Genomic DNA, 55,686 nt, shown 5'->3' on the forward strand with positions numbered 1-55,686 from the left:
GAACCTGCTGCCGGCGCCGATCTTCGCCAACGACCAGGTGGTGATCGGGGCCGCGCTCGAACCGGCGTACGAGCTCGGCGGTGACGCCTTCGACTACGCGCTGGCCGGTGAGACCGTGCACCTGGCGGTCTTCGACGCGATGGGCCACGACGCCTCCGCCGGGCTGACCGCCAACCTCGCGGTCGCGGCCTGCCGCAACCACCGCCGCCAGGGGGCCGACCTGGTCGAGGTCAGCAAGGGCATCGAGAAGGTCCTGGTGGACGAGTTCGGGGCAGCCAACCGGTTCGCCACGGCCATCCTGGCCAGCCTGAACGTGCGGACCGGCGTGTTCACCTGGGTCAACCGCGGGCACCACCCGCCGGTGGTGATCAGGAACGGGCGCTGGGTCACCACCCTGCACTGCCCGCCCGCCCACCCGGTGGGCCTGGACCTCGACCTGCCCGTGACCCAGTGCAAGGAGCAGCTGGAGCCCGGCGACCGCGTACTCATCTACACCGACGGCATGACCGAGGCCCGCAACCGGGACGGCGAGGAGTTCGGCCTGGAGCGTTTCATCGACTTCATCATCCGCTACAACGCCGACGGCTTGCCCGTGCCCGAGACCCTGCGCCGCCTGGTGCGCAACATCCTGAAATATCATGACGGGATGCTCCAGGACGACGCCACCGTGCTGCTGGTGGAGTGGCGCGGAGGGTCCCAGGACAGGCTGCACCTCTAGCGGGGGACGCGGGCCCGGCCGGGGGGGCGGGCCGGTCAGGGGGTGGCGGGCGCCGTGTAGGGGCTCTCGCCGTTCCTGATGGCCGCGAGCATCCGGTCCGTGTGCCCGCTCACGGACCGGTGCAGGCCGTGACCGAAACTCACCCGCGCCACCCCGAGATCCGCCAGCCCGGCCAGGGACGGCGTGCCGGGACGGAACAGGACGTTGACCGGCCCGTCGATCCGGCGGACCAGCTCGCGGATGATCCCCGCGTCGGCCGCGAAGATCGGGTAGACGCAGTCGGCGCCGGCCTCCAGGTAGAGGTTGCCCCGCCGCACCGCCTCCTCCAGCCGCTCCTCGTCGCCGCCGGTGCCGTTCAGGAAGACGTCGACCCGCGCGTTGATCACCAGGTCCGTCCCGGCGTCCACGGCCGCGGCCCGGACGGCCCGCAGGAGACCGGCCTGCTCGTCCGCGCCGACCGGGGCTCCGGTACGGGGGTCGGAGTCCTCCAGGTTGCAGCCGCAGGCCCCGGCGGCGGCGAGCCGCCCGGCCAGCTCGGCGGGCTCCAGCCGGTAGCCGCGTTCCATGTCGGCGGTGACGGGCAGGCTCACCGACCGGCTGATCCTGGCCACCGCGGCCAGCATCTCCCCGGCCGGCGTCTCCTCCCCGTCCTCGTACCCGAGCACCGAGGCGACCGCGGCGCTGCCGGTGGCGATCACCGGGAAGCCCGCGGCCTCGACGGCGCGGGCCGAGGCCGCGTCCCAGACGTTGGGCACCACCAGCGGGCGGCCCGGCACGTGCAGCGCGCGCAGCCGCGCGGCCTTTTCTCCGGCCGCCGGGGCGCCGCCGGTCTCGTCGTCGATCGAAACGGTCATGGAGAAGACCCTAGGCCAGGGGGACGGGCTGTTCTGAGAGCCAATTCCGCCCAAGTCGACCGGACCACTTCGCCCCGAGGCCCCGAGGCCCCGAGGCCCCGAGGACGCTGAGGACGCTGAGGACGCTGAGGGCCCAGACGGCGGGCGGTCCGGTCCGCGGGGCCGGTCACCCTTCGGGCGCCCTTACGGCGGACCGGTCAGCCTCGCGGGCGCCCGTACGGCGGACACGAAGAACCCCTCGCCCCGGGCAGGGGCGAGGGGTTCTTCGAGGCTCTCCGGGGCTCTCCGGGCGCGGTCAGGCGCTCTTGCGGCGCTGGGCGCGCAGGATCGCCAGGCGCTCGTTGAGCACCTCCTCCAGGTCCTCTATCGAGCGGCGCTCCAGCAACATGTCCCAGTGCGTCCGCGGGGGCTTGGCCTTCTTGGCCTCCGGCAGCTCGCCGTCCACCCGCAGGGCGGTCGCACCGCACATGCGGCACTCCCAGGTCGCCGGAATCTCGGCCTCGGCGGCGAGCGGAACGTCGAATCGATGGCCCTTCGGGCAGGTGTAGGACACCTCCTGGCGCGGGGCCAGATCGGTGTTGCGGTCGTTCTCGTAGCTGGTCGCCCCGAGCCGGGTACCGCGTAGCGCACGCTCGCCCATGTCTGAATGCCTCCTGAGGGCCCCGTCGTAGGGGTTCGTCTCCCACGGCGTACAACGCTTGATACCGTGTGTGGATTCCCACAGACGGGGTGATCCAATCGCACGTTCTTGACCCGGTCTGCGGAGAGCCCCCTCGGGGAGGCGTTCTCAGATGCGTTCCGGCACCTGGTTCCCGGCCGCCCTGATGGCCTTGGGCAGGTCGATCAGGGCGAGCAGCACCAGGCCGAGCACGAAGAAGATCACCAAAGAGATGATTCCCAGGCGATAGCTGTCGGTCAGCTGGAGCGCCAGGCCGAGGGTGAACGAGCCGAGGAACGTCGCCCCCTTGTCGCTGATCTCGTACAGGCTGTAGTACTCCGCCTCCTTGCCCCGCGGGATCACGTGGGAGAACAGCGACCGCGACAGGGCCTGCGTGCCGCCCATCACGATCGCGATGGCGAAGCCCAGCCCGAAGAACGCCGCCGCCGACCCGCGGGGCAGGAAGTAGGCCACGGCCACCACGACGATCCAGGCCACCAGCGCCACCATCACGACCCGCTTGGCCCCGTAGGAGGCGGCGAGGCGGCCCAGCAGCAGCGCCCCGAAGAAGGCCACGAACTGCACCATCAGGATCGCCGCGATCCGCACCGTCTGGTCCAGCCCGAGCTCCTTGTCGGCGTAGGTGGCCGAGAAGGAGATGACGGTCTGCACGCCGTCGTTGTAGATCAGGTAGGCGACCAGGAAGCCCAGCGTCAGCGGGTAGCGCCGCAGCTCCCTGATCGTGCGGCCGAGCTGGCGGAGGCTGCCGGTCACGGCCCGGCCGGCCGTCTCGGTGCCGGGAGAGGCCACGTGCCGGTTGCGCAGCCGCAGCAGCGGGATGATCGTGAACCCGCCCCACCACAGGCCCGCGGACGCCAGGGCGATGCGCACGGCGTCGCCCTCGGTGACGCCGAAGGACTCGTGGTAGAGGAAGAGCCCCAGGTGGACGGCGAGCAGCAGGCCGCCGCCGAGGTAGCCGAACCCCCACCCCCGGGCGGAGACCCTGTCGCGCTCGTTCGCCGTGGCGATCTCCGGCAGGAACGAGTTGTAGATCACGAACGCGGCCGCGAAGGCGACGCTGGAGATCAGGAACAGCGCCCCGCCCAGCAGGTAGCGGTCGCCGGAGAGGAACCAGAAGCACAGGGTGGCGCCGGCGCCGAGGTAGGCGAACAGGCCCAGCAGTTCCTTCTTGCGGCCGGTGTGGTCGGCCAGCGCGCCCACGACGGGCATCAGGAGGATCTGCAGGATCGCCGCGACCCCCACCACGAAGGAGTAGTAGGCGCTGGGCCGCACGTCGAACCCGAGCACGTCCACGTACGGGCGTCCCTGGGCGGCGGTCTCGGCGATCGTCGTCAGGTACGGGCCCAGGAAGACCGTCAGGACGGTGGTCGGGAAGGCGGAGTTCGCCCAGTCGTAGAAGTACCAGCCGCGCTGCTCCCGGAGGCGGGAGGCCGGGGTCTCCTCGACGGCCTGTGCTGAGGTCATGGGGGGTCCTCGGTTCGCTGGGGGAGGGGGATCACGGAAGGAGCGGGGACGGGCCGGTCACGCGGCCATGCGGCCGGGATGCCACTGGCCCCGGGAGCTCAGCACGTCGCGCAGCCCGGAGATGTTGTCGGTCATCAGGCCGTCCACGCCCAGGTCGAGCAGGCGCCGCATCACCGCGGTGTCGTTGACGGTCCACACGTGGACCTGCATGCCGAGCGCGTGCGCCGTGCGGATCAGGGCGGGCGTGGTGATCCGCAGGCCGCGGAACCCCACCGGGACCTGCGCGCACGGCATCCCGGCGCGGGCCAGGCGGGCGAGCAGGCGGCCGTACCCCGAGGTGGTGGCGGCGGCGCGCAGGGTCGCCACGCCGCGCGGTCCCAGTGAGGAGCACACGTCGCGGCCGACCGCGGCGCGGGCCCGCTGGAGCCGCTCCTCGGAGAAGGAGGTCAGGCAGATCCGGTCGTGGGAGGACGTCCTGCGGATCGCCTCGGCGAGCGGGGCGATGGCCGCCGCCTCCTTGACGTCGATGTTGAAGCGCGCCTCGGGCCACGAGCCCAGCAGGTCCTCCATCAGGGGGATCTCGTCCACGCCGCCGATCCGCGCCTGGCGCACCAGCCGGTACGGCAGCTCCGCGATCCGGCCCCTGCGGTCGGTCACCCGGTCCAGGGTGTGGTCGTGGAAGGCCAGGAGGACCCCGTCGGCGGTGGCGTGCGCGTCGGTCTCCAGGTACGTGTAACCGAGCCTGACGGCACGCTCGAAGGCGGCGAGGGTGTTCTCCCTGCCCTCGGCGGCCCCGCCCCGGTGGGCGAAGGCCAGCGGGCCGGGGTGTTCGAGGAAGGCGTAACGGCGTTGCACGTGCAGGAGTATGCCCCCTGCGGGCCGGGCGCGTCATCGCGCGAGGGTGAACGTTTGGGTCACGGGCTCCGGAACCGGACCCTGAAACCCCCTTTGCCCGGTCCTGACCGGAGCCGGGAATGAAGAGAGGATCTGGGCGTCCACGGCGGGCTCCGCCGTGGGCCCGTTGCGGTTTTCCGGGGGCGCGGCGACGCCGGAGCCGGGATCCGTGGGAACGGAGACCACGCATGAGCAGAGCACACGACCGGACGAGGATGGCGGGCACGGCGGGCTACTTCGACGACCGCCTCGGGGCGGGCAACTTTGTCAAGCGGAACATCCGGAAGGTCTTCCCCGACCACTGGTCGTTCCTGCTGGGCGAGATCCCGCTCTACTCGTTCATCATCCTGCTGCTGACCGGCACGTTCCTGACGTTCTTCTTCAAGGCCAGCATGCTCGAGATCCCCTACGACGGGGCCTACGCCCCGCTGCGGGGCGTCATGATGTCCGAGGCGTACGCCTCGTCGCTGGAGATCAGCTTCAACGTGCGCGGCGGCCTGCTGATGCGCCAGATGCACCACTGGGCGGCCCTGCTGTTCATCGGCGGCATGATGATCCACATGCTCCGGGTCTACTTCACCGGGGCCTACCGCAAGCCGCGCGAGATCAACTGGCTGATCGGGGTGGCGCTGCTGGCGCTGTCGCTGTTCGAGGGCCTGACCGGCTACTCCCTGCTGGACGACCTGCTGTCGGGGGCGGGCCTGCGGATCACCACGGGCGTGGCGCAGTCGCTGCCGATCGTCGGCACCTGGCTCACGTTCCTCCTCACCGGCGGCGAGTTTCCCGGGGACGACATCATCGGCAGGTTCTACACGATCCACATCCTGCTGCTGCCCGGCGTCCTGCTGGCGCTGATCACCGCGCACCTGATCCTGACGTGGGTGCTCAAGCACACCCAGATGCACGGCAAGGGCCGGACCAACGACAACGTGGTGGGCGGGCCGTTCCACCCGTCCTTCCTCGCCAAGTCGGGCGCGTACTTCATGTTCACCTTCGGGATCATCGCGCTGCTGGGGGCCTTCGCCCAGATCAACCCGGTCTGGCTGTTCGGGCCCTACCGCCCGTCCGACATCGGCGCCGGGTCCCAGCCCGACTTCTACCTGGCGTTCCTCGACGGGTCGCTCCGCCTGACACCCGGCTGGGAGATCAACTTCCTGGGCTACACGCTGCCGATGAGCGTGATCCTGCCGGCGCTCGCCCCGATAGGCCTCATCCTGGCGGGCCTGGCCCTCTACCCCTTCGCCGAACGCTGGATCACCGGTGACGACCGCGAGCACCACATCGCCGAGCGTCCCCGCGACAACCCGCACCGCACCGCGATCGGCATGGCCGCGATCACCTTCTACGGCGTCCTGTGGCTGATGGCCTCCAACGACGTGATCTCCGCCTACTTCCGCCTCTCGCTGAACGTGATGATCGTCATCGGCCGGGGCCTGGTCTTCGTCGGCCCCGCCCTGGCGTACTACATCACCTACCGGATCTGCCTGGGCCTGCAGCGCAGGGACGCGGCGAGCCTGGGGCACGGCGTGGAGACGGGCGTGATCCAGCGCCTGCCCACGGGCGAGTACGTCGAGGTGCACGTCCCGCCCAACGAGGCCATCGAGGCCCGCATCCGGGGCAAGGAACCGATCCCGGTGATCAGCCCGGCCTCCGGGGTCACCGGGGAACGTCACGACGGCGCCTTGGGCGACGACGGCCAGGGGGTGCCGTCCGGTGAGGGACACGGCCGCATCGCCCGGCTCCGCGCCCTGATGAGCAGGACCTACGGCGGTGAGAAGGTCCCGCTGGACGGCGAGCGGGACGGCCACGACGGGAACGGCCACGGCACGCGGAAGGCCGGTACGCGGGAGATCGGCATGGGGGAGGACGGGGGCGGCGGGAACGCGGCCGTCGGCTCGGGCTCCGGGGAGGACCGGCCCCCGCCCGGCTGACCCTTCACGGCCGGGGGCGGGGACCTCGGACCGGGAACCGGGTCCCCGCAGAGGGGGGCGCGGCGGGGGCCGTTCGTGGCCGCGATCTCCCGCCGGGAGCGGGTCTCACTCCTGCGGCGCCGCCCTGCCCGCCCACTCCTGGCGCCGGACCTCCGCCACCGCGATCGCCGCCGCGACCGCGACGTTGAACGAGCCGACCCGGCCGACCTGCGGGATGTAGCAGACGCCGTCGGCGGCCTCCAGCAGCGCGGGGGAGCAGCCGTGGTCCTCGCTGCCGACCACCAGGCAGACGTCGCCGCCGAGCTTCGCCTCGGACAGCGGGACCGCGTCACCGGTCAGCTCCACCGCGACCACGGTGAACCCGTCCTCCTTCGCGGCCCGTACGGCCTCCAGCACCGGGACCGGCTCCTCCCAGGCCACCAGGCGGTCGGTGCCCAGCGCGGTCTTCTGCGCCTTGGGGTTGGTCGGCGGGGTGGCGTTGCCCGCCAGCCAGATCCGCTCCACCCCGAAGGCCGCCGACGTGCGGAAGATGGAGCCGATGTTGAACGGGCCGGTCACCGACTCCACGATCAGCGCCAGCCGCCCCTCGGTGTTCCTCCGCCAGCCCCGGTTGAGGCGCTTGACATCGGTCGGGCGCAGCTGCCTGCGCGGGTTCGCCGTCATCGGTCGTCCACCGTTCCTCGTCGTTCCTCGTCGTCGCGCGGACGCCCCGCGCCCCGCCCATGATCGTCCCGCTCGCCGCCACCGGGCCCCGTCACGGCCGCGCTCCGGCCTCCACCCGGGCGTGCACCCGCAGGATCCGGTACGACGACCGGGAGGCCGCCCGCTCGGTGGGCCAGCCCCGCTCGTTCAGCCAGCGCTGCAGCGAGTCCGAGCCCAGGTGCTTCTGGACCACCAGGTGGGCGACGCCGTCCGGGGTGAGGCGCGACAGCCAGCGGGTCAGCATCTCGTGCATGGCGGCCTTGCCGATCCGGATCGCCGGATTCGACCAGATGGCGGAGAACCGGACCTCGGGCGGGACCTCGTCGGCGTGCATGGACCTTACTTTGTCAAGGCCCGCGGCCCGCGCGTTGCGCGCGCACAGGTCCACCGACCTGCGGTTGACGTCCACCGCCCAGACGGTCGCGCCGGGGGCACGCGAGGCCATGGTCAGCGCGATCGGCCCGTACCCGCAGCCCAGGTCGAGCAGGTCGCCCTCGGCGGGCGGCGCCGGGACGCTCTCCAGCAGGATCCGGGTGCCCTGGTCGACGCGCTCGGCCGAGAACACCCCGCTGTCGGTCTCCAGCCTCAGGTGAAGGTCGGGGAGCACGAGCGTGACCGAGCCGGGACGGCCTGCGGTCTCGGGACGCTCCTCGAAGTAATGTGCCACGGCGTAGAACGTTACCAACGGCCGGGAGCGGCTCAGGGCAGCCGCGACCCCAGCAGCAGGGCCGCCGCCGCGGTCACCAGCCCGGCCAGGATCGCCGCCACCACGAACCACTGGGTGATCTCCTGGCTGACCGTCCGGTACCCCAGCGAGGAGCCGATCTGCTCGTAGACCTCCTGCAGCTGGCTGCCCGACTCCGCCTCGTAGGCCCGGCCGCCCGTCCCGTCCGACAGGGTCTGCAGCGTGACCTTGTTCACCGGCACCTGCACGTCGCGGCCGTCGATCGAGACGGTCCCCTCCTGGGTGCCGTACGCGATCGTGGAGACCGGGACCCGCACGTTCTTCGCCGACTCGATGGCCTCGGCCACCGAGCGGCCCGAGGTGTTGTCCCCGTCGGAGAGCAGCACGATCGCGGCGGGCGGCGGGTCGGTCACCGCCTGCTGGTCGAAGGAGCGCAGCGACTCCAGGGAGCTGAACACCGCCTCGCCGATCGCGGTGCCCGCCCGGGTGCCCAGGTTGCCGATGGAGGTCACCACCGCCTGGTGGTCGGTGGTGGGGGAGACCACGACCGAGGAGGAACGGGCGAAGGCGACCAGCCCGACGTTGAAGCGCTCCGGCAGGTCGGAGACGAACTTCTGCGCCGCCTCCTTGGCGGCGGTGATCCGGTTCGGCCGGACGTCGTCGGCCTCCATGGACAGCGAGACGTCCAGCGCGATGATGATCGTCGCGCGGTCGCGGGGGACCCGCACCGAGTCGGCGGGACGGGCCGCGCCCACGATCAGCAGGGTCATCATGACCAGGAACAGCGCGGGCGCCACGTGCCGCCGCCGGCCCGGCCCCGACGGGGCCACCAGGTCCAGCAGCGGCAGGTTGGTGAAGCGCAGCGCGTAGCGGCGCCGGGCGAACTGGGCCGCCACGTACCCGGCCACGAGCAGGGCCAGCGCGGCGAACAGCCAGAGCCATACCGGAGAGAGAAAGGTCACCGTGTCGCTCCCGACCTCGGAGGCCGATGGGTCACGTGCGCCATGCGCCGCTGCCGCAGGACGAACTGGGCGATGTCGAAGACCCAGTCGCGGTCGGTGCGCAGCACCAGGTGGGCCACCCCGCAGCGGCGCAGCGCCACCTGGTTGGCCATGCGCTGCGTGGCGGCGGCCTCCGCGTACGCCCTGCGGATCCTGGGGGTGAGCCGCACCTGGCGGCTCCGCCCGGACTCCGGGTCGGTCAGGGCCACGAGGCCCACCGCGGGCAGTTCCAGCTCGCGCGGGTCGATCACCTCGACGGCCAGCACCTGGTGGTGGGCGGCCAGCCGGCGGATCGGCCGTTCCCAGGGCATCTCCAGGGTCGGATCCAGGGTGGGCTCGGCGTCGAGGAAGTCGGAGACGATCACCCGCAGGCCGCGCCGGCGCCGCGCCGAGGCCAGCACCTCGATCCCCTCGGCCAGGTCGGGGGCACCCGCCACGGCCCGGCCCCTGGGAGCCTCCATCAGCGAGTGCAGCAGGCCGTACAGGGCCGGGCGCCCGCCCCTGGCGGGCATGCGGTGGATGTACTCGTCGTGCAGGACGTAGGCGCCGAAGCGGTTGCCGATCCGGCCCGCCAGGAAGCCGATCGCCCCGACCGCGGCCACCGCCAGGTCGCGCTTCTCCATGCCCGAGGTGCCGAAGTCCATGCTGGGCGACAGGTCGGCCAGCGCCCAGGTCTCCAGCTCCCGGTCGGCGATCAGGTCCCGCACGTGCGGGACGGTCGTCCGGGCGGTCACCGCCCAGTCCATCCGCCGGATGTCGTCCTCCCCGGGCACGTACCCTCGGCTGTCGCCGAACTCGCTCCCCGGGCCCGGCAGGAGCCCCTGGTGGGAGCCCTGCAGCAGGCCGTCCAGACGGCGGACGATGGTGAGTTCCAGGCGCCTCAGGGCGTGTTCTGTGCCTATTGCGCCGCTTCGCGGCGCGGTGAGGCCGCTTGGATCCGGCTCCTTCCCTCGTCGGGAGGGATCGCTCGTTCCTCGCGACCCCTCCCTCCGCGGTCCAGTCGCCGGCGCGGCCTCACGGGAGTTCCCGGGCAGGGAAGTGTGGGGCGCGTCCATGTTTGTGGCGGCGCTTTGCGGCGCGGCCTCACGGGGGGGCTCGTTCTCCTGGGGGGAGGGCTCGGGGGCGGAGAAGTGCGGGGTGCCCTGGGGGTGATGCTCGGGGCGGGTCACCGGGGGCCCTGGTTCCAGACGACCAGGGGCGGGGGCACGGCGGTCAGGATCTGGCGGACCACGTCCTCGGGGTCGATCCCGTCGGCCAGGGCGTCGAAGGTGAGCATCAGCCGGTGGGACATCACGTCCACCGCCACGTCCCGGATGTCGTCGGGCAGGAGGTAGTCACGGCCGCGCAGCAGGGCCAGGCCGCGTCCCGCGGCGACCAGGCCGAGGGTGGCGCGGGGGCTGACGCCGATCTCGATGTTCTCCTCCAGCTCGGCCAGGCCGTACTCGGCGGGGGAGCGGGTCGCCATCACGAGCCGTACCACGTAGTCCGCGACGAGCTGGTGGACCGAGACCTGGTCGGCCATCGTCTGCAGCGCGGACAGCCGTTCGGGGTCGAGCACGGCCCTGGGGGTGGGCGGGGTCACGCTCATCCGGTGCAGGATCTCCAGCTCCTCGTGGGCGCTGGGGTGGGTGACGCTCACCTTGAACAGGAACCGGTCGCGCTGCACCTCCGGCAGGGGGTAGACGCCCTCGGACTCGATCGGGTTCTGGGTGGCCAGCACGATGAACGGCCTGGGCAGCGGATGGGTCCGACCGGCCAGGGTCACCTGGCGCTCCGCCATGACCTCCAGCAGTGCCGACTGCACCTTGGCCGGGGCCCGGTTGATCTCGTCGGCGAGCAGGAAGTTCACGAACACCGGGCCGAGCTCGACGTCGAAGGCCTCGCGGGAGGGGTGGTACACCCGGGTCCCCACGATGTCGCTGGGGACCAGGTCGGGGGTGAACTGGATACGGGCGAACTCCCCGCCGACCACGGTGGCCAGCGTCGAGGCGGCCAGGGTCTTGGCGACCCCGGGCACGCCCTCCAGCAGGCAGTGCCCCCGGGCCAGGAGTGCGACGAGCAATCGCTCCACCATGTGGTCCTGCCCCACGATGACCCGCCGGACCTCGGTCAGGGCGTCGCGCAGCAGTCCGGTGTCGGTCTCGCTCGGCAGTTCTTCGGCGACGGTCATGCCGGTATTCCATCAAATGAAATGACCGTTCGCACGGCGGGCCTGCCGGGTGTCCGGCGCGGCGTGCCCGGCGGGCCCCCGGCGGGCGCGCCGGGACGGGCTCCGCGCCGGTCCGGGACCGTCGCGCCGGTGTGCTTTCATGTCAGACGTGGCCACTCCGCTGCAGTACGGCGACCCGCCCCGGCTGGGGCCCTTTGTCCTGCAGGCCCGCCTGCGCGTGGGACCCGCCGGGCTGGTCTACCTGGGGCTGGCGCCCGACGGCCGGGCGGTCTCGGTCGCGGTGCTGACCAAGGGGGCCGCGCTCGACCCGGCGGCCAGGGACCGCTTCGTCACCGGGGTCCGCGACGCGATGGCCAGCCGTTCCGGCGTACGCGGGTGGATGTCCCGGGCCTCGCGCGGGCGCACCGCGGTGGCCGACACGCTCCCGCAGGTGCTGGCCATGGACGGCGGGAACGCCCCCTGGGTGGTCACCCCCTACGAGCCGGAGCGGGCGGGGGCGGAGAGGTTCCTGGAGCCGGTGCTGGTCAGCGGCACGCTGATCGGTGAGCGGCACGGCCCGGACTTCGCCCCGCACTGGGTGGGCGACCGCTCGCCCGCGCTGCCCCCGCCGCCCGAGGCCGCGCCGCCCCTGACCGAGACGCGCCGGTCGGTGGTCCTGGCCGGGGTGGTGCTGACCGTGCTGCTGGCGCTGCTGGCCGTGATGGTCTGGCTCCTGCTGCGCGGGGACGAGGAGGTCGACGAGCCGCGCAGGCCGCTGCCGTCCACCGTGTTCGTGCCGACCCCGCCGCCGGTCCCGACGACCACCGCGCCCGGCCGGCCCACCCCGTCGCCGTCCCCCAGCCAGAGCGGGACCGGCACCCCGGGGCCGCAGGAGGGGGAGGGCGGCGACGACGAGCCCATCTGAGTCGCCGCCGGGGGGTACGGGACGGGGGATGAAGGCCGTCCCGTCCGGGGCGGGGATCAGGGGACGAGGACGACCTTGCCCGTGGTGCGGCGCCCCTCCAGGTCGGCGTGCGCGTCGCGGGCGAGGGCCAGGGGGTAGCGGGTGACCGCCGGCCGGAGCACGCCCTCGGCGGCGGCCCGGAGCGCGCGGGCCTGCAGTTCGCGGGCGGTACCGGCGCGTCGCAGCATCCGCGGGCCGATCGCCCACGTGACGGTGACGGCGCGCTCGATCACGTCGTCGGTGGTGACGCGGGTGGCGGTCCCCGACGACCAGCCGTGCAGCAGGAGCGTCCCTGCGGGGCCGAGCAGGTCGAAGGCCCGGCGGCCTTCGGGGCCTCCGACGCCGTCGAAGACGAGGCCGGGCCGCCTGTCGCCGAGGGCGTCGCGCACCGTGTCCGGCCAGGCCGGGTCGCGGTAGTCGACGGCGAGGTCGGCGCCCAGCGACGAGACCAGCCGGACCTTCTCCGGCCCGCCGGCCAGGCCGACGACGGTGACGCCCCGGTGGCGCAGGGCCTGCAGGAGCAGGGCCCCGACGCCACCGGCCGCGGAGGTGACCAGCGCGACGTCCCCGGGTTCGGTGTCGGCGGCGTCGAGGATGCCGAGCGCGGTCGCGCCCGTGGTGACCATCGCCACCGCGACGTCGTCGGCGACGTGCCCGGGGACGTGGTGCAGGGCGTCGGCCGCGACCACCGCCTGCTCGGCGTAGCCGCCGTACGTGTCGAGCCCCGCGACGACCCGGCGGCCGAGCAGGTCCTCCTCGACGCCCGGGCCCAGCGCGCTCACCACGCCGGCGACCTCGCCTCCCAGGACGACGGGCAGTGCGGGGGCGGGGTGGGGGCCCACGCCGTGGCCGGAGCGCAGCGTCGTCTCGATGAGGTGGACGCCGCTCGCCCGCACGTCGACGCGGACCTGTCCCGCCGCGGGGACCGGGGCGTCGACCCGTTCGTACCGGAGGTTCCCGGCGGGGCCGTACTCGTGGAGTCTGACCGCGTACATGACGGTGTCCTTTCCGCGGGGGGACCGGTTCACGGGGCGACCGGGGTGGCCGGGGTGGGCGGGGGCGGGGGCGGGGTGGGGAGGTGGCCGGGGCGCCGGGAGGGCAGGAGCAGCGCGGGCAGCGCCGCGAGGGCCAGCAGCGCCACCGCCCACCAGTAGGTGTGCTGGAACGCGCCGGTCCGTCCGGCGGCGTCCACCATGCCCGCCATGCCCGTCGTGCCCGCGGTGCCGGTCGTGCTCGCCGCGTTCTTGACGGCCGACGCCAGCACCACCGGCAGCAGCGCCGTGCCGAGCGAGGTCCCGACCTGGGAGACGATGTTCAGCAGGGTGCTGCCGGAGGGCACGTCGTCGGCGGGCAGGTTCCGGGTCGCGGCCGTGCTGACCGGCATCATCACCATGCCGACGCCGGTCCCCATGAGCATCATCGCCGCGCACAGCCACCAGTAGGACGTGTCCGGCCCGAGCAGGGCGGTGAAGGACGACAGGCCGAGGACGGCCAGCGCGATGCCGGAGACGACCACCAGCCGGGGGGAGACCCGGTCGATGCGCCTGGTGGCGACCTGCATCGAGACGCCGACGGCGACGGCCAGCGGGGCGCCCAGCAGGCCGGCCTGGGCGGCCCCGAGGTCGCGGACCGTCTGGTAGTACATCGGCGTCAGCAGCATCGAGCCGAAGTAGCCGCAGGGGAACAGGGTCATCGTGGCCAGGCCCGCGGCGAAGGTGCGTTCGCGGAACAGGCGCAGCCGCAGCAGCGGGTCACGGGCGGTCAGGCCGCGGGCGACGAACGCCGCGCAGAGCAGCAGCCCCGCGACGGCGGGCAGCAGTACCCCGGGCGCGGCCAGGTCGCCGCGCTCACCACCGGTGGACAGGCCGTAGATGAGCAGGGCCAGACCGGGTGAGAGCATCAGCAGCCCCGGCACGTCCAGCCGCCGGGCCGGCCGCGGCTCGCCGGGCGGCAGCAGGCGCGCGGCCAGCAGCAGCGCCACCGCGCCGACGGGCAGGTTGACCAGGAAGATCCAGTGCCAGGAGGCGGCGTCGATGAGCCAGCCGCCCAGCACCGGCCCGCTCACCGGCCCGACCAGGACCGGGATGCCGAGCATGGCCATCGCCCTGCCCATCCGTTCCCGTTCCGCGGCGCGGATGACCATCGCCATGCCGACCGGCATCAGCAGGCCGCCGCCGAGTCCCTGCAGCACCCGGAACAGCACCAGCGTCTCGATGCTCCACGCGAGCGAGGCCAGGACGGAGCCGAGGGTGAACAGGACCAGCGCGGTGAGGTAGGCGCGCCTTGCGCCGAAGCGGTCCATGACCCAGGCCGCGGCCGGGACGACGGCGACGAGGGCGAGGGTGTAGCCGGTGGCCACCCACTGGACGGTGGCGAGCGGCGCGCCGAACGCCACCGCCAGCGGGTGCACGGCGACGTTGACGATGGTGATGTCCAGCACGGACATGATCGAGCCGATGACGACGACCAGCAGGGTCCCGGCCAGACCGGGGGCGGCGGCGCCCCGGGCCCGGCCGGTGGAGGTGCTCATCCCGCCGTCACTCGCCGTACGGGTGCTGGGCGCGGGCGGCGCGCAGGGCGCGGCCCCACCACAGCAGCTGGTCGATCATGTTCTTGGCGGCGCTCTCGCACACGGCCGCGTCCAGCGGTCTGCCGTCCTCGTCCAGCCCGGACCAGGGCCCGTGCATGCTGACCGTCTCCCGTACGGTCATGGCGTGCAGTTCGGCGAAGACCTGCCGGAGCTGCTCGACGGCGCGCAGCCCGCCGCCCACCCCGCCGTAGGAGACGAAGCCGATCGGCTTGGCCTGCCACTGGGTGAAGTGCCAGTCGACGAGGTTCTTCAGCGAGGCGGGGAAGCTGTGGTTGTACTCCGGGGTGACGATCACGAAGGCCTCGGCGTCGGCGAGCCGGGGGGTGACCTCGGCGAGGGCGGCCTGGGTCGAGGGGGCGGGGACGGGCAGGCCGTCCCAGTCGGGCATGGACACCGGAAGGTCCAGGTCGGCGACGTCGATGACGTCGAGTTCGAGATCGGTGCGTTGCCCGGCCTGGCGGACGAACCACTCGGCGACCGACGGGCCGACGCGGCCCCCGCGGGCGCTTCCGACGATGACGGCGACCCGCAGGGGGGCCTGGTGGCCGGTCGCGGGCCCGGTGACGTGGACGGTTGCGGACATGGATGTCTCCTGGATCGTTCTCGTGGTGACGCGGCCGATCGCGGCTCGCTCCGCTAAGATACAACGGTGGTTGCACTAATAACAACGAGCGTTGTAAAAAGCTGTGCCGTACGGGAGGGGGAGCGATGACCGACACGGAGCCCGCGGGCCGGGAGACGGCCCGGCCCCGGCGTGGCCGGGCGGACAAGGCGGCGGCGATCGTACGGGCGGGATGCGAGGTCTTCGGGCGGGACGGGTACTCCCGGGCCACCGTCGACCTCATCGCCGCCCAGGCCGGCGCCTCGACCCGGACTCTCTACAACCACTTCCCCGGGGGGAAGGAGGAGCTGTTCCGCTCCGTCATGCAGTGGAGCGCGGGCCGGGTCAGGGACGAGCAGCTGGCCCGGCTGCGCAGGTACCTGGACCTGGAGCGACCGCCCCGCCCCGAGGACCTGGAGCGCGACCTGCTCGCCCTGGCCCGCTCCTGGGTCAGCCTGATGGCGGACTTCCGCGACCACTTCTCGCTGGTGCGGCACATCTACGCCGAGGCCGGGCACGTCCCGGCCGAGGCGCTGGAGGCCTGGCAGGAGGCCGGGCCGCGCGCGGTCATGCGCGGGATGACCGAGGCCATGACCGTGCTGGCCGGGCACGGCCTGATCGACGCGCACGGCGACCCGGCCCAGGCCGGGGAGCACTTCATGGCGCTGGTCACGACCGACGTCGCGCCCCGGTCCTACTGGGGTCTCAGTCCGCTCCCGCGCGAGGAGACCGACCGGCTGACCGCCTCGGGGGTGCGGGCCTTCCTGCGGGCGTACGGCGCGGCCCGCTGAGGTGCCGCCCCCGGGCCGAGCCGGGGTAAACCGGGCTGTCTAGGGCCGACTCGGATCGAACCAGCCAACTCAGATCGAACCGGGCCGAACCGGGCCGGGGCGGGTGAACGGTGCCGAGGCCGGCCGGGACGGGCCGGATCGTGGTGCGCGGCCCGCTCCCGCGAGGGCGGAGGTGAGGACTGTACCTACTGGTATGTACACTCACCGTATGAGCGCGTCGGAAGATCTCATCGCCAGCACCCGCGAACTGCTGTGGGAGCGCGGCTACGTGGGCACCAGCCCTCGGGCCATCCAGCAGCGGGCCGGGGTCGGCCAGGGCAGTATGTACCACCACTTCTCCGGCAAGCCGGACCTGGCGCTGGCCGCGATCGGCCGTACCGCCGAGGAGATGCGGGCCGCGGCCGAGGCCCGGCTCTCCGGTCCCGGTACGGCGGTCGAGCGGATCACCGCCTACCTGCGGCGCGAGCGCGACGTCCTGAAGGGCTGCCCGATCGGCCGCCTCACCCAGGACCCGGACGTGATCGCCGATGCGGCGCTGCGCCGTCCCGTCGAGGAGACCTTCGCCTGGCTGCGCGACCGGCTCGCCGGGGTGCTGGCCGAGGGCCGCGACCGCGGCGAGCTGGCGGCCGGGCTCGATCCGGTCGCCACGGCCTGCGCCGTCGTGGCGGTGCTCCAGGGCGGCTACGTGCTGGCCCGTGCCGCGGGCTCCGCCGAACCGTTCGGCCAGGCCGTCGACGGCGTGCTGGGGCTGCTCGCCGCCCACGCCCGTCCCGGCGCCTGACCCGCGCGTCCCCTCCACCCCCTGCACCCCGCCACCCCGGCGACGAGACGAAGGCAGGCACACCCCGTGTACGCCGAGCAGTACGAGATCACCCTGCCCGCCGACTACGACATGCGGATCATCCGCGAGCGGGTCGCCCGCGCCGGTCACCTGCTGGACGACCGGGCCGGGCTGGGGCTGAAGGCCTACCTGATCCGCGAACGCGGCGCCGACGGCTCCCCGGTCAACCAGTACGCCCCGTTCTACCTGTGGAACGACGCCGGCGCGATGGCCCACTTCCTGGTCGGCGGGGGCGGTTTCCAGGGCATCGTCCGCGACTTCGGCCGCCCGCCCGTCCACCACTGGACGGGCCTGGGCGCCGTGGCCGGGCCCGCCCGCGCCACGGCCCCGGCGGCCGCCTCGCGCCACCTGGCCGCGCTCCCCGCCGACCCGGACCCGGACGCCACCGGCCTGGGCCTGGCCGGCCGGATCGCGCGGGAGACCGAACGGCTGCGGGCCCTGGCGCGGCGCGAGGGCGTGCACACCGCGGCCCTCGCCCTCGACCCCCGGGACTGGCGGCTGCTGAGGTTCGTGCTGTGGCAGGACGCGGTCCCCGGGGACGAGGACGCCACCGAGCGGTACGAGGTGCTGCACCTGTCGGCGCCCGGCCTGGAGGATCTGACCGGTATGACCGAAATCACCGTCCCCCGGTAGGTCCGCACCGATGGGCGGCGGGACCGGGCTTCCGCGAGGACCGGCCCCGCCGACGGCGGCCCCGCGAGGGTGACGCGGCGGCGGTTCCGGCCCGGGAGCCGGTAAGGAGCCTCTGACGGGGTAGAGGCGCGCCCGTGAGCGAACTGACGCAGAGTGACCCGGCCGAGCCCGGCATCACGCGCAGGCGGCGCGGCAGGGGTTTCAGCTACCACCACCCCAACGGGACCGCGGTGCGCGACCGCCGTACCCTCGCCCGGATCAGGGCGCTGGCCCTGCCGCCGGCCTGGACCGACGTGTGGATCTGCCGGTCGCCCGGCGGCCACATCCAGGCACTCGGCACCGACGCGGCGGGACGCAGGCAGTACCGCTACCACGACCGGTGGCGCCAGGAGCAGGACCGGGCCAAGTTCGACCGGGTACGGCGGATGGCCGAGCGGCTGCCGAAGTTCAGGGAGCGGGTGGCCGAGCACCTGGAGCAGGAGGGGCCGACCCGCGAGCGGGTGCTCGCCGCCGCCGCGCGGATGCTCGACATCGGGTTCTTCCGGGTGGGCGGGGAGGCGTACGAGTCGTTCGGGCTGGCCACGCTCAGGATGGAGCACGTCACCTGTTCGGCGGGCCGGGTCTCGTGCGCGTACCCGGCCAAGAGCGGTAAATTCCGCGAGCTGGAGATCATCGACGCGGACGTGTGCAAGGTGATCACCGAGCTGCACGACGCCGCGGACGAGGGGGAGCTGCTGCGCTACCGGGACGGCTCCCGCTGGGTCGACGTGCGCAGCGACGACATCAACGCCTACCTGCGCGAGACGCTCGACTTCGAGACCTCCGCCAAGGACTTCAGGACCTGGCACGCCACGGTGCTGGCCGCCGTGGGCCTGGCAGTGTCGGTCCGGGCCCGCTCCAGGACCGGCAGGATACGGGCGGTCAACCGGGTGATCGCCGAGGTGGCCGAGTACCTGGGCAACACCCCGGCGGTGGCGCGCGCCTCCTACGTGGACCCGCGCGTGATCGACGCCTACCACCGGGGCCGGACCGTCGCCCGGGCGCTCGGACGGCTGGGCGCCGAGAGCGACTTCGGCCAGCTGGCCACGCACGGCGCCATGGAGCGGGCCGTGCTGGCCCTGCTGCGCGGGCGGTGAGGGCGCCCCCGGCGCCACGCGGACGCCGAGGGCATGATCGGCGATCGTGCGGGCATGGGGGCCGGAGAGATCGTGACCCGACACAGGAGAGGTGATCGAGCGATGCCGGCACGTGAGGAGCTTCCGACCACTCTGCAGCGGTCGCCGAAGAAGGCGCAGGAGACGTGGATCAAGGCCCATGACTCCGCGGTGGAGAGCTACGGCGAGGGGGAGCGGGCGCACCGCACGGCGTTCGCGGCGCTCAAGCACTCCTTCGAGAAGGTCGGCGACCACTGGGAGGCCAAGGAGAGCAAGGGCCCTTCGGACGCCCGCGCCGCCAAGACCAGGCCCACCTCGGGAAAGACCGCCGAGGGAGTGGACGCCAACGCCTCCAAGCGTCACCTGTACGAGGTGGCCAAGCGGCTCGGGGTCGAGGGGCGCTCCACCATGACGAAGGAGGAGCTGGTCTCGGCCATCCAGAAGGCCAACCGGCGGGCCACGGCGAAGGCCCGCTGAGAAGGTTCGCTGAGAAGGCCCGCCGAGACCGCACCGGCCCGTCCGTCCGGCAGGGACCGCGCCGGTCCGTCCATTCGGCACGAACCGCGCCGGACGGGTACCCGGCACGGGCAAAGTCTCTCCAACGCCAGGGAGATTCCTTCCTACATGGCTATAAAGCGGCCTATGGCGGTTACAGAGCAGCATGTACTGATGTGTGTCGGTACGTCGGAAAAGACTGCGGTAGGGAAGGAATCACGCCATGACGGATGTGTCGAGCAAGGGGCCTCAGCCGGGCGATGACCGCCCGATCCTGACCAATCGGCAGGGGCACCCGGTCTACGACAACCAGAACCAGCGCACGGTCGGCGCGAGGGGCCCGGCCACCCTGGAGAACTACCAGTTCCTGGAGAAGATCAGCCACTTCGACCGGGAGCGCATCCCCGAGCGCGTGGTCCACGCCAGGGGGACGACCGCCTACGGCTACTTCGAGGCCTACGGCAGGCTCGGCGACGAGCCGATCGGCCGCTACACCAGGGCCAAGCTGTTCCAGGAGGCCGGCAAGCGCACCGACCTGGCGGTCCGGTTCTCCACGGTCATCGGCGGCAGGGACTCCTCGGAGGCCGCCCGGGACCCGCGCGGGTTCGCGGTGAAGTTCTACACCGAGGACGGCAACTGGGACCTGGTCGGCAACAACCTGGCGGTGTTCTTCATCAGGGACGCCATCAAGTTCCCGGACGTGATCCACTCCCTCAAGCCCGACCCGGTGACGTTCCGGCAGGAGCCCGCCCGGATCTTCGACTTCATGTCGCAGACGCCGGAGAGCATGCACATGCTCGTCAACCTCTTCAGCCCGCGGGGCATCCCGTCGGACTACCGCCACATGCAGGGCTTCGGCGTCAACACCTACAAGTGGGTGAACGCCGAGGGCGAGACCCACCTGGTGAAGTACCACTGGATGCCCGCCCAGGGCGTGCGCAGCATGACCGCCGGGGACGCCGCCGCCGTACAGGCGAACGAGCTCGGGCACGCCACCAAGGACCTGCGCGACGCGATCGACCGCGGCGACTTCCCCGAGTGGGAGCTGGTCGTCCAGATCATGAGCGACGACGACCACCCCGAGCTGGGCTTCGACCCGCTGGACGACACCAAGGTCTGGCCGGAGAACGAGTTCCCGGCGCTGCCCGTCGGCAAGATGGTGCTGAACCGGAACGTGCGCGACAACTTCGCCGAGAACGAGCAGATCTCCTTCGGTACCGGCGTCCTGGTCGACGGCCTCGACTTCTCCGACGACAAGATGCTGGTGGGCCGGACCTTCTCCTACAGCGACACCCAGCGCTACCGGGTGGGCCCGAACTACCTCCAGCTCCCGGTCAACCAGGCCAAGAACGCCGAGGTGCGCACCAACCAGCGCGACGGCCAGATGACCTACCACATCGACGGGCAGGGCGAGAACCCGCACGTCAACTACGAGCCGTCGATCACCGGCGGGCTGCGCGAGGCCCAGTACCCCGGCCACGACGAGCAGGGCCCGGTCATCTCCGGCCGGCTGACCCGCAAGCGCATCCCCCGTACCGACGACTACACCCAGGCGGGCCAGCGCTACCTGCTCATGGAGCAGTGGGAGCGCGACGACCTCGTCGCCAACATGATCGACATGCTCTCCCAGACCCCGCGTCCCGTCCAGGAGCGCATGGTCTGGCACTTCCTGCTGGTCGAGGACGACCTCGGCCTCCGGGTCGGCGAGGGGCTCGGGATCGGTCCCGACGACGTCTCCCACCTGGAGCCGCTGGCCAGCCAGGACCTGTCCGACGAGGACCGCGAGCGGCTGTCCAGGCTCGGCAAGAACGGGCCGCGGGACGTGACCGGCCTGAAGATGACCCACTGCGTGCCCAACGAGCGGGCGCACGTGGAGCGGTAGCGGGCCCGGCCTCGCGAGGGGCCGGTGATCGAGGACCGGGAACCGCCGACGGAGGACGAGGGACGTCGGCGGGCGAGGGGCCGGGGCGGGATCTCTCCGTCCCGGCCCCTCGTTCTCATGTCCCCCCACGGCCTTCTCGACGGCGGGAGGGCCTTCCGGCCTGAGAGAAACCATCGGTCAAGGCCGCCCGATTTTTCTCCTCAAAAGGTATGAATACCAATACAGCGGGCACGCGATCCTCACTTGAGCTATCGGTATTGAGCCTTTCTCACCCACCTGGATCGCCATGCCTCTTAAGAGCAACGTCATCCCGATCATCCACTGGTCCCGCCGCTCGTCCTGTCTGAACGAGGATCCCGAGCTGTTCTTCCCGGTCTCCTACGAGGGGCCGGGCCGGGAGCAGTACGAGCAGGCCAGGGCCGTGTGCCGCCGCTGCCCGGTGCGGGGACGCTGCCTTGAGTACGCGATGAACACCCAGCAGATGGACGGCGTCTGGGGCGGCACCACCCCCGAGGAGCGCAGGGCCGCCCTGGCAGGTTCGAGGCGCCGCCAGGCCAGCAGGTAGCGTCCCGGGCCCGCCGCCGAGGGCGACGTCCCAGGTCGCCGGCGGGTGTCCGTGAGCCGCTGGTGGTGTCCGTGAGCCGGTGGCGGCCGTCCCCGGCCGGTGCCGATCACGCCGGACGGTCGCCCGTACGGTGCAGGCCGGTGCAGGCCGGTGTCAGCCGGTCTCCAGCATCGTCTGCTCGCCCGCTCCCGGCCCGCCCGCCGCCCCCGGCCCGTCCGGCCGGTCCCACTCGGCCGGCCCGGCGGGACCGCCGACGAGCTCGCGGAACCGGGAGGCGTTGCGCTGGGAGTTGTCCTCGCAGCAGTTGTTGAACAGGACGTGGGTGACCTCCACCTTCTCGGAGAACTCCCCGATCCTGGCCGCCCACCCTTCGAGCTCGGCCTCGGAGTACAGGTAGGCGAAACGCTCGTCGATGTTCTTGCTGGTCCACTTGTCGGAGTGCCCGTGCAGCCGCACCACGGCGAGGTCGGAGGTCGCGGCGAGGATCGGCGGGATCGACGAGGGGTGCCCCTGCGGCATGTCCACGCCCACGTAGGGAAGATCGTGCTCGGCCAGGAACGCCAGGGTCTCCTCGCGGTTCTCCTCGTCCATCCAGGTGTGGTTGCGGAACTCCACGCTGATCCGCATCGGCGCGCAGCGCCTGGCGCACTCCAGGACGTAGCGCCTGGCGCCCTCGCCGATCGGGAACCACGGCGGGAACTGGAAGAGCACCGCCCCCAGCCGTCCCGACGCGTGCAGCGGCTCCAGGGTGTCCAGGAAGCGCCGCCACACCTCCTCGGTGATCTCCGGTGGCACGTCCCTGAGGTAGAGGTTGCGCTGCGGGGGCGCGCCCAGCGCGTCCCGCAGGTCCTTGTACAGCGAGGCCGGGCGGGTGGGATGTCCGGTGAGCAGGGAGAACGCCTTGATGTCGAAGGTGAACCCGGGCGGGGTGCGGTCCCGCCAGCCCTGCACGGTGCTCAGCGACGGCGGGTGGTAGTAGGTGGCGTCCACCTCAACCACCGGGAACCGGGACGCGTAGTAGGTCAGGCGTTTCGCCGGGGTCGAGGCGCCGTCGGGGTACCAGCCCGACTCCACCAGCGACCGGTGCGTCCACGAGGCCGTGCCCACGAGGATCCTGCCCATTCCTGCCCTCCCTGAGAAGCCGGCCGGTCCGTGCCCGGCACGGCCTCCCACGGACGGGACCGCCGCGCCGGGCACCTCCTGCCCGTCCGGACGGGACGATCACCTAGGGACGGCCGCCGATGCCGGTGCGCAGCTCGCCCAGGCGGGCGGGGCCGCCGGTGTGCGGCGCCAGCGGCGGGGTGTTCATCCCCTCGGGGTGACGCAGCCCCTCGAAGAGGTCCAGCATGGCCTCGACCGAGGTGTGGCGCGGCTCCCAGCCCAGCTCGGAGCGGGCCCGGCCGACGTCCATGATCGGCATCCTGAGCACCAGGTCCACCAGGCCCGGCGAGGCGGGCACCAGCCGCAGGTGCCAGGCCGCCGCGACCGTGCTCCGGAGCGCCCACCCCGAGACGGGCACCAGCTTGGCGCCGAGCATCTCGGCCAGGACCGAGGGCTCGATCACCGGGTCCGCGGCGATGTTGAAGGCGCCGGAGACCGGGCGGGTCACCGCCAGCCGGAAGGCCTCGCCGATGTCGGCGCTGTGCACCACCTGGAAGCGCAGCCCCGGGGTGTCCGGCACGATCGGGATCAGGTTCGGCCGTACCAGCCGCTGCGGGATGAACGGCCCCCCGAACAGCCGGCGCTGCTCGACCGACGCCTCCCGCTTGAAGATGAAGCCCGGCCGCATCCGTACCACCCTGATGCCCGGGTGATCGCGTTCGAGCACGTCGAGCACCCGCTCCAGGTACGCCTTCTCCCGGCCGTAGGAGGCTCCCGGCCAGCCGTGCGTCGGCCAGTCCTCGGTGACGGGCCGGTCCTTGGGCGCCGAGGAGTAGGCGCCGACCGAGGAGGCGTACACCAGCGACGGCACCCCGGCGCGCGCGACGGCCTCGAAGACCCGGATGGCGCCCAGGACGTTGTTCCGCCAGGTGGTGATCGGGTCACGGGTGGGCTGGAACAGCCACGCCAGGTGGACGACCGCGTCCGCGCCCTCCAGGTGCGCGGTCAGGTCACCGGTGGTGATGTCCACGGCTTGCCAGGTGGTCTTGGGCGGGTGCCAGTCCGGCGGTCTCCGGGCCAGGCCCACGATGGATGTGACGCTCTGATCGGCGGCGAGGGCCGAGACCACGCTCGTGCCCACGTTTCCCGTCGCGCCGACGACTACTACTCGCATGCCTACCGGGTGCCCCGGTGAGGGGCGGCGAATCCCCTCCGGCCACGGCTTTGCCCTACGGTGAAACCGGCACGTACCGTGCATACCTCTTACGAGGCACGGGAAGAGCGCGCGCCGGGGAACGGCCAGGGGTTGGGGCGGCAGCCGGAGAGGGACTTGGTCTGCTGGAGCATCAGCGGCGCCCGCCTGCCGGGTCCCGGGCAGGGCACGTGCCCGTGCCCGAGGGCGTGGCCGACCTCGTGGTTGACGACGTACTCGCGGTAGGAGGCCACGTCCCGGCCGTAGCCCCACGCGCCGGTGTTCCACCGGTCGGCGTTGATGACGGCGCGCTCGCCGTTCCAGCAGGACAGCACGGAGACGACCCGCAGCGGCAGGCAGCGCCGGTCGGCGGTCCGGGGGCTGGTCAGCGAGACCTTGAACGTGACCGGGCCGCGCGCCACCCGCCGGAACCGGAACCCCCACCCGCGCGGGTCGTTGAGGATGCGGTGCACCTCGGAGGCGAACTCCTCCACGTCGAAGGGCAGGCCGCGCTCGACCTCCACCGCGTACCGGATCACCTTGCCCTTGCGGCCGGGGGGCCGGGCCCCGCCGGGGGCGACGGCGTAGCGGCCCTTGGCCCTGCGGGGGACCTTCACCCGCAGCGGCTGCTGCCTGCCGTTGGCGAGCAGGAGCGGTTCGTCGGCCGGGGACAGGGCGGGGTCGCCCGCGTCGGCGTTCGTGCCGGCGTTCGTGTCGCCGGGGCCGGGTGTCCGGGGCGGTCGCGGCGGCGGGGTCGGGGTCACCGGGGCCGGCGGGAGGGCGACGGCGGGCACGGGCCCGGCCGGGACCGGGTCGAGGCGGCCGCTCAGCAGCGTGACGAAGCCGACCGCGATGGTGGACACGATGCCGACGGCGATGAGCCGCACGAGGGTGGCAGGCCCCCGTCGACCTTCGTTCCTGGACATAGACCGTAAACCTTATTGCCCCACGACAGTAACCGATCAATCGGGGAAAACCATCGTATGCCCGCCTTCGATGGGATCGCCGGTCGGGGACGGCGGGGACGCGCGCGGGAGGGCCGGACGCGCGGACGGCGGCCGCTGGGTGCGGCCGCCGTCCGGGGTCGAAGACGGGTTCACCGGGCGCCGGGGGACGGCGCCGGGCCTGCTATGAGTGCGGGCAGGTGCCCAGGTAGACGGAGATGGTCGTGCTGGTCGACGGCACCGGGCAGAGGAACTGGTCGTAGCGGACGTCGTCGTCGATGAAGCGCTTCATCCACGCGACGCTGTACTTGGCGATCGTGGTGTTGGAGGTGTTCGGCGCGGTGTGGCCGGCGTTGTTCAGCTCCAGGTAGGCCTTCTCCGAGGAGGCCGGGATGCTGTTGTAGAACGGGCGGGCGTGCGAGCTCACCGAGGCGATCGCGTCGTTCTCCGCGCCGATCACCATCGTCGGGACCCGGATGCCCGTCCAGCTCTTGGTGGTGTGCCAGGGGGTCAGCGGGATGGCCGCCTGCAGGTCCGGCCGGCTGTTCGCGGCCGACAGGGTGCCGCCGCCGCCCATGGAGTGCCCGGCCACGCCGAGCCGGTTGGGGTCGACCCGGGAGGCGGCCGAGCTGCGCTGGGTCAGGTAGTCCAGCGCGGCCAGCAGCTGCCGGCCGCGGCTGGCGGGCTGGTCGGAGCGGGTGAGGGTGTCGATGTTGAAGACCACGAAGCCGTGGGAGGCCAGGCGCGAGGCGAACGAGGCCATGGTCGACCTGCTCGCGGTGTAGCCGGGGGAGACGGCGACCCCGCCGAACGTCCCCTCGCTCGTGCTGGTCGGGTAGTAGATCGTCCCCCCGCCGAAGCCGGTCACCTGCAGGGAGGAGACGGTGGTCTCGGCGATCGTGAACGGTCCCCTGGCGGCCTCGAGGATGGCGTTGGTCGGGTTGGGACCCCGGTCGTAGGGGCCCAGGGCGGCGGTCTGGGCGGCGGGAGCCGCGACGGCCTGTGCGGCGGGGGCGAGGGTCCCGCCGGTGCCGAGCAGAGCGAGTGCGAGGGTCAGCGCGGCGGTCACGGTCGCCCGGCGCGAACGCCTGGGCGCGGAGACCTGGGGGGTGGTGCTGTACGACTGCACGTTGCTGTACTCCGTTTCCTGTGGGGGAGACCACGGCGATACGGCGATCGGAGCGACGGCCGTTCGTCGCGCTTCGGCCCGCCGGTGACGGTGATCACGGCCTGGCGCCACCGGGTGACCCCTCGGGTTTCTGACAGATGTCACTTTCTCCGTGTCAGGCCCGGAGTGCATCGGTGAAATCACCCGTCCTCGCGCACACTGGCGAACTCGGGGTAGATCACGACATGAGACGGACCAGCTCCACCCGCGAGCGGATGTCGAGCTTGGCGAAGATGTTCCTCAGGTGGTGCTCGACCGTCCGCGGGCTCAGGTAGAGCAGGGCCGCCACCTCCCGGTTGGTGGCGCCGTCGGCGACGATCCGCGCGATCTGGTACTGCTGCACGGTCAGCTTCTCCACCCCGCCCGGACGGTGCGTCCGCACGGCCTCGCCCGCCCCGCGCAGCTCGGCCCGCGCCTGCTCGGCCCAGCGCCGGGCACCGGACCGCTCGAACGTCTCCAGCGCGCTGTGCAGGTGCTCCCTGGCCGCGCCGGGACGGCGGTTCCTGCGCAGCGCGCTGCCGAAGAGCAGCTGGGTGCGTGCCGTCTCGAACTCGGAGAAGCCCTGGCGGTGCAGTTCGAGGGCGGCGCGGTAGCGCTCCTCGGCGTCACCGGGGGCGGCCAGCAGCGCGTGGCAGCGGGTCACCACCGCGAGCCGGTCGGGACTGCGGGTGCTGCCCGCCCACCGGTCCAGCACCCGCAGCGCCTGCCGGGCCTCCTCCCGGTCACCGGTGCGCACGGCGGCCTCGACGAACTGGGGCGTGGACAGCACCTGCATCACGAGGTGACCCCTGGTGCCCTGCCCCCGGGGCGTGGTGGCCCGCAGCCGCTTGGCCGCGTCGGCGTACCGCCCGGCCGCGAGGTCGGCGTGGGCCAGCGCCCAGTTGCCCAGCGCCTCCGTCGCCCCCAGACCGTGCGCGCCCGCCAGCTCGATGGCGCCCGCGGCCCTGATCGCGCACGTCTCCTCGTCACCCTCCACGGCCGCGGTCAGGGCCAGCCACCCCAGGTGCTGACCGGCGCTGTTGGGCCGGCCGCACTCCTGGGCCAGCCGCAACCCCTCGACCGCGTTGGCGGTGATGGAGGCGTGGCGGCCCGTCCAGATCTCGGCCTGGATCATGAAGTCCAGCACCTGCGGGACCGTGGAGAGCGCCCCGCGGGCGCGGGCCGTCTCCACCGCCCGGTTGCACAGCCGCACCGCCCGCACGTCGTCACCGAGCAGCATGCTGGCCACCCCCGCCCACACCAGCACCGACGGGGTACGCGCCAGGGGCGCCAGCTCCAGCACCCGGCGGAGCGGGGCCGCCGCCTCCCGGTGCCGGCCGCAGAAGGTCGCCGCCGTACCGGCCAGGTACTCGAACATCAGCTGCACGGCCGCGGGGTCGTCCGGGCGGCGCATGGCCTCGGCGCGGCGCGCGATGTCCAGGTAGCGCGTGTTGTCACCGGCCAGGTAGCTCGCCTCGCCCGCCCGGATCAGCACCCGGACGGCCTGCTCGCGGTCCCTGTCCGCCAGCGACTCGGCCACCGCCATGAAGTCGTCCCCGGCGCTGCCGGTCTTCCCGCCGCGCAGCTCCAGGTTGCCGCGGATCAGCTCGGCCTGGCCGCGTACCTCGTCGGAGATCGTCAGCGAGTTCAGGCGGGTGAGCAGCGAGCGGGCGCGACCGGGCAGCCCGGCGTGCCAGGCGCGGCGGGCCGCGGCGGCCAGGCGCGCGGCCCTGACGTCGCCGTGCGCGGTCAGCTCGGCCGCCCGCTCGAACGCCAGGAAGGGGGGCGGGTGACCGCCCTGGGAGCCCGCCGCCGCCGCGGCCGCGGCCAGCTCGTCGGCCAGCGGCCCGGCGGGGCCGTCCAGGGCCGCGGCCCGGTGCCAGGCGCGCCGCAGCCGCTGGTCGTCCCGGCCGAGCACGTCCGCGAGCAGCCGGTGCGCGGCGCGGCGCCGGGCCGGGGAGGCGTGGGCGTAGACCACCGCCCGCATCGCGGGCTCGCGGAAGTCGTAGCGGTCACCGGCGGGCCCGGGCACGCGCACGACCACACCGGCGCACTCGGCGGGCTCCAGCGCGGTCAGCGCGCACTCCGGCTCGGCCGCCGCGGCCAGCGCGGCCGTCTCCAGGTCCGGGTCGGCCGCGAGCAGCAGGAGCACGTCCGCGGTTCCGGCGGGCAGCCGCGCCAGCCGGTCGGCGTACGCGCGCCAGAGCCTGCCGTTCCTGGGCAGTGTCTCGGGAGGTGCGGCGGCACCGGAGATCTGGTCGGGGCCGAGCGAGCGGGCCAGCTCCCGCAGGGCGAGCGGGTTGCCGCGGGCGGTTCGCAGCAGGGACGCCCGCACGTCCTCGGGCAGACCCGGCACCAGGTCGTCCACCACCCGCCCGGCCGCGCCGGCGTCCAGGGCGCCGAGCTCGAACACCGGAATGTCGTCGGGGACGGTGACGTCGTCGTCGGCCCCGAACAGCAGCACGACCGGTTCCCCCGCCAGCCGCCGGGCCGCGAAGAACAGCGCCTCGCGGCTGGGCGCGTCGAGATGGTGGACGTCGTCGACGCAGGCCAGCACCGGTCCGCCGGCGGACGCCAGCAGGTTGAGCACCGCCGCGGGCAGCACCAGCCCGCCGTCGGCCGTGCCCAGCTCCAGCGCCCGCGCCAGCTCCTCCGCCTGGGACGCGGGCAGCTTCGGCAGCCGGTCCGCTATCGGGCGGAGCAGGCCGTGCAGCCCGGCGTACGGCAGGCGCGCCTCGGCCTCGGTGCCGCGCACCCTGAGCACGACGAACCCGTTCCCGCCCCCGCCCGCGTGGCCGCTCGCGCGGTCCGCCGCGACGTCGAGCAGCGTGCTCTTCCCCGTTCCCCGCGCCCCCCGCAGAATCACGGATCCCCCGGATCCGTCGCGGGCGGCGTCGAGTAATCGCAGCAGCGCGTCCTGCTCGGCGTCACGGCCGTGCAACGCCCCTGACGGGGAGGCCGGGGAGGGTGAGGGCATGCCCCAGTGTTACGCCCGCATGTCGGGACTGGAAAGAGTGTGTGACGGAGTTCTGTGCCGTTCTGTATAGATCTGTGCCGGTGCACTCCGTAGCCCGGGGAGGCCGGTGATTTCACCGATGCACGCTGGGTCCCGCGCCCACCGGCATGGGCCTTCGGGGGTGCCGGGGGGTTCCCGAGGGTTCCGTGTTCACTGTGCCGGTCCGGCTCGCCACGTTCGCCGTGTTCGCCGCGCCCGTCGTGTTCGCCGTGTCGGCCGGGCTCGCCGTGCCGGTCGCACTGGCCGTGTCCGCCGCCGGCGGGGGCGCGTCCCGTCCCCGAAGGGCTCGGCACGGCGGTCCGGTCGTGCCGGACGCTCCCGTTGACATGATCATGCCAGCGCCCGGCAACTTGCTGACGGCACGCTTTATGGATCGCGCGCCGGGTAATGCACAGAATCAATTGTGCGGGAAAGAGGAGCACAGATCAAGAACTGGAGCTGGAAATGGAGAACGTGACCATTCCGCCGGCGGTGCCGGGCGGTGACGGCACCACGTGGGACTGACCACGACCCGACGGTGAGCTCACCGCCGAACGGATCAGGGCCGAGGTGTCCGCGATTCTCGAAGACCCCTCGGCCGGGCATCCGGAAATCGTGTCATGCGACATCCTGTATTCCGATCACCTGGCTTGGGAAACGAAATGAGCATTCCGGTTCTGCGGCGTTCCGAATGTCATGTCTGGTGGGCGGATCCCCGGCCGCAGCCGGTCGGGGAACTCGCCGCCGTGCTCAGCGAGACCGAGGCGGACAGGGCCGCGCGGCTGCACCGCGAGGAGGACCGGCGCCGCCTCGTCACGGCCTGCTGGCTGCTGAGGACCGTGGTGGCCGCCCAGCTCGGCGTCACCCCCGGCGCCGTCCCCGTCCATCGCCGCTGCCCGGACTGCGGCGGACCGCACGGCCGGCCCCGGATCCTCGGCGCGGAGGGGGCGGCCGACCCGCTGCACGTCTCGGTCACCCACGCCGGGGACCGCGTCGCCGTCGCCGTCTGCCCCTCCGCCCCCGTCGGGGTCGACGTGGAGCCGGTCGAGTCGGCCCCGGTCACGGGGGCGTCCATGTCGCCGGCCGAGCGGGCCGCGCTGCGGGTGCTCCCGCCGTACGGCCGCAGAGCGGGGTTCGCGCGGCTGTGGGTGCGCAAGGAGGCGGCGCTCAAGGCGACCGGGCACGGGCTGCGGGTCCCCCCGGGACGGATCACCGTCAGCGGGCCGCTGGAGCCGCCCGCACTGATCACCTGGCCGCTCGAGATCTCGCCAGCCGAGGTGAAACTCCATACGCTTGACCCCGGCGACGGGTACGTCGGCGCCCTGGCGCTCCTGCCGGGTGATCACGTGATCACGGTGTCGGAGTCCGACGCCACCTACCTGCACCGGACCGCCGTCCCGGCCCCGGTGGGAGCGGGGGCCCGATGACCGATGCCGTTCGCTGACAGGAGGTGATCACCACCGTGAAGAGAGACTTCGTGCTGATTCCCGGCCTGTGGGCGGGCGCCTGGATCTGGGAGCGGGTCACCGGCCTGCTGAGGGATCTCGGCCACCGGGTCCACCCCGTCACCCTGTCCGGGCTGGCCTCCGGGCAGGGCGACCCCGCCGGCGTCGGCCCGGCGACCCACGTCGACGACGTGGTACGCGTCCTGAAGGGCGAGGGGCTGCGTGACGCCGTCCTGGTGGCCCACTGCTACGGCGGCGTCGTCGCCGGCCAGGTCGCCGAGCGTGAGCCCGACCTGGTGGCCCACACCGTGTTCGTGGAGGCGTTCCTGCCGCACGACGGCCGGTCGGTCCTGCACACCTTCCCCGAGAGCATCCGTGCCGGGGAGCTGCGCCTGATCGAGGAGGGCGGGGGCCGCTGGCCGCCTCCCGACGTCTCCGAGGTCGCGGAGGGGCAGGACCTGTCCGAACAGGACGCCCTGCGGCTGGCCGGGCGCCTCGTCGGGCATCCCGGGCGTACGGTGTCCGAGCCCGTGACCCTGCGGCGTCCGCTGTCCGAGCGGCGGGCCACCTACGTCGTGTGCCTGCAGGACCACTTCGGCGAGGACCTCTCCCCGGAGGTCGAGGCCATGCGGGAGGAGCCCGCGTGGACCTTCCGGACGCTCGACACCGGGCACTGGCCCATGGTCTCGGCGCCCGACGAGCTGGTCGTGATCCTGGACGAGGTCGCCGGGCAGACGCCCGGGGAGCACCCGGGCGCCGGTCCCGGGCCTAGATCCAGTTCTGCTCCTTGGCCCGCAGTGCCGCCTGGAAGCGGTTGGTCGCGCCGAGGCGGGCCATGAGGTCGGCGACGTAGCGGCGGTAGGTGCGGACGGACACGTCCATCTGGCGGGCCGCGACCTCGTCCTTGTCGGCGGTGGCGAGCGCGGACAGCACGCGTCTCTCCAGGTCCGACAGGGCGGGGAGCTCCCGGCGCGGCCCGGCGAGGTCGCGGGGAGGCTCGCTGGCCTGCCAGAGGCCGTCGAAGTGGGTGGCCAGCCGGGAGACCAGCCCGGGCTCGCGCACCAGCAGCGCGCCCCGGGAGCTCTCCCGGGGGTCCATGGGGACGACCGCCACGCTCCGGTCGAAGATCACCATGCGGTCCATGGGCTCCTGGGTGACGTGCACCCGTCCTCCCAGGTCGATGACGTCCCGCACGTACGCGGCCATCGCCGGGTGGCGGAGCGCCCGGGGGTGGTAGATCGACTTCACCGTCACGCCGCGCCGCAGCGACCGGGTGTCCAGCGTCCGCGCCGTCTCGATGGCCGCGTCCGACAGCGGTCCGCCCGGGTGCAGGCAGAGGGTCTCCTCGTGGGTGAAGAAGGACAGGTCGTCCAGCTTGCGGCGGACCCGTTCCAGCCCCTCGACCCGCTCGATGAGCGCGGTCGCCGGGGCCTCGCCCCACCGGTGGTCCTCGAAGAAGGAGGCGATGGAGTCGCGCGTCGCCAGGACGCGGCGGATCTCCGCGTTGAGCTCGTCGAGGCGTGCCTCGATCAGCCGTTCGATCCCGATCTGCGGCTCGGTGGCCACCACCCGGTGCCGGTCGGACACGTCGAGCAGCGAGAGCGCGCGCAGGGTCGCGACCGCGGCCTCGACCGTCTCCGGGCCGAGGGGCAGCGCCCGTCCGGCCGCGTCGACGCCCTCGCCGGGGTGCCGCAGGAAGTAGCGGTAGACCTCCTCGGCCTCGGCGGTCATGCCGAGGGCGGAGAAGGCGGACGTCCACCTGGCGGTCCTGGCCTTCTCCGACGCCCGCCCGGCGGTCCGGGCCCCGTCCGGCGTCCACGGGACGGTGCCGCTCTCGTCCGGCGTCCGCGCGGCGGTCCCGTCCAGGTCGGGCCGCGCGGCGCTCCTGTCGGGAGCGGGTCGCGCGGCGCTTCCGTCCCGGTCGGATCGCGCGGCGCTCCTGTCCGGGGCGGGTCGCGCGGCGGAGGGCACCGGGCCGGGCCGCTCACGCGGGCCGCCCGGGGGCGTCTCGCCCGGCACGGTCCGCGGACCGCTCCGGCGATGCTCGCGGATCACCGGCCGGTGCCGTACGGGTTCGGTCACGGATCCGGCGTGGTCACGGTCTTCACGGATGAGGGGGCTCATGGCGTGGTCCCGAACTCCGGCCGGCGACTCACGAGAGGCCCGCGCGGTGCGCGCGGCGCGTGCGGTGCGCGGGAGACCGGTGCCACGGCCGTGCCGCCCGATTCCGTGCGGAGCCGTTCCGGACGGGCCCGGAGGGACCGGGCCGACGCTCGCTCATGGAGGTTCCTCCTTCCACGGATGGGCGTCTCACGGCGGGAACGCCTGTGAGCGCCCTTCGGCGGGCCGGTGCGCCGCTCGCGCCCCGCCGGTTCCCCAGGCCGATTCCCCGCAACGGGCGGGGAATCGGCCGCGGGAATCGTGGCGCCTGATGTCGCGGGTACGATCCCCGCCGTCACGATGATGATTGCGCCAGTTGCCGCGGAACCATTACAGCACGTCCCCCGGACCGGACGTCAACGCGGGAAACCGTTCCGGCAATACAGAAGAAACGCGCGCCCGGCGCCTCCGGCTCGGCAACCCAGGAGATGCCGGGGAAATGCACCTCCATGACGATGAAGCGGCAACCCGAGAACCGAACGGACGTTTCTTCGGACACTCTCGTAACGAAGACCAAAGAATGACCGGAAGACGGCCCGGCCCTGGGGGAAGGGCACCGCCCGGTCGGTTCCACGCATCACCGAGTCAAACGTGCGGAAATGTGCATCGGTGCGAGAACGGAAGGTTGGAGGGCGGGAAATGAACGAGGCCAGATGGAGGATGGTCGTCGACCGCGAGGGCGTGACGATCGCGGGAGACCGCTTCCGGCTCACGGCGACGCGGCCGTCCCGGGAGTGGGCGGACACCGTCTCGGACGCCGTCTCGGGTACCGCCCCGGGCACCGTCCCGGACGACGCGGACGCGCTGCTCGCGGAGATCGGGCCGCTCGGTGTCGACATGGAGGGCGTCCTGTCCGAGCTACAGACCGTGACCCGGGGTTCCTACGGGCAGTTCTGCGGGCTCTCCCGCGCGCTGGAGATGGTCGGCGAGCGCTGGGGGCTGCTGATCGTCCGTGACCTCTTCACCGGTCCCAAGAGCCTGCCGGAGCTGCGCCGGGGTCTGCCGCGGATGCCGGCCGAGACCCTGACCGTCCGCCTGCGGGAGCTCGAGCACGTCGGGGTCGTCCGGCGCCGGCCCTCGGAGCCGGTGGACGGCCACGCCGCGGACGCGCCCGTCTACGAGCTCACCGAGTACGGCGGACAGCTGGAGCGGGCCGTCGCCGAGCTCAGCCGGTGGGGCGCCCGTTCGCTCGGCGAGCCCCGGCCGGAGGACGTCGTGACGGTGAACTCGATGATCATGGCGTTGCGGACGACGTTCCACCCCGAGGCGGCCCGCGGCCTCACGGCCGGGTACGAGCTGCGCCTCGGTGAGATGGTGCTGCACGCGCGCGTCGAGGACGGCGTCCTCAGCGTCGGCGAGGGTGCCCTTCCCGGTGCCGACCTCGTCGTCGAGCCGGGCCCGCTGCTCCGGACGCTCATGGCCGGTGAGATCGACCCGGCCGAGGCGATCGAGAACGGAACCCTCCGGATCACCGGCGACCCCGCCCTGATGACCCGCTTCGTGGAGATCTTCACCTTCCGTCCCGAGCCCTCTCTCGTCGGCTCCTGACCCGCGCCTGATCCGCCCTTCCTCGGCGCACCACACCCGCACGCCTCCAGGTCCGAGGACACCGCACCACACCCGCACGCTTCCAGGGCACCGCCGGAGATCCTCCGGCGGTGCCCTCGTCCGTGCCCGGGGAATTCGTCCGTGCCCGGGGAATTCGTGCGCGTCCTCGGTCGTGCGAGCGGGGGAGATGCGTGCGCGTCCTCGTTCGCACGTGTCCTCGTTCGTGCACGTCCTCGTTCGTGCGGGGCGGGGAGAGCGGCACACGGACGGCGGGTCCGCCCGGCCGGATCTCCCCGGCCGGGCGGACCCGTGTGCCCGCGGGCGGGGCGGGTCACCCGGTGGCGCCGCCCGAGGAGGCCATCCGGTCCGCTGTCGTGCGGTCCACGGTCGTCCGGTCTTCCACGGTGCTGCCCACGGTCGTCCGGTCTTGGGCGCTGCTGCCCACCGCCGTCCGCTCTTCCGCGGTGCGGCCCCCGGAGTTGCGCAGCACCCGGAGCACCAGCCCGGGGCGGAAGAGCCTCTGCGGGGGGTCGACCAGGCCGGCCACCCGGAAGAACGCCTCCGTGACGCCGCCGTCGCGGGCGGCCGCGGCGTGCAGGCGGCTCATGTAGACGTTGCCCAGCCGGGTCTTGAGGCTGCGCGGGCCCTCCACCCCGGGGAAGGCGAGGTCCCCGCCCGCCGAGATCTCCCAGGGCACGTCGATGACGGGGGAGATGTCGCGGAAGAACCGCTGCGGACGCGGCGGCACGCCGAGCCGCAGGTGCTCGCGCAGGACCATCGCCTCCAGTGCCGCCACGGTCATGCCCTGGCCGTACACCGGGTTGAAGCTGCACACCCCGTCGCCCATCACCAGCAGGCCCTCGGGGAAGCGGCGCAGCCGCTCGTAGCGGCGACGCACGCTCGCCGGGAAACGGAAGGTCACCGGGTCGTCGAGCGGTTCGGCGTCCCGGACCGCCTCGTAGATCTCGGGCGCCGACAGCGACCGGACGAAGGCCAGGAAGCCGTCCGGGTCGGTCGGCGGGTGGTCGCCCAGGATGCCGGTGAGGGAGAGCTGGGAGCTGCCGTCGTGGAGCTTGGGGAAGAACGCGCCGCGCGGGTTCGCCGGCGAGGCGACGGGGTTGATGGACAGGTCGTCGCCGTACGGGTCGGACGAGAGCCGGTAGTGGCGGGTCGTGTAGGCCAGGCCGACCTTGACGCGCTCCTCGCCGGGGCGGTCGTAGCCGAGCTCCTCCAGCCAGACCGGGGTCCGCGAGCCCCGTCCGGTGGCGTCCACCACCAGGTCGGCCTCCAGGACCCGCCCGGGACCGGTCTCGTCCTCCGCGGCCACGCGCACGCCGGTGATCCGCTCCCCGCCCGCGGTGCTGCTCAGGGAGAGCACGGCGTGCCGCTCCAGGAAGGCGACGTTGGGCAGGGCGGCCACGCGGGCGCGGACGCGGGCCTCCAGCACGGGGCGGGTGGCCGAGACGCTCATCAGGCCGCTGCGGGCCGGGCGGAGCCGACGGCCGTTGAAGTACCAGCGCAGGTCGCCCGCGAGGTCGCCGGCGGGCACCCCGGCCGCCGCGAACTCGTCGCCCAGCCCGGGGAAGAGCTCCTCCAGGATCTGCTGGCCGCGGGCGAGCAACGCGTGGGCGTGCCGCCCCTGGGGGACGCCGCGGCGCGGGCCCGTGACCCCCGTCAGGGTGTCGCGGTCCACCACGAGCACGTCGGTGTACGCCTCGGAGAGCACGCGCGCGGCCAGTAGCCCCGCCATTCCTCCGCCGAGCACCACCGCGCGGTTTCCGACATGATCGCTCATCGCTGTCGCCTCCGATGACGCAGGGATAAAGGGCACACAGAGGTGAACGCCGATGACAGGGGATGGCGAGACCTCGGCGAAGGCATCGTCACACCGGGCGCGGGCGTGCCGCATCTCCTGACGTGCCGGTGGCCGGGCGGCGCGGCGGCACGGCAACGGGGAAGTTGAACGACGGCGCGCGCCGGTGTGGCCTGGATCGGCGGGGCCCGGCACCACCGACGGCCCGGGCCCGCGCGTGACCGCGACCGTTCGAATGGAGGACCCATGCCCGAGTCCCGCGCATCGGCGGACACAATCGAGATCAACGTCTGGCTCGCCGACTACCCGTTCCCCACCTACGACGGTGAGGACTTCCTGGCACCCGTGCGCAGGAGGGCGGAGGAGTTCGGCGTGGCGCACCCGGGGTACCGCGTCGTCATCCGCGAGGTGCCGTTCCCGGCGATGGCCCAGGAGGTCGCCAGGGCCGTCGAGGACGGCACCCCGCCGGACGTCGCAGGCTACTACGCGAGCGCGGGCCGCACGGCCCTGGACACGCTCGGCCCGGACGGACGGCCGCTGTTCACCCCCGTGGGCCGGGCCATCGGCGGGCGCACCGAGATCCTCGGCGAGCCGGTCGTGGTCGACGACCTGATCCCCGCCGTCCGCGCCCACCACTCGCGGGGCGGCGAGCTGCTGTCCATGCCGGTGAGCGCCACGACGTTCCTGCTCTACGCCAACCGCACGCTGCTGGCAGAGGCCGGCGTGACCGGGATCCCGCGGACCTGGGAGGAGGTCGAGGACGCGTGCGAGGCGGTCGCCCGGCTGCGCGGGGGCCCGGCCATCACCTGGGCCGACCACGGCTGGCTGTTCCAGCAGGCGCTCGCGGCGCAGGGCGGCCCGCTGGCCGGCAACGACAACGGCCGCTCCGGCCGGGCGCGGACCGTCGACCTGGCCTCCAAGGAGATGCTGGCCTGGGTGGAGTGGTGGCGGAGCATGCACGCGCGGGGGTACTACCTGCACACCGGGGCCGTCGCCGACTGGATGGGCACCTTCCAGGCGTTCGCCGGCGGGCGGGTCGCGTTCCTCCTCGACTCCTCCAAGTCCGCCCAGGAGATCGTCGGGGCCGGTGCGGCGGCCGGGTTCGAGGTGGCGGTGGGCCGCATGCCGTACAACGGGGACGTCCCGTACGTGGGCAGCGCGGTATCGGGGGACTCCCTGTGGCTGGCCGACGGCCTCGACGAGGCCAGGCGGGACGGGGCTCTCGCGTTCATGCAGTACCTCGCCTCTCCCGCCAGCGCCGCGGCCTGGCACCGGGCCACCGGCTTCGTCCCGGTCACCGGCGCCTCGGCCGACCTGCTGGAGAAGGAGGGCTGGTTCGACGAGCACCCGCACCAGCGCGTGGCGGTCGAGCAGCTGCGGGCGTCGGACTGCTCCCCGGCGGCGCTGGGCCCGCTGGTCGGTGACGTCGCCGCGATCCACGCCGCCCTGACCGGGGCCATGGAGGACGTGCTCACCGGCGGCGCGGACCCGGCCGCCCGCTTCGTCCGCGCCACCGAGGAGGCGCAGCGGGCGCTCGACGACTACAACGCCGACTGCGCCGGGCCTGCCCCCCGCACGCCCCGGCGCCTGGTCATCGACTGACCCTCCCGGGAACGTCACGCGGCTCCGCCCGGCCCTCGGTGAGGGGCCGGGCGGAGCCGCGGGCCGTACGGGACCGAAGGACGGGCGGAGCGGGCGGGGCCGCCCGTCACGCCCAGGGGGCCATCGGGTACCAGGGGATGATCTCCCGGCGGGCGAGGATCCGCACGTCCCAGTACAGCAGGGTGAAGACGCCCGCCACGATGAACGCCGCCCCGGTGACCACCGCGATCCGGCCGGGCCTGGCGGTCAGCCAGCGGTGCACGCGCCCGCCCGTGCCGAGCGCCAGGATCAGGAAGAGCACCGCCACGACCACGATGTTGCCGATCGACTGGAGCATGAAGGCCAGCGCCCCGTACAGCGGGTCGTGTCTCTCGGCGGTGTCGCGGAACAGCTGCCGGAACAGGCCGAACGGCCGGCCGACGAGGAACGCCCCGATCAGCGCGCCCATGACGACCATGCGGGCGTGGGGGAAGCGGCGCGAGATCCGCTCCAGCGGGTCGGGGACGATGCCCAGCGCGGCCAGACCCTGGTAGAGCAGGATCAGCCCGATCACGCCGAAGACCACCATCGCCTGGACCAGCCGGGGGGACATCCCCGGGCCGGAGGGGGTGGTGAGGAACTGCGGCATGCCGGTACCGGCCAGGGCGGCCACGACCCCGTAGATCCCCGAGACGGTCAGCATGCCGGCCGCCATCCAGCCCAGCGGGCGCAGCGTCCCGAGCAGCCGGGCCTTCAGCGGGCGCCCCGCGCCCAGCAGCGGCGCGACCGCTCCCAGGGCGGCGATGTTGCAGGCGGTGAACGTACCGGCCAGGCCGGTGGCGAACGCGAACGCGATCCCGGACAGCAGGCCCGTGATCGGGGTGGCGTCGGCGTCGCGGCCGAGGACGGCGTCGGCGACGGTCCCGCCGATCGCGTGGTCGACGAACTCGGCCGACCAGACGACGGTGAGCAGGAACCCGGCCAGCGCGCTGAGCAGGACCACCTTCCACGGGCGCCGGACGGCGGGCCCGGCGGGCAGCGGGGCGGACGGCTCCGGTGCGGCGGGCGGCCCGGAAGGCCCGGAAGGCCCGGACAGCCCGGATGGTCCGGACGGTCTGGACGTGGTGGACGCGGGGGACGTGGTCGACACGGTCGTGCTCCCTTCGAAGCGGTTCTCGGACGGGGCGGGACGGGCCCGGTCGTGGGGGACCCGGCCCGGGTGCGGGGCCGCGGGGCACCCGGGCCGGGCGCGGGCAGGTCGCGGGCAGGTCGAGGGCAGGGGCACCGGTGGTCCGGTGGGGATCAGAGGGGGATGTTGCCGTGCTTGCGCTGCGGCTGGGCGGCGCGCTTGTCCTCCAGGGCGGCCAGCCACCGGGCGACCGCGGCCCGGGTCTCCACGGGGTCGATGACGTCGTCGACCAGCCCTCGCTCGGCGGCGTAGTGCGGGTGGACGAGCCGCTCGGTGTACTCGCGCACCAGCTCGGCGCGCAGCGCCACCGGGTCCTCGGCGGCGGCCAGCTCCCTGCGGTGGATCACGTTCACCGCGCCCTCGGCGCCCATCACCGCTATCTCGTTGGTCGGCCAGGCCAGGGAGACGTCGGTGCCGATGGAACGCGAGTCCATCACGATGTAGGCGCCGCCGTACGCCTTGCGCACGATCACCTGGATGCGCGGCACGGTGGCCTCGCAGTAGGCGTACAGCAGCTTGGCGCCGTGACGGATGATCCCGGAGTGCTCCTGGTCGACGCCGGGCAGGAAGCCGGGCACGTCGACGAGGGTCACCAGCGGGATCCCGAAGGCATCGCAGAACCGGACGAAGCGAGCGGCCTTCTGCGAGGCGGCGGAGTCGAGCGCGCCGGCGAGCGTCAGGGGCTGGTTGCCGACCAGGCCGACCACCCGGCCGTCGAGGCGCGCCAGGGCGCAGACGACGTTCTTCGCCCAGCCCTCGCCGATCTCCAGGAACTCGCCGTCGTCCACCAGCTCCGCGATGACCTCCCCCATGTCGTACGGCCTGTTCGGCTCCACCGGGACGATCTCGGCCAGGCGGGGCCGCAGGTCCTCGGTGGCGCCGCGGGGCGGCCCGGCCGGCGGGAGGTCCAGGTTGTTGGAGGGCAGCAGCGACAGCAGGTACCGCAGGTCCTCGAAGCAGCTCTCCTCGTCGTCGTGGACGAACGTGGCGACTCCCGAGCTGCCGCCGTGCACCTCGGCGCCGCCGAGCTCGGCGTGGGTGACGCGCTGGCCGCTGACCGCGGCGACGACGTCCGGGCCGGTCAGGTACATCTGCGCGGTGTCGCGCACCATGAAGGTGAAGTCGGTCAGCGCGGGGGAGTAGGCGGCACCGCCCGCGCACGGGCCCAGCACGACGCTGATCTGGGGGATCACGCCGGAGGCTGCGACGTTGCGGCGGAAGATGCCCCCGTAGCCGTCGAGGGCCATCACGCCCTCCTGGATGCGGGCGCCGCCGCTGTCGTTCAGCGCGACGATCGGTGACCCGGTGGCCAGTGCCAGGTCCATCACCTTGTGGATCTTCGCGGCGTGCGCCTCGCCGAGCGATCCGCCGAAGACCGTGAAGTCCTGGGCGTAGACGAACACCCGGCGGCCGTCCACCGTGCCGGACCCCGCCACCACCCCGTCGGTGTACGGCCGGTCGTCACGCCCGGCCAGCTCCTGTCCCCGGTGGCGGCGGTACATCTCGATCTCGGTGAAGGAGCCCTCGTCCAGCAGCAGGCCGAGCCGCTCGCGGGCGGTCCGCTTGCCGAGGCGGTGCTGCCGCGCGACGGCCTCGCTCCGGCCGGCGACGATGCCGTCGCGCAGTTCGCGGTGCCGCCTGCGGAGCATCGGCATCGGCATCGAGCGGGGGAGCGGGTCCGTGGCCGCGCCGTCCGCGTCCACCCGGCCGGAGCGGTGCCCGTTCGCCGCTCTGCCGGGGGGCCGCGCGGCGGGTTCGGCCGGCCGTACGCCGGGTTCGGCCGGCCGGGCGGCAGGTGCGAGATCGACCTCGGAGACGGTCATCGGGGGTACTCCTTCCTCGGTTGCCTGCGGCGTCCCGGGCGTCCCCCAGCATCGGCCGTCCCGCGCGGGCCGGGCATCTCGGCGCATGCTCAGCCGCGGGAGGCGGCCCTGGTTCGGCACGCGGGAAGTTGTCGGCCGGTACGGGGCGGCCCACAATCCCAGGCGATGGATCGGCGAGGCGCCGCGGCCCGCGGATCGGACGGGCCGCCCGGCGCGACACGGACGGAGGTCGACGCATGACGTCTCACTCGGTTCTCGTGAACCGTCCCGCAGGACGGCTCGCGAGTCTCAACGCCGAGTACCACAGGGTGGCGCTGGGCGCGTTCATGGTGGTGGTCGTGGCCCACTGGGCCGAGCACCTCGCCCAGGCGGCCCAGGTGTACGTGCTGGGCTGGCCGCTCCCCGAGGCCCGCGGGGTGCTCGGGGTGCCGTTCCCCTGGCTGGTCACCTCGGAGTGGATGCACTACGGCTACGCGCTGCTGATGCTGGCCGGGTTCCTCCTGCTGCGGACGGGCTTCACCGGCAGGGCCCGGACGTGGTGGAACGTGGCGCTGGGCATCCAGGTCTGGCACCACTTCGAGCACCTGCTGCTGCTCCTGCAGGCACTGACCGGCGCCCACCTGCTGGGCCGTCCCACCCCGGTCAGCATCCTCCAGCTCGCCTTCCCCCGCATGGAGCTCCACCTGTTCTACAACGCGGTGGTCTTCGCGCCCATGGTGGTCGCGATGATCATGCACCGCAGGCCCCGTCCCGCCGAGCGCTCCCTGATGCGGTGCGCCTGCGCGGCACAGGCCGGGTGATGAGCACCGCGACCCGCGGGCGTCCCCCCGCGCCGGTCCCGGGGCGCCCGCCGGCGTCCGGGAGCGGGCGCCCCTCGGTCTTCGGCGTGCTCACGGCGCTGGTCGGGGTGTTCCTGCTCTACCTGACGGTGCCCGGCGTCGGCCCGGCCGTCCGGGCCGCGCGGGCCGACGGCGTCCCGGGCCACTTCACGGCCCGGGAGGTGACCTGCGTGCGGCACCCCGGGCACGAGTCGTGCACGTGGACGGGGGAATTCCGCTCCGGCGACGGCACGATCCACCGGCGGGGGGTCGCGCTGTACGGCAGCGACCGGGAGTCGCTGCGTCCCGGGCAGGTGACCGCGGCCGTCGACGTCGGGCGGCCGTACCGGGTGTACGGCCCCGGCGGCTCGCGCGAGTGGGTGTTCACCGCGCTGCTGCTGGCGGCCGGTCTCGGCCTGCTCGCCCACCCCTTCGTGCGGGCCCGGCGCGGGGCGTGACCCGCGCAGTCTGCGAGATGCGCGCCGGCGGCCCGGCGAACGACGATCGCTGGGTCGCCATCGGCGATCCGTCCGGTGGCGGGCCGTCCGGTTGTGAAGGAGGCATGATGCCGACCGTTCTCGGATCCCTGCGCAGGCTCCTGCTGACCCCCTCGCTGCGCGACGTGACCTTCGAAAGGCGCGGTTTCCCCGTCACCCCCTCGGAGACCACGCGACGGCTGGAGATGATCCCGCAGAGCGTCGTCTGCGGATTCGAGTGGGGCATCGACTGCCGCGAACCGTGGGAGGTCGAGCGCCGGGTGGACCTCGTCGCCCCGGAACTGCGCGGTTTCGCGTACGAGGGGGTGACGATGGCCTTCACCGTCCTGGACGCCATGGGGCCCGGGCGCGGGACCCGCACCCGGGACCTGCTGCTCGGGGCGGGAGCGCCGCACCTGTTCCTGGCGTACATCGGGATCGGCTTCGCCATGGCCAGGCTCCCCCGGCCGCTGTGGAAGAAGGTGGTCCCCGACATCGACGGCTCGCCGTACCACCCGACGATGACCTGGCTGGCGGTCGACGGCTACGGGTTCGACCGGGCCTACTTCGACACGCGGCGCTGGATCGGCGAGCAGCGGGTGCCCGAGCCGTACCCGTGGGCCGGGGCGCCGGAGTACTTCCCCCGCGCCGTCGACCAGGGGATCGGCCGCGCGCTGTGGTTCGTGCACGGGGCACGGCCGGACGCCGTCGCCTCGGCGGTGGAGCGGTTCGCCTCCCACCGCCGGGCCGACCTGTGGAGCGGCGCCGGTCTGGCGGCGGCCTTCGCCGGGGGCTGCGACGCCGAGGGGCTGGCGGCGCTGCGCCACGCGGCCGGGGAGTACCGGCCGGAGCTCGCCCAGGGCGCGGTGTTCGCGGTCAAGGCCCGCCACCACGCCGGGCCGGTGCCCGCGCACACCGAGACGGCCGCGGCGGTGCTGGCGGACCTGTCGGTCGAGTCGGCCGCCGCGCTCGCCGACGCGGGGGTGGCCGAGTACGGGACGGCGGCCACGGCGGGCCGGGAGGTCCCCTACGAGCTGTGGCGCCGTCGCGTGCACGCCCACTTCCGGGACACCGCCCGCACCCCGCGCTGAGCCCCGTCCCGCACCGGGTTCCGTCCCGTACCCGCGCCGGGTCCGCGCCGGGTCCGCGTCCGATGTGCGCCGGATCCGTCCCGCACCGGGTTCCGTCCCGTACTCGCGCCGGGTCCGCGCCGAAGCGTGTGCCGGCGTACGCGCCGAGGCGCGCGAGCGTGCTGACGCTGTAGGCCATTCATGGACATTGTGGTTCGTGCGCCTTTTATGTGGTTTCTCCGGTCAGCACATTCGAAGTAGACGGAATATCCCCATAAACACGTATATTCCCGTTGGATCACCCAATGCGACATGAAGGGTCGGGGAGAACATTGGCCGGTTCATGGCGCGCGTTGAGGCGAAAGTTAATCACCCCGAACGCCTCCGCCGCATCACTCGAAGTCCGGGGATTTCACCGGAAGAACGCCGACGCCCAGGAATTGCTGGAGACGATCGGCCGTACTTTCCTGGCCGGTTACGCGTACGCGGCCGAGGCCCGCACGCCGGCCGAGGCGGAGAGGGACCTGGAGGGGGTGCCGGTCCGCTTCCGCGGCTTCGCCTACGAGGGCGCCGCGATGGCCATGGCCGTCATGGACGGCCTGTCGGTCGGTCGCGGCGGCCGCTTCGCCCGGTTCGTGGAGGGCCCTGGCCGTGACCACGTCTACATGGCCTACGTCGGGGCCGGATGGGCCATGGCCCGGCTGCCCCGGTTCCGCTGGTCCAGGATCGGCACGTTCGACCCCCTGCTGCAGTGGCTCGTCCTGGACGGCTACGGCTTCCACCAGGCCTACTTCCACACCCGCAGGTACGTGCACGAGCAGTACCGGCCCGACCGCTTCCCCTGGCCGTCCGGCGGCCCCGGGTGGTACGTGCCCCGTGCCATCGACCAGGGCATCGGGCGGGCCATGTGGTTCGTCGGCGGCGCCGACGCGAAGGTCGTCGCCGACATGATCGACCGGTTCCCCGAGGCCCGCCACGCCGACCTGTACAGCGGCGCCGGGCTGGCCGCCACCTACGCCGGCGGCGCCGGCGAGGAGGAGCTCGCCGAGTTCCTGCGGCGCTCCGGGACCCACCGTCCCCAGGTCGCGCAGGCCTGCGTGTTCGCGGCCGAGGCCCGCGTCCGCGCCGGCCTCGTCGTACCGCACACCGGGGTCGCGACCGAGGTCTTCTGCGGCATGACGCCGGAACAGGCCGCGCAGGTCAGCCGCGACGTCCGGCCCGACGGGCCCGCCCCCGAGGGGGAGACGCCCGCCTACGAAGTCTGGCGGCAGCGCGTCGCCGCCCAGTTCCTGTCCGCAGGGAGGTGCTAACACGTGTCCGCGACAACCGGCCTGCTCCGCAGGTACGCGGCCAGCGTCGTCGCCGTCGTGCTCGCGGCGACCATGTTCGTCCTGGCCCGCCAGCCCGAGCCGTCCTCGGCCGAGACCTCGGCCATGAGCGGCAGGTACGGGTTCACGCCCATGTCGATCTCCATGCCCGGGGGTTTCCCGCAGAAGACGATCCGCAAGGTCAACAAGGCCTACAAGGACATCGACGCCTGGATCTCCTCGGTGGGCGCCGGGATCGCCATGAACGACCTCGACGGTGACGGCCTGTCCAACGACCTGTGCGTCACCGACCCGCGCATCGACCAGGTCGTGGTGACGCCGACCCCCGGCCGGGGAGCCGAGCGGTACGCGCCCTTCGCGCTGGACGCCGCCCCGCTGCCGATGAACGACGTCATCGCCCCGATGGGCTGCGCCCCCGGCGACTTCAACGAGGACGGCCGCACCGACCTGTTCGTCTACTACTGGGGCCGCACCCCGGTGATCTTCCTGGCCAAGGCCGCGCAGGACGAGCGGATCACGCTCGCCAGGGACGCCTACCAGCCGGTCGAGGCCGTGCCCGGCGCCAACTCCACCGCAGGCCGCTACACCGGGCCGCAGTGGAACTCCAACGCCGTCGCGATCGCCGACTTCGACGGCGACGGCCACGAGGACGTCTACGTCGGCAACTACTTCCCGCACGGCCCGGTCCTGGACGAGACCAAGGACGGCGGGGTGATGAACCGCTCGCTGTCCAACGCCTCCAACGGCGGCAAGGACTACATCCTGCGCTGGTCGGCCGCGGGCCCCGGCGGCGCGCCCACCTACCAGGTGCTCGACGACGTCCTGCCGAGCGACATCTCCGGCGGCTGGGTGCTGGCCTCCACCGCGGGCGACCTCGACGGCGACATGCGCCCCGAGCTGTACATCGCCCAGGACCACGGGCCCGACGCGCTGCTGCACAACCGCTCCGCTGCCGGAAAGATCGTCTTCGCCCCGGTGCGCACCCCCCGCGACGGCACGGTGCCCAAGTCCAAGCGGGTCGGCGCCGACTCCTTCAAGGGCATGGGCATCGACTTCGGCGACCTGAACGGCGACGGCGTGTACGACATGTTCGTCAGCAACATCACCACGCCGTTCGGCATCCAGGAGAGCAACTTCCACTTCCTGTCCACGGCCCGCAACACCGACGAGCTGCGCAAGGCGCTGACCCGCGGCGAGGCGCCCTGGAAGGACCACAGCACCGAGGCCGGCACCGCCTGGTCCGGCTGGGCCTGGGACGTCAAGACGGCCGACTTCGACAACGACGGCACGCTGGAGATCGCCCAGACGAACGGGTTCGTCAAGGGCGAGGTCAACCGCTGGCCGCAGCTGCAGGAGCTCGCCGCGGCCAACGACGGCGTCGTGGAGAACCCGCGCTCGTGGCCCAACGTCCGCGAGGGCGACGACATCGCCGGCAGCCAGCGGCTGGCCTTCTTCGCCAAGGGCGAGAACGGCCGGTACGCCAACCTGTCCGAGAGCCTGGGCCTCGCCGTCCCGGTGCCCACCCGCGGCATCGCCGTGGGCGACGCCGACGGTGACGGCCGGCTCGACCTCGCCGTTGCCCGGCAGTGGGACGCGCCCGTCTTCTACCACAACCAGAGCCCGTCCTCCGGCGCCTTCCTGGGCCTCCGGCTGACCCACGACGGGCCCGAGCAGGCACCGGGCTCCCCGGTGGTCGGCGCGCAGGTGACCGTGACCACGCAGGACGGTCGCAAGCTCCTCGGCCGGGTCGACGGCGGCAGCGGTCACTCCGGGAAGCGCAGCCACGACGTCCACATCGGCCTGGGCGAGAACGTCACCGGGCCCGTCCAGGTGCACCTGTGCTGGCGCGACCGGAGCGGCCAGGTGCGTGAGCAGGTTCTCCGGCTGAGCCCCGGGTGGCACTCCCTGCGGCTCGGCGAGCAGGCAAGGGAGAGGTGAACATGTCCCCGACGAGTCCCAGCGCGCCGCCGCGGCACGACCCCAAGGTCACGACCGCGCTGCGCAGGTTCGCGATCTCGATCACGATCTTCAACATCTTCGGCTACACGCTGCTCGGTTTCGAGCAGCCCTGGACCTGGCCCTTCGTCGCCCTCGCCACCGGGTACGCCGTGGAGATCGGCCTGGAGTACATCGGCGCGCGCGGCGAGGGGCGGGCGCCGCGCTACCGGGGCGGCGGGTTCAAGGGCCTGATGGAGTTCCTCTACCCGGCCCACATCACCTCCATCGCCATGAACATGCTGATCTACGTCAACGACCAGATCCTCACGATGATGTTCGGCGTGGTCGTGGCGGTCGGCGCCAAGTGGGTGCTGCGCGCCCCGGTCAGGGGCCGGCTCCGGCACTTCATGAACCCGTCCAACTTCGGCATCGCCGTGCTGCTGATCCTGTTCCCCTGGGTCAGCATCGCCCCGCCGTACCACTTCACCGAGAACGTCTCCGGCCCGATCGACTGGCTGGTCCCGGCGATCATCATCACCACCGGCACCCTGCTCAACGCCAAGCTCACCGGCCGGATGTGGCTGATCGCCGGATGGCTGGGCGGCTTCGTGCTGCAGGCGGTCGTGCGCGGCGTCGTCCTCGACAACTCCATCACCGGGACGCTGGCCACCATGACAGGCGTGGCGTTCATCCTCTTCACCAACTACATGATCACCGACCCGGGCACGACGCCGTCCAGGCCGCACTCCCAGGTCGCCTTCGGCCTCGGCGTCGCGGTGCTGTACGGGGCCATCACCGGCGCGGGCATCGCCTACGGCCTGTTCTTCGCCACCGCGGCCGTCTGCCTGATCCGCGGCCTGTTCCTGTGGTCGCTGCACTTCGTCGAGCGGGCCGGTGAGCGGCGCGCGATGGAGGGCCTCGGCCTGGGCGACCGCCTGCCCGCCCCCGGGACCGCGGCCCCCGCGGCCGCGGCCGGCGGCGCCGACGGACGGGGCTCGGTGAACGGTCACCGGGAGGTCGTGTCAGCATGACGCGGATAGCGGTCGTTGGAATGGCGTGCCGGTACCCGGACGCCACCTCGCCCAGGCAGCTGTGGGAGAACGCGCTGGCGGGCCGGCGCGCCTTCCGCCGGTTGCCCGACGAGCGCATGCGGCTCGACGACTACTGGGACGCCGCCCCCTCCACCCCCGACCGGACCTACGCCCGCCACGCCGCGGTCATCGAGGGCTACGAGTTCGACCGGGTCGCGTACAAGATCCCGGGGAGCACGTACCGTTCGACCGACCTGACGCACTGGCTGGCGCTGGACATGGCCGCGCAGGCCCTCACCGACGCCGGGTTCACCGGCGGGGAGGGCCTGCCCAGGGAGCGGACCGGCGTGGTCGTGGGCAACACCCTCACCGGCGAGTTCACCCGGGCCAACCTCATGCGGCTGCGCTGGCCGTACGTGCGGCGCGTCGTCGGCGCCGCCCTGCGGGAGGCCGGCTGGGAGGACGAGCGCACGGCGGCCTTCCTCGCGGACGTGGAGGAGGCCTACAAGCGGCCGTTCCCGCCGGTGGACGAGGACACCCTCGCCGGCGGGCTGGCCAACACCATCGCCGGGCGCATCTGCAACCACTTCGACCTGGGCGGCGGCGGGTTCATCGTCGACGGGGCGTGCTCGTCGTCGCTGCTGTCGGTGTCCACCGCGTGCCGGATGCTGGCCGACGGCGAGCTGGACGTCGCCGTCGCCGGAGGGGTCGACCTGTCCATCGACCCCTTCGAGATCATCGGGTTCGCCAAGACCGGCGCCCTGGCCAAGGGGGAGATGCGCGTCTACGACCGCGGCTCCAACGGCTTCTGGCCGGGCGAGGGCTGCGGGATGCTCGTGCTGATGCGCGAGGCCGACGCCGCCGACCGGCGGGTCTACGCCTCCATCGCCGGCTGGGGCATCTCCTCCGACGGCAAGGGCGGCATCACCCGGCCCGAGGCCGAGGGGTACCGGCGCGCGCTGCGCCGGGCCTACGACAAGGCCGGCTTCGACATCGGCACCGTGGAGCTGTTCGAGGGCCACGGCACCGGCACCCCGGTCGGCGACGCCAACGAGCTCACCGCGCTGTCGGAGGCGGTACGGGAGAGCCGGTCCGGCGACGGCTCCGCCCGCCCCCCGGTGATCGGCTCCATCAAGGGGATGATCGGGCACACCAAGGCCGCGGCCGGGGTGGCGGGCCTGATCAAGGCCGTGATGGCCGTGCACGAGGAGGTGCTGCCCCCCGCCACCGGCTGCGTCGAGCCCCACCCCCTGCTGACCGAGGAACCGGCGCTGCGCGTGCTGCGCAAGGCCGAGCCGTGGCCCGAGGGCGCCCCGGTGCGGGCCGGTGTCACCGCGATGGGCTTCGGCGGCATCAACACCCACATCGTCCTGGACAAGGCCGGTCCGCGGCGCCGCGCCGTCCTGTCCGCCCGCACCAGGGAGCTGGCGGCGTCGGTGCAGGACACCGAGCTGCTGCTGGTCGACGCGGCCTCCCCCGGGGAGCTGCGCGACCGGCTGACGCGGCTGGCCGGTTTCGTGCCGAAGCTGTCCTACGCCGAGCTGGCCGACCTGGCCGTCGGCCTCGAGCGGGACCTGCGCGACCTGCCCTGGCGGGCGGCCGTGGTCGCCTCCTCCCCCGAGGACGCCGAGGCCCAGCTGGCGAAGGTGCTCACGGCGCTGGAGGCGGGCGAGACCACCCTGTTCGCGCCGGACGGCCGGGCCTTCCTCGGCAGGACCTCCGGCGTGGGCCGGGTCGGCTACCTCTTCCCCGGCCAGGGGTCGGGCCGCGGCACCAGCGGCGGGGCCCTGCGGCGCCGTTTCGCCGAGGTCGAGGAGGTCTACGCCAAGGCGGCCCTGCCCTGTGGCGGCGACACCGTGGCGACCGCGGTCGCCCAGCCCCGGATCGTCACCGGCTCGATGGCCGGGCTGCGGGCCCTGTCGCTGCTGGGCATCGACGCCGCCGTCGGCGTCGGGCACAGCCTCGGGGAGATCTCCGCCCTGCACTGGGCCGGGGCCATGGACGAGGACGCCCTGCTGCGCACGGCCGCCCTGCGCGGCCGGCTGATGACCGAGCACAGCACCCCGGGCGCGATGGCCGGCATCGCCGCGGCACCGGACACGGTGACGGCCCTGGCCGCGGACCTGCCCGTCGTGGTCGCCGGGTACAACGGCCCCGCCCAGACGGTGGTGGCCGGGCCGGTCGACGCGATCGAGGCCATGGGCCGCCGGGCCGGGAACGCGGGCCTGCGGTGGACCCGGCTGGCGGTCTCGCACGCCTTCCACTCGCCGCTGGTGGCCCCCGCGGCCGACGCCCTGGGCGCCGCCCTGGCCCAGGAGACCTTCCGCCCGGTCGAGCGGCGCGTCGTCTCGACCGTGACCGAGCGGGAGCTGCCGGCCGACACCGACGTCGCGGCGCTGCTGCGGCGGCAGATCACCGAACCGGTCCGGTTCGTCCAGGCGGTGGAGATCGCCGCCAAGGACGTGGACCTGTTCGTCGAGGTCGGCCCGGGGCGGGTGCTCACCGGGCTGGCGTCCGCGGCGACCGGCGTGCCGTCGGTGGCGCTGGACACCGACGACGAGTCGATCCGCGGGCTGCTGAGGGTGGCCGCCGCCGCCTACATCACCGGCGTCCCCCTCGACCACGGGGCCCTGTTCCACGGCCGGCCGAACCGGCCGCTGGAGGTCGGTGCCGAGCTGACGTTCTTCGCCAGCCCGTGCGAGCAGGCGCCGCAGGTCCTCGTCGGCGCCGCCGGGCCGGTCGTCCCGGCGGACGCGCCGGCCCTGACGTCCCCCCGGACCCCGGCGGACCCGGCGTCCCCTGCGATCCCGGCGTCCCCGCCGGAGCCGGCGGGGGACGACGAGGGCCTCTCACCGCTCGAACTGCTGCGGCGCCTGGCGGCCGAGCGGGCCGAGCTGCCGCCGGAGATGGTCCGCGACGACAGCCGCCTCCTGGACGACCTGCACCTGAGCTCGATCACCGTCGGGAAGGTCGTGGAGGAGGTCGTCCAGCGGCTCGGCGGCGCGGCCGGGGTGATGCCCGGCAACTACGCCACCGCCACCGTCGGGGAGCTGGCCGAGGCCATCGAGGAGCTGGCCGAGAACGAGCCGGGCGCCGGGAGCGGCCAGGCACCCCAGGTGGAGGGGGCCGCGCCGTGGGCCCGCGCCTTCGCCGTGGAGCTCGACGAGGCACCGCCGCCGGCGCGCACCGAGTACCGGGAGCCGGGCGGATGGCAAGTGCACGCACCCGACGGCCACCCGTTCGCCGAGGAGCTGCGCCGCGCCCTGCAGGAGGCGGGCGTCGGCCGGGGCACCCTCGTCTGCCTGCCCCCCGGCTGCGCCGAGCACGACCTGCGCCTGGCGCTCCAGGGGGCCAAGGCGGCGCTCGGCGACGAGCCGGGCAGCCGGTTCGTCCTGGTCCAGCACGGCCGTGGAGCGGCCGGCCTGGCCAAGACGCTCCGCCAGGAGGCCCCCCACCTGGCGGTGACCGTCGTGCACCTGCCCGAGGCGGGCCTGCCCGCGCGCACGGCCGTCGAGCGGGTGGTCGCGGAGGTGGCCGCCACCTCGTCCTACGCCGAGGCGCACCACGACGCCGACGGCGCGCGACGGGTGCCGAGGCTGCGGACCCTGCCGGTCAGGGCGGCCGACCCGCGCCCGCCGCTCGACGGCACGGACGTGCTGCTGGTCACCGGGGGAGGCAAGGGCATCACCGCCGAGTGCGCGCTGGCCACCGCCTCCGCCTACGGCGCCAGGCTGGCCGTGCTGGGCCGCTCCGACCCCGGCCGGGACGAGGAGCTGGCCGCCAACCTGCGCCGGATGACCGACGCCGGTGTGACCGTACGGTACGTGCGGGCCGACGTGACCGACCCCGCCCAGGTGCGCCGGGCGGTCGCCGAGGTGGTCGGGGAGCTGGGGCCGGTCACCGCCGTGCTGCACGGCTCCGGCCGCAACGAGCCCGGCGCGCTCGCCGGCCTCGACACCGAGGCGTTCCGGCGTACCTTCGCCCCCAAGGTCGACGGCCTGCGGGCCGTGCTGGACGCGGTCGACCCGCAGGCCCTGCGGCTGCTCGTCACGTTCGGCAGCATCATCGGCCGGGCCGGGCTGCGCGGCGAGGCGCACTACGCGACCGCGAACGAGTGGCTGGCCCACCTCACCGAGGAGTGGGGCCGCACCCACCCGCACTGCCGCACCCTGTGCATGGAGTGGTCGGTCTGGTCGGACGTCGGGATGGGCGAGCGGCTGTCGGTCATCGAACCGCTGCTCCGCGAGGGCATCACCCCGATCTCCCCCGAGCAGGGGGTGCGGATCATGCGCCGGCTGCTGGAGGACCCCGGGACACCCGCCACGGTGGTGATCAGCGGCCGTACCGGGACGATCGACACGATCGGCCACGCCCGGCAGGACCTGCCCCTGCTGCGCTTCACCGAGCGCCCGCTGGTCCACTACCCCGGTGCCGAGCTGGTCACCGAGGCCGAGCTCAACCCCGGCACCGACCTCTACCTCGCCGACCACGGCCTCGACGGGAACCTGCTGTTCCCCGCGGTGTTCGGCATGGAGGCCATGGCGCAGGCCGCGGCGGCGGTGACCGGCCGCGACACGCTCCCGGTGATCGAGGAGGCCGAGTTCCTGCGGCCCATCGTCGTCTCACCGGACGCGACCACCACGATCAGGATCGCGGTGACCGTCACCGACGACGACACCGTCCAGGCGACGATCCGCAGCGCGGAGAGCGTGTTCGCCACCGACCACTTCCGGGCCCGGCTGCGCTTCGGCGACACCGCCGTGCCGCAGGGACCGCCCGAGCAGGCCGGCGACGACCTGCCGGACGTGCCGCTCGACCCGGCGAGCGAGCTGTACGACGGCCTGCTGTTCCAGGGGCGTCGCTTCCAGCGCCTGCGGCGCTACCACCGGGCCGCGGCGCGTCACGTCGACGCCGACGTCGAGGCGACCGACGCCACCGACTGGTTCGCCGGCTTCCTGTCCGGGGAACTGCTCCTGGGCGACCCGGGTGCCCGTGACGTCTTCATGCACGGCAACCAGGTCTGCGTGCCGGACGCGACGCTCCTGCCCACCGGCATCGAGCGGCTCTACCCCGGTGGCGCCGCGCTGGCCGAGGCCGGGACGGTGCGCTACTGCGCCACCGAGCGGTGGCACGAGGGCGACGTCTACGTCTACGACATCGCGGTGCGCACCCCCGACGGCCGGGTCGTGGAACGCTGGGAGGGCCTGCGCCTGCAGGCCGTGCGCAAGCAGGACGGCCGCGGCCCCTGGCCCGCGCCGCTGCTCGGCCCCTACCTGGAGCGGACGGCGGAGAGCCTGCTCGGCACCCGGGTGGCGGTCGCCGTCGAACCCGGCGGTCAGGCCGGCCCGGACGCCGCGGCGGCGCTGGCCGTACGGCGCGCGCTCGGCCGCGACGTACCGCACGTGCCGGGTGGTGCCGGCGGGTCCGGACCGGCTGGCGGCGTGCCGGCCGCGGTGTCCCACGGGGCCGGTCTCACGCTGGCGGCCGTCGTGGACGGCGGGGACGGCGAGGTCGGCGGCGACGGCGGGACCGGCGCGAGGGTCGCCTGCCACGTGGAGGCGGTGACCGAACGGCCCGAGCAGGAGTGGGCCGGGCTGCTCGGACCGCACGCGGCGGTGCTCGCGCGGCTGGCCGACGAGACCGGGGAGGCGGCCGGTTCGGCCGGGACCCGGCTGCTGGCGGCCCTGCGCTGCCTGCGGGACGCCGGCGTCCACCCGCGGGACCCGCTCGCCGTGGTCCCGGGGCGGCACGGCCCGTGGGTGGTCCTCACCTGTGGCTCCCTGCGGGTCGCGACGCTCGTCACGACGCTGCGGGACCTGCCGGAACCGGTCGCGTTCGCGGTCCTCACCGACGTCGTCACCGAAGGAGGAGGGGTGTAGCCCGTGTCGAAATACTTCGAGTACCTGCACACGGTCGGCTTCGAGGAGACCAACCTCGTCGGCAACGTCTACTACGTCAACTACCTGCGCTGGCAGGGACGGTGCCGGGAGATGTTCCTCAAGACGCACGCCCCGGACGTGCTGGCCGAGCTGCAGGAGGACCTGAAGCTGTTCACGCTCCACGTGGACTGCGAGTTCTTCGCCGAGCTGACCGCGTTCGACGAGCTGTCGATCCGGATGCGCCTGACGGAGATGACGCAGACCCAGCTGGAGTTCGGCTTCGACTACGTCCGGCTCGGCGCGGACGGCGGGGAGACGCTGGTCGGCCGCGGGCGGCAGCGGGTGGCGTGCATGCGCGGGCCCAACAACCGCACGGTGCCGACCCGGGTCCCCGAGGCGCTCGTCCGCGCCCTTGGGCCCTACATGCCGCAGACCGTGCCCGGCCGATGACGCGGGAGGCCAGAGATGAACGTCGAAGTGACATCCCCGCCGGTGATGGACCGCCCGTCCGCACCGGCGGTGCCCCACCCGTCCCCGCCGGTGGGCCACCGCCCGTTCCCGGCGGGAACGGTGGACCGCGACGCGATGCGCCGGGCCTGCGGGGCGTTCGCCACCGGCGTCACGGTCGTGACGACCGGCGGCCAGGCGGTGCACGGCATGACCGCCAACTCCTTCACCTCGGTCTCCCTGGATCCGCCACTGGTGCTGGTGTGCATCGGCCGGGACGCGGTCATGCACACCAGGCTCTCCGAGACCGCCCACTTCGGGGTGTCGGTGCTCGCCGACGACCAGGAGGGCGTGGCGCGCTACTTCGCGCACCGGTCGCGGAGGCTGGGGGCGGCCCAGTTCGAGACCGTCGCCTGGACGCCCGGGCGGCTGACCGGGGTGCCCCTCATCGAGGGGGCCCTGGCCCACTTCGAGTGTGAGATCCGCTACGCCTACGGCGGCGGAGACCACACGATCTTCGTCGGTGGCGTCCTGTCGCTGGACCGCCACGCGGGCGGGGACGGGCTGGTCTTCGCCGACGGGAGGTTCCGCAGACTGGGGGAGAGGACGGTGACGGCATGAGCCTCACGACGTCGCCCCCGGCGGCCCCGGTACGCCGGAGGCCGCCGGGGTCACCGGGACGGTCCCGGGAGAGGATGCCGGGACCGCCCCGGCGGGAGACACCGGGGTTGTTCGTGAAGCTGGTCCGCGACCGGCTGGGGATGCTGACCGAGGCCGCGCGGCGCTACGGCGACGAGGTCCGCATCTCCGTCGGGCCGCAGACGCTGTACTACTTCAACCACCCCGACCACGCCAAGCACGTGCTGGCCGACAACGCCGAGAACTACAACAAGGGGATCGGTCTCGTCCAGGCCAGGCGTGCCCTCGGCGAGGGGCTGCTGACCAGCGACGGAGAGCTGTGGCGGGCCCAGCGCAAGGTGATCCAGCCGGTGTTCCAGCACCGGCGGATCGCCGGCTACGCCGGGGTGGTCGCCGAGGAGGCCGAAAGGCTGGTGGCCCGGCTGCGGGAGCGGGCCGGCGGCGAGCCCGTCGACGTGCTGGGCGAGATGACCGGCCTGACCCTCGGCGTGCTCGGCCGCACGCTGCTGGACGCCGACCTGACCGCGTTCGCCTCGATCGGCCACTCGTTCGAGGCCGTGCAGGACCAGGCGATGTTCGAGATGGTGACCCTGAGCAAGGTCCCGCTCTGGTTGCCGCTGCCCAAGCAGCTCCGCTTCCGGCGCGCCCGCCGGGACCTGCAGCGCGTCGTCGACGCGCTGGTCGCCGAGCGCGCCGAGCGTGCCGGCCGGGCCGGTGAGAACGGCGAGAACGGCGGGGCCGGCGAGGACGCGGTGTCCCGGCTGATCGCCGCGAACCGGGGGGCGGCCGACATGGGGGGCAGGCTCCGTGACGAGCTGGTCACCCTGCTGCTCGCCGGGCACGAGACGACGGCCAGCACGCTGTCGTGGACCTTCCACCTCCTGGACCGTCATCCCGAGGTGTTCGAGCGGCTGCACGCCGAGGCGGTCGAGGTGCTCGGCGACCGGTCGCCGGCCTTCGAGGACCTGCGCCGCCTGAGGTACACGACCATGGTCGTGAGCGAGGCGATGCGGCTGTACCCGCCGGTGTGGATCCTGACCCGCCAGGCCAGGGCGGACGACGAGGTCGCCGGGTACCGCGTGCCGGCCGGGGCCGACGTCCTGATCTGCCCCTACACCCTGCACCGGCATCCGGCCTTCTGGGACCGGCCCGAGCGGTTCGACCCCGAGCGGTTCGCCCCGGACCGCTCGTCGGGCCGGCCGCGCTACGCCTACATCCCGTTCGGCGCCGGGCCGCGGGTCTGCGTCGGCAGCAACCTCGGGATGATGGAGGCGGTCTTCGTGACCGCGGTGGTCGCCCGGGAACTGCGGCTGACCGGCGTGCCGGGCCGCAGGGTGGTCCCCGAGCCCATGCTCTCGCTGCGCGTACGGGGCGGGCTGCCGATGACGGTGCACCGGCTCGGCTGAGCGGCACCGTTCACGGCGCGAGACGACGGTCCGCCGCCGAGGTCGCGAACCGCGGGGGGGGGCCCGGGGGGCCCCGGGGGGGGGTACCCCGGGGTGCCGCCGGGGGGGTGCCCCGGGGGGCCC

The 55,686-nt window shown here is 73.5% G+C and carries 44 protein-coding genes and 1 pseudogene (1 of these 45 only partly in view); 24 read left to right on the forward strand and 21 right to left on the reverse strand.

The genetic code is table 11. The features are described 5' to 3' along the window. Positions 1–718, forward strand: partial view of a PP2C family protein-serine/threonine phosphatase gene (locus ACIBCT_RS15275; protein ID WP_399188737.1) — the 3' portion only. Its footprint begins 485 nt before the window's first position; only the last 718 of its 1,203 coding nucleotides appear in the window; the start codon falls outside the window, past its left edge; its stop codon occupies positions 716–718. A 35-nt stretch (positions 719–753) separates the two neighbouring features. Here ACIBCT_RS15275 and ACIBCT_RS15280 read toward each other — a convergent pair whose 3' ends face one another. The 4 genes and pseudogenes from ACIBCT_RS15280 to ACIBCT_RS15295 form a co-directional block, all read right to left on the reverse strand. Then, positions 754–1,572, reverse strand: a complete 819-nt coding sequence (locus ACIBCT_RS15280) for an isocitrate lyase/phosphoenolpyruvate mutase family protein (protein ID WP_399188740.1) — start codon at positions 1,570–1,572, stop codon at positions 754–756. Positions 1,573–1,867: 295 nt separating this feature from the next. Continuing rightward, positions 1,868–2,212, reverse strand: a complete 345-nt coding sequence (locus ACIBCT_RS15285; RefSeq protein WP_344902851.1) for an RNA polymerase-binding protein RbpA — start codon at positions 2,210–2,212, stop codon at positions 1,868–1,870. A gap of 147 nt (positions 2,213–2,359) precedes the next feature. Further along, positions 2,360–3,730 (reverse strand): annotated as a pseudogene (locus tag ACIBCT_RS15290) (MFS transporter); the annotation flags it as partial. Positions 3,731–3,772: 42 nt separating this feature from the next. Further along, on the reverse strand, positions 3,773–4,570 hold the full coding sequence (locus ACIBCT_RS15295) for a glycerophosphodiester phosphodiesterase family protein (RefSeq protein WP_399188742.1): 798 nt from the start codon (positions 4,568–4,570) through the stop codon (positions 3,773–3,775). A gap of 227 nt (positions 4,571–4,797) precedes the next feature. Between ACIBCT_RS15295 and ACIBCT_RS15300 the strand changes: the two genes are divergently transcribed. Then, the gene (locus tag ACIBCT_RS15300) at positions 4,798–6,540 is read left to right on the forward strand and encodes a cytochrome bc complex cytochrome b subunit (RefSeq protein ID WP_399188744.1); all 1,743 of its coding nucleotides are present in this window, start codon (positions 4,798–4,800) and stop codon (positions 6,538–6,540) included. Positions 6,541–6,645: 105 nt separating this feature from the next. Here the strand turns inward: ACIBCT_RS15300 and ACIBCT_RS15305 are convergent, their stop codons facing one another. From ACIBCT_RS15305 to ACIBCT_RS15325, 5 genes are all read right to left on the reverse strand, one after another. After that, complete coding sequence (locus tag ACIBCT_RS15305) at positions 6,646–7,203, reverse strand: TrmH family RNA methyltransferase (protein WP_399188746.1); 558 nt, start codon at positions 7,201–7,203, stop codon at positions 6,646–6,648. A gap of 91 nt (positions 7,204–7,294) precedes the next feature. Then, a complete protein-coding gene (locus ACIBCT_RS15310) occupies positions 7,295–7,909 on the reverse strand; it encodes a class I SAM-dependent methyltransferase (protein ID WP_399188748.1) in 615 nt (204 codons plus the stop codon). Between the two features lie 32 nt (positions 7,910–7,941). Beyond that, positions 7,942–8,889: a VWA domain-containing protein gene (locus tag ACIBCT_RS15315; RefSeq protein ID WP_399188750.1), complete on the reverse strand. Its 948-nt coding sequence runs from the start codon at positions 8,887–8,889 to the stop codon at positions 7,942–7,944. Next, the gene (locus tag ACIBCT_RS15320) at positions 8,886–9,830 is read right to left on the reverse strand and encodes a DUF58 domain-containing protein (protein ID WP_399188933.1); all 945 of its coding nucleotides are present in this window, start codon (positions 9,828–9,830) and stop codon (positions 8,886–8,888) included. Before ACIBCT_RS15320 ends, ACIBCT_RS15315 begins: the two co-directional genes overlap by 4 nt. A 263-nt stretch (positions 9,831–10,093) precedes the next feature. Beyond that, positions 10,094–11,098, reverse strand: coding sequence for an AAA family ATPase (locus ACIBCT_RS15325; RefSeq protein WP_399188752.1), 1,005 nt, complete (start codon positions 11,096–11,098; stop codon positions 10,094–10,096). Positions 11,099–11,237: 139 nt separating this feature from the next. Here ACIBCT_RS15325 and ACIBCT_RS15330 point away from each other — a divergent pair, with 139 nt between their 5' ends. After that, complete coding sequence (locus ACIBCT_RS15330) at positions 11,238–12,002, forward strand: hypothetical protein (RefSeq protein WP_399188754.1); 765 nt, start codon at positions 11,238–11,240, stop codon at positions 12,000–12,002. Positions 12,003–12,058: 56 nt separating this feature from the next. On the opposite strand, the gene ACIBCT_RS15335 is transcribed toward ACIBCT_RS15330, so the two are convergent. The 3 genes from ACIBCT_RS15335 to ACIBCT_RS15345 are packed head-to-tail and all read right to left on the reverse strand — an operon-like array spanning position 12,059 to position 15,214. Continuing rightward, positions 12,059–13,036, reverse strand: a complete 978-nt coding sequence (locus ACIBCT_RS15335; RefSeq protein ID WP_399188756.1) for a zinc-binding dehydrogenase — start codon at positions 13,034–13,036, stop codon at positions 12,059–12,061. A 29-nt stretch (positions 13,037–13,065) separates the two neighbouring features. Next, on the reverse strand, positions 13,066–14,571 hold the full coding sequence (locus ACIBCT_RS15340) for a DHA2 family efflux MFS transporter permease subunit (protein WP_399188758.1): 1,506 nt from the start codon (positions 14,569–14,571) through the stop codon (positions 13,066–13,068). A 7-nt stretch (positions 14,572–14,578) separates the two neighbouring features. Continuing rightward, the gene (locus tag ACIBCT_RS15345; RefSeq protein WP_399188761.1) at positions 14,579–15,214 is read right to left on the reverse strand and encodes an NADPH-dependent FMN reductase; all 636 of its coding nucleotides are present in this window, start codon (positions 15,212–15,214) and stop codon (positions 14,579–14,581) included. 125 nt (positions 15,215–15,339) lie between these two features. On the opposite strand from ACIBCT_RS15345, the gene ACIBCT_RS15350 reads away from it, so the two are divergent. The 7 genes from ACIBCT_RS15350 (at position 15,340) to ACIBCT_RS15380 (ending at position 21,593) form a co-directional block, all read left to right on the forward strand. Next, a complete protein-coding gene (locus tag ACIBCT_RS15350) occupies positions 15,340–16,023 on the forward strand; it encodes a TetR/AcrR family transcriptional regulator (RefSeq protein WP_399188763.1) in 684 nt (227 codons plus the stop codon). A 208-nt stretch (positions 16,024–16,231) separates the two neighbouring features. Then, positions 16,232–16,804 carry a TetR/AcrR family transcriptional regulator gene (locus ACIBCT_RS15355; RefSeq protein ID WP_399188764.1) on the forward strand — a complete coding sequence of 191 codons (573 nt, stop codon included), beginning with the start codon at positions 16,232–16,234 and terminating at the stop codon, positions 16,802–16,804. A gap of 66 nt (positions 16,805–16,870) precedes the next feature. Beyond that, the gene (locus ACIBCT_RS15360) at positions 16,871–17,497 is read left to right on the forward strand and encodes a DUF4865 family protein (protein ID WP_399188766.1); all 627 of its coding nucleotides are present in this window, start codon (positions 16,871–16,873) and stop codon (positions 17,495–17,497) included. Positions 17,498–17,631: 134 nt separating this feature from the next. After that, positions 17,632–18,633, forward strand: a complete 1,002-nt coding sequence (locus ACIBCT_RS15365) for a DNA topoisomerase IB (RefSeq protein WP_399188769.1) — start codon at positions 17,632–17,634, stop codon at positions 18,631–18,633. A 102-nt stretch (positions 18,634–18,735) separates the two neighbouring features. Beyond that, positions 18,736–19,128: a ChaB family protein gene (locus ACIBCT_RS15370; RefSeq protein WP_344906043.1), complete on the forward strand. Its 393-nt coding sequence runs from the start codon at positions 18,736–18,738 to the stop codon at positions 19,126–19,128. A gap of 241 nt (positions 19,129–19,369) precedes the next feature. Then, on the forward strand, positions 19,370–21,028 hold the full coding sequence (locus ACIBCT_RS15375) for a catalase (RefSeq protein ID WP_399188771.1): 1,659 nt from the start codon (positions 19,370–19,372) through the stop codon (positions 21,026–21,028). A gap of 316 nt (positions 21,029–21,344) precedes the next feature. Continuing rightward, entirely contained in the window at positions 21,345–21,593 is a 249-nt protein-coding gene (locus ACIBCT_RS15380; RefSeq protein ID WP_399188935.1) for a WhiB family transcriptional regulator, read from the forward strand. A 153-nt stretch (positions 21,594–21,746) separates the two neighbouring features. Here the strand turns inward: ACIBCT_RS15380 and ACIBCT_RS15385 are convergent, their stop codons facing one another. The 5 genes from ACIBCT_RS15385 to ACIBCT_RS15405 form a co-directional block, all read right to left on the reverse strand. Further along, on the reverse strand, positions 21,747–22,715 hold the full coding sequence (locus ACIBCT_RS15385; RefSeq protein WP_399188773.1) for a DUF72 domain-containing protein: 969 nt from the start codon (positions 22,713–22,715) through the stop codon (positions 21,747–21,749). Positions 22,716–22,818: 103 nt separating this feature from the next. Then, positions 22,819–23,868 carry an NAD-dependent epimerase/dehydratase family protein gene (locus tag ACIBCT_RS15390; protein ID WP_399188775.1) on the reverse strand — a complete coding sequence of 350 codons (1,050 nt, stop codon included), beginning with the start codon at positions 23,866–23,868 and terminating at the stop codon, positions 22,819–22,821. 89 nt (positions 23,869–23,957) lie between these two features. Continuing rightward, a complete protein-coding gene (locus tag ACIBCT_RS15395) occupies positions 23,958–24,812 on the reverse strand; it encodes a DUF3152 domain-containing protein (protein WP_399188777.1) in 855 nt (284 codons plus the stop codon). A 202-nt stretch (positions 24,813–25,014) separates the two neighbouring features. Then, positions 25,015–25,959: an alpha/beta hydrolase family protein gene (locus ACIBCT_RS15400; RefSeq protein ID WP_399188779.1), complete on the reverse strand. Its 945-nt coding sequence runs from the start codon at positions 25,957–25,959 to the stop codon at positions 25,015–25,017. 217 nt (positions 25,960–26,176) lie between these two features. Beyond that, on the reverse strand, positions 26,177–28,954 hold the full coding sequence (locus ACIBCT_RS15405; RefSeq protein ID WP_399188781.1) for an AAA family ATPase: 2,778 nt from the start codon (positions 28,952–28,954) through the stop codon (positions 26,177–26,179). A 680-nt stretch (positions 28,955–29,634) separates the two neighbouring features. Here ACIBCT_RS15405 and ACIBCT_RS15410 point away from each other — a divergent pair. Together ACIBCT_RS15410 and ACIBCT_RS15415 are read left to right on the forward strand one after the other, a co-directional pair. Then, positions 29,635–30,399 carry a 4'-phosphopantetheinyl transferase family protein gene (locus ACIBCT_RS15410; protein ID WP_399188783.1) on the forward strand — a complete coding sequence of 255 codons (765 nt, stop codon included), beginning with the start codon at positions 29,635–29,637 and terminating at the stop codon, positions 30,397–30,399. 35 nt (positions 30,400–30,434) lie between these two features. After that, positions 30,435–31,256, forward strand: coding sequence for an alpha/beta fold hydrolase (locus tag ACIBCT_RS15415; RefSeq protein WP_399188785.1), 822 nt, complete (start codon positions 30,435–30,437; stop codon positions 31,254–31,256). Here the strand turns inward: ACIBCT_RS15415 and ACIBCT_RS15420 are convergent. After that, positions 31,186–32,499: a LuxR C-terminal-related transcriptional regulator gene (locus ACIBCT_RS15420; RefSeq protein WP_399188787.1), complete on the reverse strand. Its 1,314-nt coding sequence runs from the start codon at positions 32,497–32,499 to the stop codon at positions 31,186–31,188. The two genes, ACIBCT_RS15415 and ACIBCT_RS15420, sit on opposite strands and share 71 nt — an antisense overlap. 717 nt (positions 32,500–33,216) lie before the next feature. Here ACIBCT_RS15420 and ACIBCT_RS15425 point away from each other — a divergent pair. Further along, positions 33,217–34,125 carry a winged helix-turn-helix transcriptional regulator gene (locus tag ACIBCT_RS15425; protein WP_399188789.1) on the forward strand — a complete coding sequence of 303 codons (909 nt, stop codon included), beginning with the start codon at positions 33,217–33,219 and terminating at the stop codon, positions 34,123–34,125. Positions 34,126–34,456: 331 nt separating this feature from the next. On the opposite strand, the gene ACIBCT_RS15430 is transcribed toward ACIBCT_RS15425, so the two are convergent. Further along, complete coding sequence (locus ACIBCT_RS15430; protein WP_399188791.1) at positions 34,457–35,920, reverse strand: FAD-dependent oxidoreductase; 1,464 nt, start codon at positions 35,918–35,920, stop codon at positions 34,457–34,459. A gap of 264 nt (positions 35,921–36,184) precedes the next feature. On the opposite strand from ACIBCT_RS15430, the gene ACIBCT_RS15435 reads away from it, so the two are divergent. Beyond that, a complete protein-coding gene (locus tag ACIBCT_RS15435) occupies positions 36,185–37,540 on the forward strand; it encodes an extracellular solute-binding protein (RefSeq protein ID WP_399188793.1) in 1,356 nt (451 codons plus the stop codon). A gap of 106 nt (positions 37,541–37,646) precedes the next feature. Here ACIBCT_RS15435 and ACIBCT_RS15440 read toward each other — a convergent pair whose 3' ends face one another. Continuing rightward, on the reverse strand, positions 37,647–38,669 hold the full coding sequence (locus ACIBCT_RS15440; protein WP_399188795.1) for a hypothetical protein: 1,023 nt from the start codon (positions 38,667–38,669) through the stop codon (positions 37,647–37,649). Positions 38,670–38,821: 152 nt separating this feature from the next. Beyond that, a complete protein-coding gene (locus ACIBCT_RS15445) occupies positions 38,822–40,531 on the reverse strand; it encodes an acyl-CoA carboxylase subunit beta (RefSeq protein ID WP_399188797.1) in 1,710 nt (569 codons plus the stop codon). A gap of 236 nt (positions 40,532–40,767) precedes the next feature. Between ACIBCT_RS15445 and ACIBCT_RS15450 the strand changes: the two genes are divergently transcribed. From ACIBCT_RS15450 to ACIBCT_RS15495, 10 genes are all read left to right on the forward strand, one after another. Next, the gene (locus tag ACIBCT_RS15450) at positions 40,768–41,331 is read left to right on the forward strand and encodes a hypothetical protein (protein WP_399188799.1); all 564 of its coding nucleotides are present in this window, start codon (positions 40,768–40,770) and stop codon (positions 41,329–41,331) included. After that, complete coding sequence (locus ACIBCT_RS15455) at positions 41,331–41,807, forward strand: hypothetical protein (protein WP_399188801.1); 477 nt, start codon at positions 41,331–41,333, stop codon at positions 41,805–41,807. The genes ACIBCT_RS15450 and ACIBCT_RS15455 overlap by 1 nt, the downstream gene beginning before the upstream one ends. Before the next feature lie 104 nt (positions 41,808–41,911). Continuing rightward, entirely contained in the window at positions 41,912–42,916 is a 1,005-nt protein-coding gene (locus tag ACIBCT_RS15460) for a DUF1702 family protein (protein ID WP_399188803.1), read from the forward strand. A 332-nt stretch (positions 42,917–43,248) separates the two neighbouring features. Continuing rightward, positions 43,249–44,205, forward strand: coding sequence for a DUF1702 family protein (locus ACIBCT_RS15465; protein WP_399188805.1), 957 nt, complete (start codon positions 43,249–43,251; stop codon positions 44,203–44,205). A gap of 3 nt (positions 44,206–44,208) precedes the next feature. Beyond that, the gene (locus ACIBCT_RS15470) at positions 44,209–46,161 is read left to right on the forward strand and encodes a CRTAC1 family protein (protein WP_399188807.1); all 1,953 of its coding nucleotides are present in this window, start codon (positions 44,209–44,211) and stop codon (positions 46,159–46,161) included. 2 nt (positions 46,162–46,163) lie between these two features. Continuing rightward, positions 46,164–47,192, forward strand: a complete 1,029-nt coding sequence (locus ACIBCT_RS15475) for an enediyne biosynthesis protein (RefSeq protein ID WP_399188809.1) — start codon at positions 46,164–46,166, stop codon at positions 47,190–47,192. Continuing rightward, positions 47,189–53,071 (forward strand): type I polyketide synthase, encoded by a 5,883-nt coding sequence (locus tag ACIBCT_RS15480; protein WP_399188811.1) that lies wholly within the window; start codon positions 47,189–47,191, stop codon positions 53,069–53,071. Before ACIBCT_RS15475 ends, ACIBCT_RS15480 begins: the two co-directional genes overlap by 4 nt. A 3-nt stretch (positions 53,072–53,074) precedes the next feature. Further along, a complete protein-coding gene (locus ACIBCT_RS15485) occupies positions 53,075–53,521 on the forward strand; it encodes an acyl-CoA thioesterase (protein WP_399188813.1) in 447 nt (148 codons plus the stop codon). Between the two features lie 15 nt (positions 53,522–53,536). After that, positions 53,537–54,139, forward strand: a complete 603-nt coding sequence (locus tag ACIBCT_RS15490) for a flavin reductase family protein (protein ID WP_399188815.1) — start codon at positions 53,537–53,539, stop codon at positions 54,137–54,139. A gap of 74 nt (positions 54,140–54,213) precedes the next feature. Then, the gene (locus tag ACIBCT_RS15495; RefSeq protein WP_399188817.1) at positions 54,214–55,563 is read left to right on the forward strand and encodes a cytochrome P450; all 1,350 of its coding nucleotides are present in this window, start codon (positions 54,214–54,216) and stop codon (positions 55,561–55,563) included. Positions 55,564–55,686 lie beyond the last annotated feature (123 nt).

The sequence above is a fragment of the Streptosporangium sp. NPDC050855 genome (assembly GCF_044456585.1).
Taxonomy (GTDB): domain Bacteria; phylum Actinomycetota; class Actinomycetes; order Streptosporangiales; family Streptosporangiaceae; genus Streptosporangium; species Streptosporangium longisporum.

Coding starts and splice junctions, on each gene's coding strand:
- ACIBCT_RS15280 (WP_399188740.1), bottom strand. CDS start 1,572: ATGACCGTTTCGATCGACGACGAGACCGGCGGCGCCCCGGCGGCCGGA.
- ACIBCT_RS15285 (WP_344902851.1), bottom strand. CDS start 2,212: ATGGGCGAGCGTGCGCTACGCGGTACCCGGCTCGGGGCGACCAGCTAC.
- ACIBCT_RS15300 (WP_399188744.1), top strand. CDS start 4,798: ATGAGCAGAGCACACGACCGGACGAGGATGGCGGGCACGGCGGGCTAC.
- ACIBCT_RS15305 (WP_399188746.1), bottom strand. CDS start 7,203: ATGACGGCGAACCCGCGCAGGCAGCTGCGCCCGACCGATGTCAAGCGC.
- ACIBCT_RS15325 (WP_399188752.1), bottom strand. CDS start 11,098: ATGACCGTCGCCGAAGAACTGCCGAGCGAGACCGACACCGGACTGCTG.
- ACIBCT_RS15330 (WP_399188754.1), top strand. CDS start 11,238: ATGTCAGACGTGGCCACTCCGCTGCAGTACGGCGACCCGCCCCGGCTG.
- ACIBCT_RS15335 (WP_399188756.1), bottom strand. CDS start 13,036: ATGTACGCGGTCAGACTCCACGAGTACGGCCCCGCCGGGAACCTCCGG.
- ACIBCT_RS15340 (WP_399188758.1), bottom strand. CDS start 14,571: ATGAGCACCTCCACCGGCCGGGCCCGGGGCGCCGCCGCCCCCGGTCTG.
- ACIBCT_RS15345 (WP_399188761.1), bottom strand. CDS start 15,214: ATGTCCGCAACCGTCCACGTCACCGGGCCCGCGACCGGCCACCAGGCC.
- ACIBCT_RS15350 (WP_399188763.1), top strand. CDS start 15,340: ATGACCGACACGGAGCCCGCGGGCCGGGAGACGGCCCGGCCCCGGCGT.
- ACIBCT_RS15355 (WP_399188764.1), top strand. CDS start 16,232: ATGAGCGCGTCGGAAGATCTCATCGCCAGCACCCGCGAACTGCTGTGG.
- ACIBCT_RS15370 (WP_344906043.1), top strand. CDS start 18,736: ATGCCGGCACGTGAGGAGCTTCCGACCACTCTGCAGCGGTCGCCGAAG.
- ACIBCT_RS15375 (WP_399188771.1), top strand. CDS start 19,370: ATGACGGATGTGTCGAGCAAGGGGCCTCAGCCGGGCGATGACCGCCCG.
- ACIBCT_RS15385 (WP_399188773.1), bottom strand. CDS start 22,715: ATGGGCAGGATCCTCGTGGGCACGGCCTCGTGGACGCACCGGTCGCTG.
- ACIBCT_RS15390 (WP_399188775.1), bottom strand. CDS start 23,868: ATGCGAGTAGTAGTCGTCGGCGCGACGGGAAACGTGGGCACGAGCGTG.
- ACIBCT_RS15395 (WP_399188777.1), bottom strand. CDS start 24,812: ATGTCCAGGAACGAAGGTCGACGGGGGCCTGCCACCCTCGTGCGGCTC.
- ACIBCT_RS15405 (WP_399188781.1), bottom strand. CDS start 28,954: ATGCCCTCACCCTCCCCGGCCTCCCCGTCAGGGGCGTTGCACGGCCGT.
- ACIBCT_RS15410 (WP_399188783.1), top strand. CDS start 29,635: ATGAGCATTCCGGTTCTGCGGCGTTCCGAATGTCATGTCTGGTGGGCG.
- ACIBCT_RS15425 (WP_399188789.1), top strand. CDS start 33,217: ATGAACGAGGCCAGATGGAGGATGGTCGTCGACCGCGAGGGCGTGACG.
- ACIBCT_RS15430 (WP_399188791.1), bottom strand. CDS start 35,920: ATGAGCGATCATGTCGGAAACCGCGCGGTGGTGCTCGGCGGAGGAATG.
- ACIBCT_RS15435 (WP_399188793.1), top strand. CDS start 36,185: ATGCCCGAGTCCCGCGCATCGGCGGACACAATCGAGATCAACGTCTGG.
- ACIBCT_RS15445 (WP_399188797.1), bottom strand. CDS start 40,531: ATGACCGTCTCCGAGGTCGATCTCGCACCTGCCGCCCGGCCGGCCGAA.
- ACIBCT_RS15450 (WP_399188799.1), top strand. CDS start 40,768: ATGACGTCTCACTCGGTTCTCGTGAACCGTCCCGCAGGACGGCTCGCG.
- ACIBCT_RS15455 (WP_399188801.1), top strand. CDS start 41,331: ATGAGCACCGCGACCCGCGGGCGTCCCCCCGCGCCGGTCCCGGGGCGC.
- ACIBCT_RS15460 (WP_399188803.1), top strand. CDS start 41,912: ATGATGCCGACCGTTCTCGGATCCCTGCGCAGGCTCCTGCTGACCCCC.
- ACIBCT_RS15475 (WP_399188809.1), top strand. CDS start 46,164: ATGTCCCCGACGAGTCCCAGCGCGCCGCCGCGGCACGACCCCAAGGTC.
- ACIBCT_RS15480 (WP_399188811.1), top strand. CDS start 47,189: ATGACGCGGATAGCGGTCGTTGGAATGGCGTGCCGGTACCCGGACGCC.
- ACIBCT_RS15490 (WP_399188815.1), top strand. CDS start 53,537: ATGAACGTCGAAGTGACATCCCCGCCGGTGATGGACCGCCCGTCCGCA.
- ACIBCT_RS15495 (WP_399188817.1), top strand. CDS start 54,214: ATGCCGGGACCGCCCCGGCGGGAGACACCGGGGTTGTTCGTGAAGCTG.